The organism is Pediococcus parvulus, assembly GCF_007990205.1.
Taxonomy (GTDB): domain Bacteria; phylum Bacillota; class Bacilli; order Lactobacillales; family Lactobacillaceae; genus Pediococcus; species Pediococcus parvulus.
The window spans coordinates 1-56540 of the sequence record NZ_BJWE01000005.1 but is presented as its reverse complement, the minus strand read 5'-3'; the positions used below and the strand labels follow the sequence as shown (position 1 = coordinate 56540).

The window sequence follows — 56540 nt, the reverse complement described above, 5'->3', positions numbered from 1 at the left end:
TTTACAGGAAATGGTTGTACCATTTCACAAGCATCAGCAAGCATGATGACAGATGCGCTTGCCGGGTTAACTAAAACTGAGGCAGTTGCAGGTTGTGAAGCTTTTTTTCAGTTGGTTATGGGCAAGCAAATTTCAACAAAAGCGAAAGCATGGCTTGGCGATGCAGAAATTTTAGGCAGTGTGGCGGAGTTCCCCGCGCGAATCAAATGTGCCACTTTAGCTTGGCATGCAGCTCAAGAAGCTTTGGAAGGAGGTAATTAACAATGGCAACAGAAGATTACGAATATGGATTTCATGATGATGTGAAGCCTGTTTTTTCAACTGGTAAAGGCTTAAATGAAAAAATTATTCGGCAAATTTCGGCCGAAAAGCATGAACCAAAATGGATGTTAGACTATCGATTGGCGGCTTATAAAGTTTATCAGAAGATGCCCATTCCAAAGTTTGGTCCCAAACTGGATGATCTGGACTTGAAAAATATGTTGTACTACCAAAAGGCAACGGATAAGAAGTTTCGAAACTGGGATGATGTGCCAGCAACCATCAAAAAGACATTTGATCGGTTAGGCGTTCCGCAAGCGGAAAGACAATATTTAGCCGGCTCTTCCGCGCAATATGAGTCCGAAGCGGTTTATCATAATATGCGCGAATCTTTTGCGAAGAAAGGGATTATTTTTACAGATACGGACACCGCTTTACAAAAATATCCGCAACTATTCAAAAAATGGTTTGGCAAACTTGTACCACCCACGAATAATAAGTTTGCTGCATTGAATGCGGCTGTTTGGTCCGGTGGCACATTTCTTTACGTTCCTAAAGGTGTCCAAACACAAATTCCCGTTCAGGCTTATTTTCGGATTAACGCCGCTAATTCTGGTCAGTTTGAGCGGACACTTATTATTGTGGACGAGGGGGGTCGAATCGACTATGTGGAAGGTTGCACAGCCCCTAAATATGATACAGATAGTTTACATGCCGCGGTCGTTGAAGTGAATGTGTTGAAAGACGCTTATTGCCGATATACCACCATTCAAAACTGGTCAAACAATGTGTATAGTTTGGAAACTAAACGAGCGCAGGCACTTGAAAATGCCACGATGGAATGGGTAGATGGTAATCTCGGTTCCAAAACAACCATGAAATATCCTTCTGTTTATTTAAACGGAAGAGGCGCACGGGGAACCATGTTGTCGATTGCAGTTGCCGGTCATAATGTGGATCAAGATACGGGTGCCCAAATGATTCACAACGCGCCTGAGACGTCATCTTCCATCGTGTCAAAATCAATTGCTAAAGACGGCGGAATTGTTGATTATCGCGGAAATGTTAAGTTTGCGCGTCAGTCGGCCGGCTCGTTTGCTCATGTAGAGTGTGACACCATTATTATGGATGATGATTCTTCTAGTGATACGATTCCATACAATGAAATTTTGAATAGTAATGTTTCAATGGAGCACGAAGCGAAGGTATCAAAAATTTCGGAAGAGCAACTCTATTATTTGATGAGTCGGGGAATTTCCGAACGAAAAGCTACTGAAATGATTGTCATGGGATTTGTGGAACCTTTCACGAAAAAATTGCCAATGGAGTATGCGGTGGAATTAAACCGGTTGATTAGTTTTGAAATGGAAGGTGCAATTGGTTAGGGGGTACCTTGAATGACCTTAGAAAAAGAAAATTTTAAAGATCAAGGTTTTCGAATTTTATCAACTGTTATTGATCCAGAGCTTGGTGTTGATCTGGTAGGTTTGGGATTAATTTATGACGTTGAAGTTGATGAAACGGGCTTATGCACAGTGACAATGACACTGACCACGATGGGATGTCCGCTGACCGATCTGTTAAATAATGCCATTTCTGATGCACTGATGGCGGCCGATGAAGTTAAGCAGGTAAAAATCAATTTGGTCTGGGAACCCGTTTGGACGATTGACAAAATGAGTCGTGAAGCGCGAGTTAAATTGGGTGTGTTTTACTGAGTATCTAGACTTTTTTGGAATGTAATGAAACGTTAATATTAAGCTTCTAAAAGACTGTTCAAAACATGCAAGTTAAGTAGTATTCTTGAAAGAGAGTATCAAAGAGGCACAACTTTGTTATTGGGGAAAAAAAATTGGGTTGTCGTCACTGAAGGATTGAAATTAATGAATCGAAATAATAAACCTAGTATTAATAGAATTATTTTCAAAGCTTTCCCATGGGTAATGGGAGTACTCTTGATTATATTAATTTACATCAAAATAAACTCAGGTAGTGCACAATCAAATTCCAACGCGGCTAGCAGTGCTTCGCAGGCGGATAACGCTTCGCGAAGTTCACAAGTGGTAAAACAACGCCAAAAAATTAAGTCTCAGCTGCAAACTTATCTGAATAAAGTGACAAAAGACGGAACCACAAGCGTTAGTTTTTATAATCTGGGGGCTTCTAAAAAGGCTACTAAGAAGATAAAGAACGCGGCGGTTTACGAAAAAGGTAGCTTAACAACCCAATCATCCAATGCACATACACCGGAAGTCGCGGCCAGCACGTTTAAATTATTCATCAGTGCTTTTTTGATGAATCAAAAGCAAAAAGGGCAGTTTAGCTGGACAGCCACCAATACTAATGGTTTTTATCAAATGATCGTGAATAGTGACAACACTTACGCGGATAATGAATTACAAAGTTATGGCATGGCAACGGTCAATAGTTTTGTTAAGAAACAGGGCTGGTACAATCCCGTTTTTCAAGAAACAAAAGTTGCGACAACGACCAGCCACAGCCTAATGCTCTTATTGGAAAAGCTGAGCCAAGCGAAAGGCCCATTTAAGAATAGTAGTGATCAGAAGAAAATTTTGGCTTTAATGCGTAAACAAATTTATCGAACTGGAATTCCAGCTGGCGCTAAAGCTGCAGAAAGTGGGACGAAGGTGGCCGATAAAGTGGGCTTCTTGAATGACACGAATAATGATGCTGGAATTGTGACTTTGCCAAATGGCGAACGCTACATTTTAGTTGTCATGACACATGGTCATGGCCAAAGCGGGTTTAGTGGATTCCCTAAGATAGCCAAAATAACGAAGAAGGTCCAAACCATTGTGTATGGATCTGACACGAAATAAAACAATAGACCTCAGGTTGTAAAAAACTTGAGGTCTATTGTTTTGGATTTTTTAGAAAACAGTATGCACTGTTTGATTGAAAAAATTTTGTAGCACTAAAAATTAGAAGTTTGCTAATTCATAAATTGCTAGTATAATGAAGTTGCAAATAAAACGCTTACATTTTAATTTGAAGTTATGAGATCACAAGCGGGGATGGAGGCTTACTATGATAAAGTTCAGATACAAACTTAGTGCATTTATGTTAGTGAATATTTTTGTTGAGGTTTTGACAGTTGTCTATTTTGGAAAGTATATTCTGGCGCAAATTCCGACACTGATTAATTTCTGGGGTCACCCAGTATATGCCATTACAGTAGCTACTGGAGATCAAGTTAATTCTTTGGTTGCCATTTTAGTTGTTTTCTTTCTAGCACAGGTTTTACTTGGCTTAGTGAGCTACCATCTGTGTAGAAAAGTAGTTAGTGATTTTGAATTTCGGTTGCCAGCGTTTTTGGATATTTTAAATATCAAATTATTTAAACTCTCTTTAGTAGATGGTGTAGTCATTTGGCTAGCAATTCAATCTTGGCTTTTTGTCTTGATTGCCTTTGGATTTTTGAATGCAGCCACTGTGTTTGCAGTGATTTCTAACGTTGCCGTGATTCTGTTTCTCGCTGGGTCATTGGCAGTGAATGTAGGAATGCATCGGAAATTTAGCTAATCTTTGAAATGAGGTTGGGTTAATGTAGGGTTCGATTATTTTTGTGGTTCTTTTAGCATTTTGCGCCGTAATGCTAGCCATAATTGTTGGTTTGCTAGTTCAATTTTTAAAAAGGTATTAATATTACAATAGGTTTTCAACTTATACCCAGGCCGCTGTATGTGGCTGGGTATTTTTTTGCAAAAACTAGTTCAATGTTCTACCCCAATGTGGAAGCGTACTTTGCGAGGTGGATTTGTGAAAAACTAGTATTCAAATTTTTAACTGATCTCGATAAATCTTTTTATCTAATAGTAACTTGCAAATTTGCTTAAATTACTATTGTCAATAAGCAGTAAATACTGTAATATCATATTAATAATTGAAGTATTAGGAGGAATTAATATGCTTGTGTGGCGAGGAAAATGGCTTTTAGTACTAGTTTCTGGAATGCTCGGCGGCTTAGGTGTTGGTCTAATTTCAGGTGCATTAGAAAGCACGAATATGGCAACTTTATTACAGACGGGGATTACACTGATTGTGTTTGGACTGGTATCAGCAGGAATTAACTATTTATTCTGCAAGTATTTTATTTCTAAAGAAAAAAGAGTCTTTGTTGATGAGCAAACTTTGCAACAAGTTGAAGTTAAAGACCGATCAGCACTGTCCTTTATTCCAAACCGAATTTGGACCTATATCTACGGAATCTTTTTTGTGGGATTAGGATTGTTTCAATTGATTGATTATTTTATTTAAACTAAGTAGTTTTGAGATGACGTTTTGCGAAGCTTCATAACAACAAGACGTCATTTGTTTTGTTTAAATAAGCTAGCCGAAGGGTCAAATTTACGACCTAATATAAAAAATTGAAAATAGAGGATGAGAAGATGAAAAAAGCCCGTCTATATTTTATCTTGGCGATGGTGAGCTTGATTGTGACCATTTATCTTGTTGGTATGCGTCTGATGCTCGTTTTTGGCGTGGCGTCGAGCGGACTTTCTGCTTTACTGCTAACCAGCTTTATGAGTTTGGATTTGGTAGGTGCACTGCTTCTTGGACTTGTATTTGGTTGGCTGGCTTATCATTATAAACCGGAAAATTATCAATTAGATAGCCGTTGGTTCACCAGAAACTACCGATTGTGGATCAATTGCATTTTGCCATATGCCTTACTAATTGTTGGCGAGACAGTCTGGTTTGTTGAAGATGAGCTGCAGACAAAAGGTGAAATGATTGGGACTTCAACAACGATGCTTCAGTGGCCTTATAATGCTGGGTTGATCGCATTGTTTCTACAATTGATCGGTGCGATGGTGGTATTTGCATTGCCGTTGTTTACTAAGAATGCACCTAAACGAACCAGATTTAAAATTTGGCTTGGCGAAATTGGTTATTTATTTCTCCTTGTTATTCTTTATGGTGTTTATAACAGTTTCTTCTTTATTGTGATGTACTTATCAATTTCGGCGATGGTTGGCGTGGCAATAGTGCTTCCTTTCGTAGTTGTTCCGATCGTGTCGATTATTAAATTGACCAGGTCACGTAAGTTGGCGGAAAAGTAATACTAAGATTAGAACGTTTGACCATAATTTATGACTTAAAAACGAATTTGAAAGACGATAGGGGAAAAGATGAAAAGAAAGACGCTTGTGATTTCAGTTGCGGTCGTAGTTTGTGCGTTGATAGTTGGATTTCTTGCTATTGATTTCAGCGGGTCAACTGATGGCGCTAAGAAATTTCTTAATAAGTATCCGATTGCAACAGTAGCGAAGGATCAAGGAACCGATGACCAATACGATATCACGTTTAAAAAACCAATTAAGGTGCCAAAGACGAAAAATAGGTCGGCAATGATATTTAATTTGACATATATTGAAGATGATAAGGGGTCGAGGGTTCCTAGATTTTATGAGTCAGGATAGTGATGACCTCTTTGTGGTGCGATTCGGCGGTGATTTTAGTAAACATAAAATTAGGTTGAGTTACTCAAATAACGATGATGATTTTAGTAAACAACCTCGTGCTGAATTCTCTAGCACTTATTTGATTAATGCCGGAACAAATTCTTTGGGTGCTGCTCATACTAGTTATGAGGTAGGGAGTAAGCCCTTGGAATCCAAGGCATCACTCAAACGCGAACAACAGCAGTATGATTCAGCGGTTCATTGGATTTTCAAACATGTTTTGAGCGTTAAAGATGCCAAGCAATTACAGGTTTATCTTAAAAAGCATGCAAAGAGTCTTTACCAAAAACAGGAAAAGGCCGACAAAGCTCGATCTCATAGTCAAAGGATTTCAAACCGAACGTTCAAAAAGCGGTTTTTAAAAGCAACTTACAAACCTAAGTATACTGATAACCAGTGGCGTGCGTTTATTAAACAGCGGGCTGAATTTCTGAATTTATCAGTTGCTAAAATTACCAAATCCACTTTAAGTGATGATGAATCACTTGAATACGATTATGATTACACATCAACGATTTCAGTCGGTTATTATCAAGGGGCAATTCCCAATTCTGAGGGATATCAAAGTGATCAGTATTATTTCATGACAACTCAGGATGGACAAAAGTACCTGATTTTATTGCCATTACGGTTGTACAATCAAAAAGATCTAAAAAAATGGCACTATTACAAAAAAATGCCAACTTTCTATTATCTACCTGCCCCCGTTTCGTATCCAAAATTGTCCAGTATGGTGTTAGCGAATGAAACGCCAAGCTCATTTGTAGTCAGTAATAATATAAATGTGGTGGCAAAGGAAAAAGAATAGGATCCCTAAACTTTAGGAGGCTATGGCTGTTTTATAGGGGTGGGGACGCTCGTTACAAATACTTTTTATACTAACCAAATCATTTTTAAGTTAAAAGCTTACAGAGACGTATTATGGCAATGTGCTTTTCAAATTATACTCAGACTGCTACTTGCGTTCTGGGTATTTTTGTTTGACCATTAGTGGATGTGCGTAAAGTAATCCGGAATTTCAGAGTCTTCTATAAAGCATTGAAGAACGTATCGCCATGGTAACGGATTGGTTTCGGTGTAATTTGATGATTTTTGACAGATTGGTTTCCAGCGTGGGTTCTTTTTTACCCGTTTTAGGCTTTTTTTAAATTGTTTGGTAGGAGTTAAAGTGAATTTTTGCATTTACTTAAATAATTCCCTTTCCAAAGAGTCTATATCTGAATACGATTTGATTTCTTTTGAGTTGTCAGTATCTTTTTACAACTTCAGCAAGGCTTGCGTTTACTTGATTGTTTGCAGTTTCAATTCTCACGGTCAGTTTGTTATTGGCAACATCTGCCAGGATCATCCTTGTGAATTCAGAAATTGTAAAGCCCTTTTCTCTTAGTTTTTCTTCGGCACGTTTCTTTATAGCAGCGTCAATACGTACTTGTATACGATCAGTAGCGGGCATTTGTATCACTTCCTTTTGTACTCCAAATGTAGCACATCGTTATTTGAATTAAAAAAATTTGATTACTAATTTAAATTAATGAAGATTGCCTCTGTAATTAAAATACCCCTTAACTTAGAAAAGTTACGAAATTCTATTAACTTTTAAATCTACCAGTCCTAACTTTGTACTTCGAATTCTCCAGAATAGTGTTGGCAGGTTATTTGTAGGATGTCACAATATAATTTTTTTGAAAGAGTTTGACAAAACCAAGCCTTTTTATTTGCTTAAGCAAATAAATTGGTCCATGATACCATCGAGAGGGTGGTCAAATGCTATCACAAAAACGACGCTGGTTGATATTATCGGTACTAGGATTATTCTTTTTCATGGTGATCGTAGATGGGAGCATTGTGGCTATCGCGATTCCTCAAATTGCACAGAGTTTAAATGCAGCAACTGGTACGACAACCTTAATTATTTCGGTCTATTTAATTACCATTTGTGCGACGTTATTATTATTTGGCCAATTTGGTGATCAATACGGACGAGTGCAAATTTTTGAAATTGGCACATTTATTTTCTTGGTCGGTTCATTTTTAGCCGGAGCTGGACACACAATCGAGTTTGTATTGGGAGGCCGTTTTGTTCAAGGAATTGGTGCCAGTATGACCATGGCTAATAGCTATGCAATTGTCACCGATACATTTCCAGCCAAACAGTTAGGACGTGCGTTTGGTGTTGAAAGTATTTTTATTTCTCTAGGTGCACTGGCAGGTCCCGGATTAGGTGGACTTATTTTAGGCAGTTTTCCGTGGAGCTACATTTTTTGGATTAACTTACCAATTGGAATAATTTGTCTGATTATAGAGGTTTTAGTTTTCCCGAAAAGTATACGCCATAAAGAAAAGGGGATTGACTGGTATGGTGCAATTCTCCTTGCTTTGGCTGCGACATGTTTATATTTGTTGACCACTCAGCTGAATACGCACATTGCCTATTTGGCGGGACTGCTCATCCTGTTAGGTGGTTTTTGTTGGTGTTTTGTCAAAACAGAACAAAAAGCATTGCGACCATTATTGAACTTCACAATTTTTCGCAATGAGATGTTTAGAAAGAGCATTATCGTCGTGTTTTTGAGTTTTATTGTCTCTTACTTTTTTACAATTTTAGCTCCGTTATATTTACAGCTTGTTTTAAACTATTCCACGCAATTCTCAGGGATTTTATTAATGGTTGCTCCCGTTGTGTCAGTGTTTGCATCCCCAATGGCCGGGTACATTTCAGATCATTATGACCAACATGTGGAAATGACTATTGGAATGAGCATTCTTATGATGACTCAAATTGGACTATTATTTTTAACTAGGAAATCCGAGCCGCTTTATTTTATTGGGCTTTCTGCTATCATGGCTGTCGGAACGGCCACATTTGGCACCCCCAACAGTGTGATTATCATGCAGTCGGTACCTGAAAAATTACGGGGAATGGCTGGTTCAACCAATTCATTAGTGCGCGAATTTGGTTTAGTTCTAGGCACAACATTGTCGACCATTATTTTTTATCGCGTGCTATCTATCATCAATCATCGCGAAATAGATACCGCAATTGGCGTGTCCAAAAGTTCATTTTTAGTTGCCCAACGTTGGACATATGCGGTCGGCTTATTGTTATTAGGCATGGCACTGCTTTATATAATTTACGCGATTCGAAAGGACTTCAAACATGGCAAAAAGAGAATTAGATAGTTACCTTAGGGCAATTAATACAGTTTCACATAAGGTGAGTCAGTATATGAATAAAGAGTTAAAGGATTTGGGTTTGACATCAAGTACCTACTTTTTTGTGCTAAAAGTGGGCGATATGGGCGAATTATCGCAAGAAGAGCTTTTTAAACAAATTTACCTCAATCCAAGTAATGTGACCCGGCGATTAAATCGGTTGATCAAATTAGGTTATATTTCAAAAGAAAAATCACCAGTAGATGGTCGTACGCGCATTATCAAGTTGACGCCACTTGGCACGCAAAAGTACGATCAATTAGTCCGTTGCCTCCCGACGATTAATCAAGCAGTCGTTGAAACGTTAGATCCCAAAGAAGCTGTGGTTTTGAAACAGTTAGTTGGGAAAATGGAAACTGGATTGGATGCGTTATTAGATTGAAAACTCAATAGTTTGCAGAGAAAATGGAGCGTGAGTGATATGACAGAGTATGTATTAGTTAAGAATCAAATCGATCGTGATCTAATAATTCCTGATGAATTTAAATTAGTTTCTTCGACACAACGACAGCGCAATCGTGAAAAAGTTCGCGTTGAACGTTATCAACAAGAAAAAGAGGTCGTTTCCAATAATGCCCATCTGACCTTAGTTTATGGTGAAGATGGTCGCTTGATTAGCTACAATAATTTTTTTGGAAACCCTAGTTTACCGCTTCCATCTGAAAACAATCTGGTGCAACTTGCCACCGATGTTTGGGAGAATTTGGACGCAGATTATGCCCGGGGGTTACAATTTATGAGAATTGACAGATTAAAACGATTTTATAAAACTAGCAAGGGAAAACGAATCGATTTTGACGTGCTGTGGATAAAATTTGCCCATAATAATGGTTCCTACAACTGGGTGACGATTGGGCCTGGTGGGCAGATTATGGAAGTTGAACGTGAATCGGAGTGGGACTATATGCGTTCGAGACGGGCAACTGAAGAATGGAACTATGATGATTGGGTGCTGGCACGTGAAGGGAAAGGTCCCCAATTGGATGCACCAGAAGCTTTAGCTTAGGAAAATAGTTGGTTAAAACGATGAATGTGAGGTAGGCTAAATGACCGATCGTGAATACGACCAAATGATTGAAGAATTGGGCAACTTGAGGGAACGTGTTCGCCAATTGGAAGAAAACGAATACGTGACTGCTACGTACAAAGGCTACAGCTCCGAGGGTCTGACTTTGTCGGAAGTGATTGAAGAGATCGAAACGACTAACCAGGCGATTGAAGTTTTAAAAGCCCGATTGGATGACGATACAGATGCGGATAACTAGTTTCTAATAAATAATAAATTACTGATAAAAAACAGGCTAAGCCAATTTTACGCAAAAATTTTGCATGAAATGGTTTAGGCTGTTTTTTTGAATTGTTTGGACAAACAAAACTTTTGCTAGTTTTAGTTACCAACAATAGGTATAGTATGTATATCTTATGAACGAGGTGAATCCCTTATGAAGAGAAATGCAATAATTTTGGATAGAAATCTTTCTATTGGTCAAGTTGGTAATGTGGCCGCGATATTAATGGGCCAAATTTCCAAATTAGACCCTGCCGTATTTTCAGAGCATCCAGTTATTGATCAAGACCAAGTACTTCATGCAGGTATTAAATACAGCACAGTGGTGTTGAAAGGTGGCAAAGGCCAAATTGCAAATCTCGCTAAAAGCTTGACTGCCAACGATCAGGTGGTGAGTGTTGTGTTCACAGCTACGGGTCAATCACTTAATAACCAATTTGAAGAATATGCAGCGAAAATTTCAAGTAGTAAACTAGAGGAAACCGATCCGGTTGGAATTGCAATCAGTGGAGAAGACACAGTGGTTCGAAACTTAACTAAGAAATTTAGTTTATTAAAGTAAGGTCAATGCTGATGCTATCGACGAGGGTGAATTGACCATTCTGATTATAGTTTCTTTTTTGAGCGTGAGTGGATTTAATCTTTTGTTTCATTGGAATTGGTTAGTTGGCAATAATTTAGTTATTTTTTTGATTAATTTCATGATTATATATGTCTGTATTTGGATCGCACTACGCACTTATTGGCGATTGACAGCACAGAGGATTAACGCACAGCTTAAATTTAGAAGAATGAATAAGAGTAAAGAAGAACCAAAATAGACATGGAGGCTGAAGTCTTATGAAATACAGTTATTGCCCGGTATGTGGCACAATATTAGTTGATAAGGCTGCTGGTGACGATGGGTTAACACCGTATTGTGAACATTGTGATCGTTACTGGTTTCCGACTTTTTCCGATTGCGTGATTGTGCTTGTAGCTAATGAATATAATGAAATTGTGTTGGCCAAAATGCCTTACTTATCGCACCGTTATGCATCGTTCATTTCTGGATACATGCAACCTGGCGAAAGTGCAGAGGCTGCTGCTAAACGTGAGGTGCAAGAAGAACTAGGTCTTAGTTTAAACAGGCTTGAATATTCGGGGACGTATTGGTTTGGAAAGAACAATGCTTTAATGCATGGTTTTATTGGTAAAACGGCGAAACAAAATTTGAAATTATCTGATGAATTGGCATCAGCAGAATGGATTGCTGCCGGTAAAGCGCCTCAATTTATGTTTCCAGATAGCCCAGGTAATGCGGCTTCAGCTGTTTATCGAAATTTCATACAAAAACTTAGTGCGTAAGATATGAATGCGGAGGAGTGTTTTGATGCAAAGTGGAGTGAATGTACCTTTAAATGCGCAAATAAAACTGCTGAATGACATATTGATGCGTGATCAAGAACTATATAACGTACTTCGGACAATTTCCAAGTTGAATTTACCAAATAGTTATGTGGGTGGCGGCAGTATCACCCAGTCAGTGTGGAACCAGATTTTCTCAAAAGACTTAGGATTTGGTATTAGTGACCTTGATATTGTTTATTTTGATACAGATTTAAGCGAAGCCAAAGAAAATGAAATTCGCAATCAGTTATTGTCCGAACTTCCTTTGAAGAAATATAATATAGATGTTAAAAATGAGGCTCGTGTGCACCTTTGGTATCAGCATAGATTCGGTCAAAAGATAAATCCTTACGTAAGCACTGAGGATGCAATTAGTACATGGCCAACTACCGCAAGTTCTTTGGGGGTATATCTTAATAAACAGCAAGATATAGAGGCTTTTGCACCTTATGGCTTGAATGATGTTTTTAGTGGAATTGTGCGTCCTAATAAAAAAATGATTACGGAATCAATCTATATGAATAAAGCGATTAAGTGGAAATCTAAATGGCCTGAACTCAAAGTAGTTGCATGGTAAGAATCTAAAATTTAATTTATAAAACCTGAAATCAACTTTCGTAGTTGATTTCTTTGGATGAAGAATTGTGACATTTGAAATCACTGCCAGATTTTGTGGTTCATATGGTGTTGTCAGACAGTAATTCACTAATAGGCCATAGACTGATCTAAATAATTATGATCAAATAGCGCTGTGTATTGCACTGGCGTTGGTGGGTGGCTGATCGTGATATGTTGCAACGAATCTTTCAAAACTTACTTGGTAATATTTTGGAGCATGGAACTGAGGCAGCAGAAATCACGCTTAATGGAGATGATCAGCAGTTATGCATTGCTTTTTCCAATAAGTTGGCGCAACCAATCAAAAATCCAGAACGGCTAACCAATCGTTTTTACACGGAGGATCTTGCCCGTAAATCTGAAAATGCCGGCTTAGGTTTATATATCACAAAAAAACTGACTACGTTGCTGAACGGGACGGTTACGATTGAGACCACGGCCACAAAATTTACAATTGAATTGCAGTTTACCAAGAATAACTTGTAAATGATTAGATATTAAAGAACTGTACTGGAGGGAAATAAGGTTGATAAGGAAAAAGAATCGAGCGAGTTTTTGTTGGTTACTGATTAGAAGCTTTGTCTGGACACCGCTAATCGTTGGGTCAGTGGGTGTCTTTGGCCTGGGTTGGTGGTGGGCTTTGATCCCAGCCCTGTTCCTTAACGGATTAAGTTGGCATCACTACAATAAAAAATATGAATTCAAAAATAAAATTAGACTTGAGGTAAGCACACTTTTGATTGCGTTACTCTACTATCTTGGTGTTTTTGTCGTAGTCATGTGGCTATTTGACTTCAATTACATAGAAATTCCGGAACTTTACCCCTTGTTGTTGGTGATGCCCTATAATTTGGCGAGTTTGTTTGCCAGTGGACTAGCTTTATACAACAACTTGGCTTGGTTTTTCATTGGGGCGTTTTGGTCTGCCATCCTGGGTGTGACTTGGGACAGTCTTTCGTTGAAGCATTTCTTTAAACTACCAAGAAGATACAGGGTTGGCTTCGTGGTCCTTTTGTTGGTTAGTCTAGCGCCTGTGTATCAGCATATAATTCGAAGCCAGCATTATGTGGATACGTACACCAGCAATTCCAGTGAGTTAAATTTGAACCAGTATCGACCTTTCAGAGATGATAAAAAATTGGCGCATTTGAATCAGCCAGCCAACTTGAAAATTGCTGATCATTATCCGCGATTAAACGGCGCAACTGCAGCTTATCCGATTTATTCGGCAGTTGCGCAAACCATCTATTCTGGTCTCAATGCCAAGCAGGCTGCCAAGATTATTCAAGTGGGAACGACTCCCAAGGCTTTTAATAGTTTGATTAATAAAAAAGCGGATGTCGTCTTTATGGCCGCACCTTCCAGCGAGCAAGTTAAGGCGGCCAAAAAGAAGCATATTCACCTTAACTTAACAAAACTTGGGAGCGAAGCGTTTGTTTTTCTTGTGAATAAGAAAAATCCAGTGAATAATCTCTCTGTAAAACAGGTGCAAGCCATTTATCAAAGAAAAACAATCAGCTGGCTGAGTGTTGGTGGCAAACCAACATTAATTCAGGCGTTTCAACGTTCCAAGAACTCTGGTAGCCAAACAGCGATGGAAGGTTTGGTCATGAAGGGTAAGAAAATGGCAACACCCATGCGCTATCAAGAAGAAGATGGCATGGGCGGTTTGATTGATGACGTTGCCGGTTACAATAATAATACGAATGCAATTGGCTACTCATTTAGATTCTATACAACGCAAATGAAACAAAATAAGAATGTTAAGTTGCTCAAAATAAATGGGTATGCGCCAACTACCAAAAATATTCGAAATGGGAAGTATCCATTTATCGCTAACGTTTACGCAATTAGTCGTCGTGATCAAACTGAAAATAGTAAGCGGTTGGTGCAGTGGCTAACAAGTAAAGAAGGCCAGAAACTGATCAATAAAACTGGATACGTGGGACTTAAATAAAGCAAAAAACCTGTAATCATCATCACAGGTTTTTTTGTTTGAATACATAAATTGATAGGAATCCGCAAATTAGAATGGTACCACTGGCCGCCAAAATATAATAAGTTAGTGTTTGTGCTGAAAGGTGTGTGAAGTAGGCATTATCGATTATGCTTTGAAAATCGAAATATTTAATCCAATTAACTTTATTAAAAATTGCGCTCATAATCTGAATGAGAAGCGGAAAAATGATAGTTGTGGTCACAGCCGTGATGGTTGAAAAGGTGACGAAAAGGACAAGGATTGATACTGAAAAAATGGCAATTATGAACAAGATCTGTAATAAAATAGTCTGTGAAATTTTAAGACCAAAGTTTGCCGTTAATGTACCGAAACCGTTTTTTAAGCCAGTTCCTAAAAAAGTAGTGCCATAAAACAGAATAAATTGAAGGCAAACAATCATGATAAAAACGGCATATTTTGAAAAAAAGTAATTTAACCTTGTCATGCCGCTACTTAATAAATTTTTATAAGACCGTCTAGAAAATTCAAAACCGGTTGTCATGATGAAGAGCGGTAAAATGAGATAAATTAAAAAGCTAGCCATTATAGTCATTAACTTCATCGCTTTGACGGCGTTCCAAACAGATGTCACATCTTGCATTTTGGCTAAAGATTCTGTTTGAACACCAACAGTTCCTAATGTACCGGTCAAAACAGAAGTTAGCACTAAAATGATAAGAAGAAATTCAGTGATATAAAATCCCTTTGAATGTAGCAAACGATAAGTATCACCGCGAATCATATTAAACATGTTGCTCATCTCCTGTTCCTTCAATTAGTTGCTTAAAGTACTGTTCCAAATTTAAGCCTTCTCGTGAAATGGTTATTACTTGAACATGATTATTAATTAATTCTTCGGTAATCTTTGCATTGGAAATATCGAGTTGATAAATGTTTATCAGGTGGTCATTGATGACCTTGAAATTTTGGCAACCCAGTTGACGTAAAACGTTTGTTGCCAAGTCAGGGTTGTCAACCTCAAGTTTGATAAATTCCCGGCTCTGTTGCTCAAATTCCCGTTTCGTGATTTCTTTGACAATTGTGCCATTATTTAAGATCCCAAAACGAGTGGCTAACTGATAAAGTTCCTCCAGAATGTGACTTGAAATGAGAATGGTCATTTGTTGAGTTTGATTCAGCTTTAAAAGTAGTTCTCTAAATTCAACAATTGCGATTGGGTCTAATCCATTAATTGGTTCATCCAAAATCAGAAAATCTGGTTTGTTCAAAAGTGCAATGGCTAATCCCATCTTCTGCTTCATACCTAACGAGAAGTTCTTGAATTTTTTCTTGCCAGTGGCGTTAAGGCCCACAAACTTAAGGGTTTCATCAACCGCGGAGGGATCGACTACGCCGTGAATTTTACTGTAATAAATTAGATTTTGACGAGCGGTTAATTGATCGACAGCGACGGGAGATTCAATAATACTCCCGGTTCGGCTAAGTTGGTGAATGTATGCGGAACCTTTTGAAACGCCAAAGAGTGTGATAGCCCCGTGTGTCGGCTGAATCAGCCTAATGATTGTTTTTAGAATAGTGGTTTTCCCTGCACCGTTTCGACCAATTAAACCGTAGATGTCGCCACGATGAATAGTTAAACTGACATCTTTTAAAACGGTTTGCCGGCCAAACTTCTTGGATACTTGGTCAAGTTTTAAAATGTCTTCCATGATTTTTCTTGCTTCCTCCTGATTTCTTATCTTTAGTATGTCGTGGAGTTCTTAACAAGAGGTTAATTGAATTCTTAATTGTTTATTAAATGGGTTTAAAGATAACAACTGATGTGGCAGATGAGTGCGGTAATGTGAGTTTTAAGCTGTAAGGATAGTGTTTGTTCAAACCTATTGTTTGATGCAGATAACAGCGTTATATTTACCTGTGGAGGCATGTGATGAAAAATAAAACGGCAACACGAGATAGACTAATTAATGCCGGGATCAGTTTGATAAAAGTAAATTCGGTGCAAAAATTAACATTACGGCAAATTGTCCATGAAGCTGGCGTAACGACAGGAGCTTTCTATAAAAGTTTTCCTAATCGGCAAGTCTATTTCAGGGAGCTAGCCAATAAGGTTTCTTCAGAGTGGGCAGCAATTATTGAACCAGAATTGGCCGGGATTCCATTGGCAACTGAACGCTTGTTATTTCTTGGAGACAACCTGATGAGAACGATTGTGGCACAGCCAAATTTAGCCCACTTTGTATTGGAAACGCCAGTTGTTTCTTTTTCCGATGATGAGTTAGCTAAATGGCCATTATTGAACTTAACCTTTCGTAACGTTAAAGCAGTTTTAGATGAACATTCACGCATTGATAAAAATTCCTTTTTTATTCAAATCTGGATATTTATCATAGGTTATGCTAATTTATTGCAAAGTAAAAGTATTTCATACGACCCTGAGTTGTTAAAAACAACACTGGAAAAGCTGTTGGAAGACTAATAATATTCGATACGGGTAAATCATAAAAATTCCGGAATTTTTAAACGAAGTTGAAAGTGATGAAAATATAAATCATAAATATTTTCACGATATCGGTATTGTGGTATATATGGATAAACACAAGGTTATTGAAGATTTTAGACAGTATTATCGTTACCAAATTAATCGCCGAAGAAGGTCGGATTATGAAGTTAATCAAATTAACACCTCAAGATGGTCAACCGTACTATCAACTGTTACAAAATATTGGTCGATTTGAAAATGGATTCGAAAACAAAGTTAAAGATTATGATTATGAACAGTATTTGCAGTGGCTAATTGAAGCTGACACACAAGCAGATCCTAGTTTTGGTGATGAAAAAATGGTGCCACAAGTGACTTACTGGATGTGGGACGGGCATCCAGTTGGGATCGGAAGAGTTCGCCTTCGTCTTAATGCCCAGTTACTTGAGTCTGGTGGTAATGTCGCCTATGCAATTGCCAAAAATGAGCGCAGAAAAGATTATGGAAATGCTTTGTTAGCTTTTCTTCTTCAAGAATGCGAGAAGTTACAAGTTTCGCCAGTTCAAGCTTCAGTTAATAAAGATAATGAAGCTTCTAACAAGGTTGTTGTCAAAAATGGTGGGTGTTTATTTAAACAGACAAACATTGAAAATATTTATCGATGGTAAACAAAAAAGGGTGTTGAGAATTTTGAATTTCTCAACACTCTTGTTTTATTTATAAATAATAACTGGTTCAGTAGTAGTGGTATTATCCCAAACAGACTTCATTTTGCTTGGTGGATTGTTTAAACACCCATGAGAATGATACGTGCTACGGTAAGTTGGGTTTCCATAAACTTTGGAAGGTTGCCATGAACTATCATGCATCCCGACGCCATCTTCAGTTAAAGGTTCCCAATAGCTAACCTTGCTGGCATAGGCCGAGCCATTATCGTTCTTACCAGTTAAGGTAGAAGGACTTTGTTTATAGAGAATGTGGAATAGGCCGGTCGGGGTCTTATTACTGCCACTCAAAGTTCCACTCATTACAGGGATATCTTCTTTTTGTTTGCCATTTACATAAATATATTCATGCAGGGTGGTCAAATTAATTTCAACGCGTGTTGAACCAATGGCACTACTTCGGTTATAACTGATATTTTGACCAGAATAGTTCTTCATATCAACCTTGGTGCCTGACTTGATGGTTGAACTAATGAATTTGTCAGCTAACATCTTCGCTTCTGATTTCACATTTAATGACCAGCCGTAATTTGAATCAGTCGTGTTATTTGTCATGATCGTTTTGCCACTGTTCAAAAGCTTAACACTGAAGGACTTTCCCTGAGTACTATCAGAGTTGTTGATCTTGGTCAGTTTCGCTTCCAAGGCCGTTAAATCTACAGTAGGTGTTTGACCAGGTTTCGTGTTTACAATATAGTCTGAGCCTTTTAACGTGTAGTCTTTACCACCCACGTGATAGACCAACGTTTTGGTTAAACTGTCCTTTAAATTTTGTTTGACCTTTTCGGCAGCCACAGTTTCAGCCTTGGTTGCTGTGGAGGAACTCGTTTTTAGTTTTATATCTTTTAATTGCTTAATTTGATTTTTATAGCTCGCTAATGCTTTGGTGACGTTAACTTGAGTACCCTTAGTAGCAGCCTGTGTCTTGATATTGCCGTCTTTCAAGTAATAATAGGTTGGATGAGCCGCAGTAGCCGTTTTGTTATAGGCGGTCAGGGCGTCTGAAACTTGTTTTTCCAAAGTATTGCTTCGGTAAGTAACAACCTCATCGGAACTTGTTAAATCAACAGTATTAGCCTTTTTGGCAAACAACCCGTGATGATTTTTGAGGGCTGTTTTTACTTGTGCTTTGGTGACATTTGCTAATGTCTGCTGTTTTCCGGTAACCAACAGTTTACCATTTAAATAAACCCGATTGGTTATAGTTGAGGAAAACGATGCCAACTTTTGGGTAGCTTGATTAGCGGTTAGTCCAGCAACAGATTTTCCATTAATTGTTGTTTTGGGGGCAAAATGAGTTTGACCATATTGCCAGGCAAACACTCCGCCACCAACGATTAAGATCCCCAAGCCGAGTAATACCCATCTTAACCAATTATTTTTAATCAATTTTTTTCCTCCTCATAATATGTAGCTAAGTTGTTAAAAAATCTGATCCCCATAACGTAAATTGAATCCTTTTTGAAGGAACTTGATTCACGATTCAGATAGTCACAATGCCTAAGTTATAGAAGGTTGGCTAAACGATGTCAATCGGAAATCCGCTAAATTAACAAATCTTTGTAATTTAACTGTAACAATCATACAATCTTTTCAGTTGAAAATACAACTATTTATTCTCGGTTTGCGAGTAAATAAACCGATTATCATAAATAGTTTATTTTTGCGTGCTAGTTGTTATGCTAGTAGCGATTTATTAAACCAACATTAAATAGTTTCCATGTGGACATGCTGTTTTGCAAACAACACTTTGAGAGTTATGAGATTTATATGATACAATAATCTTTGTGACTTTTTTATAGGTACATAATTAAATAATTTAATGAGGTGAACATTTTCATGAACAGTATTAATGCAGAAGATAAACCGGTCGATCAAAATGGTCGCCCGTATAATCGACTTTTATTAGTTTTTACCCTATTAATTGGGACTTTTAGTACATTTCTGACGTCCACCATGTTAACAACAGCTTTCCCGACTTTGATGAAGTCCTTTAATATCTCGGCAAACACTGTTCAATGGTTAACAACTGGATTTATGTTGATGATGGGAATTGTGATTCCCATCACTGGCTTTTTCTTACAACGTTTCAATTCGCGAAAGCTTTATTTATCTGCGATTGTTATTTTTTTCGTAGGAACTGTGGTTTGTTATTTTGCCCAAAATTTCTGGACTATTTTAGCCGGACGTTTGATTGAAGCGGCTGGTGTTGGTATCACATCCCCAGTTTATCAGACCATTATGACATCAATTTTTCCGCCAGCTAAACGTGGCGCAGCAATGGGAAGTGCCGGCATTGTTGTCGGATTGGCACCTGCCATTGGGCCGACATTTGCTGGATGGATTTTGATTCATTATTCGTGGCGAATGTTGTTCTTGTCCATCATGCCCATTTCTTTCATTGTATTGGTTGCGGGCTATTTTACTTTACGAAAAGTTTTGCCAACTAAAAAAGCACCTGTTGATTGGTCTTCAGTGCTTTTATCAATGATTGGTTTTGGTTCAATGTTATTTGCGTTTTCATCAGTTGGAACCTATTCTTGGACTAATCCAATTGTCTATGGAACCTTGATTGTCGGTGTTTTAGTAGTTGCTATTTTTATTTTACGGTCGCTTAAAATTAAAAATCCACTTTTACAGTTTAAAGTGTTTGAACATTCAGACTTTACCTTGTCTGCAATTTTGGTTTCTGTTTCCTTTATGTCCATGAATGGATTCACATTGGTTTTGCCCCTTTATCTCCAAACGGTGCGTGGTGAATCGCCGCTAGCGTCCGGTTTAACTCTGTTACCTGGGGCCATTGCCATGGGGGTTATGAACCCAATTACCGGTCGAATTTTTGACCGTTTGGGTGCAAGAAACATGTCAATTGCAGGGATGTTTCTGCTAGTTTTGACGACAGCTTCATTTATTCCAATTACCGCTCAAACACCAGTGTTTTATTTAACTTGTTTGTATGCAGTCCGAATGTTTGGAATTTCAATGGTTATGATGCCAGTTACGACAACTGGAATGAACGATTTACCACTAAATTTGATTGGTGATGGAACGGTCGTGAATAATACGGCCCGTCAGGTATTTGCTTCCATGGGAACAGCCATTTTAGTTTCCATCATGTCAAGTGTGACGTTATCTCACACCCCAGGCAGCGGCGTTTCACAAGCAACACCTATCTTATTTAAAAAACTTGCTTTAAATGCGAATGTTTTAGGATTCCGCTACGCATTTTTCATTGCCACAATGTTTGCGGTACTTGGTTTTCTATTAACGTTCTTCTTGAAAAAAGATGCACGAGGGGGATATTAACATGATAATTATTTTTTTGTTCGCTGGTGCAATCCTTTTTGCTTGTAGCATGATTTTTATGCACCGTGGTATTAATAAAATGATTTGGGTAACTTTGGGTCTTATTTTAAGTATTGGGAGTGTCGTGTTAATCGCGTTAAACTACAATATTTATTTAGGAATGAAAGAAGTTAATCAAACGCAAACTTATCCGTTGACCTCAAGTGTGAAGGGCAAACATGCCATCTTGTATCAACAAATTGGTACCAAGGATGAGCGAATTTATTATTACGCCACAAATCCATTGCAGCAAAAACTGGCTAAGACGGACCCTACAACCGGAACTACCAAAATTAAACGAAATTCTAAGTTGAATCAAGTCAAGATTACTCGTAAAACACGCGTTTATAAAAACGAGGAAATGCGCTTGTTATTTAGCAATGGCGTTCCCAATAAGCAGTTTGTCAGCCAAGACTATGAATTCCATTTAATGTATGGTTGGACGTTGGAGAAGGTTTCTCATCAAAAACAATAAAATAAAAAGTGGACAAAAGGCGTTAGATTCTGAAGATAGGCGGAAGAATCTGCTTTTTCCCACGTTTTAGAAATAATATTTGGGGAAATATAAATAGACCGGACAAAACATAGTTTTTGTCCGGCCTCTTTTTTTATGATTTAACGGAAATATTGTTGATTTTTGGCAATTGTGTCACAAATTTTTGATAACTTGTTTCTTCATCCGTTTTGTTGATTTGAACATCAGTTAATTTAGCGGCATGCAGGTCAGCTTCGGAAATCTCAAGGTGATGTGTGACCGTCGCATTTCCAATTAAATCAATATCATAGATGCCATTTCGTTTGTGGACGTTGGTTTTAACTAAGCCACCGAGATTATAAACGGTGATTTCTTGATCAAACTGACCTTCATCAGGATGGGTGAGGGCAAATGCCAAACTAGTAGCTGACATGCCGGTTCCACAAGCATTGGTGAAGCCAACTCCTCGTTCAAAAGTACGAACAAATAATTTATTTTGACCCAAAATTTCCGCAAAACTGACATTTACGCCGTCTGGAAAGTAAGGGTTGGGTTCGTTGAGACGTTTCCCTAAAGTCCCTAGGTCATCAGATGCTAATTCTTCAGCAGAGACAAAACTGATCAAATGAGGATTAGGCACTGCGAGTGCGGTAAATTTGAGTTCTGGTAGTAGTTCTGGCCATGGCTCGTCAACTAATTGCTGATGGTTTGCATTGTGAAACGGTAACTTTTCCGCATCAAATGAGACTGGTGAAATTTCAACACTAAATGCGGGCACGTTTGGCGCAAAATCCTTTGCTTTACTGACTTTTAAATCGGCGTTAAGCGTTTGAACTTTAAATTGGTCTACCTGAAATTTTTTACTTAAATAACGGGAAACGGTCCGTAACCCATTTCCACACATTGAGGCTTCACTGCCATCAGCGTTAATGACCCGCATCTGGGCCAAGGCCGTTTCGTGCGTGGGCTCGTCAATGACTAAAACGCCATCTGCTCCCTGTAAAAGTCCGGTTTGCGGATTTGTAATTTTTGTGGCGAAATTAATTAATTCTTGGTCAGTTAATTTAGTTTGTAGCTGAGTTTGATCGAGTAAAAAGAAGTGGTTTTCGGAACCATGAACTTTATCAATCTGCATGAGTAGTGCTCCTTTCGTGGGTGTCAGTTTGACATGTGAAAAACTGTTGATAGATTTGTTTGATGGCTTTTTTGGCGTCTGCTTGTTTGGTGCCTAACATAATTGAAATTCGTGAAGCACCCTGATTGATCATGTGAACACCAATGTTGTTTTCAGCGAGGGGACGGATGATATTTTCAATTGTCCCAACTTTTGACCGCATACCTTCACCAACCACCATGATAATCGCATAATCATCAATCCAATCAAGTTGATCTGGATGCAACGTATTTTTAATGTCATGACACATCTCATGAATAGTTTCGTTGTCTAACTGGTTTTTGTCAAAGATTATGGTTAAGTCATCAATTCCAGAAGGCATATGTTCATAAGAAACATCATATTTATATAAAATTTGAAGGAGTTTTAATGTAAAACCAACTTCTTTATTTAGCAGGTAACGGTGCAGATATAGAGCCGCAAATCGATCGGAACTTGCTACACCCGTGATGGTGCGGTGGGGCTCAAAACTATCTTCTGGAACGATTAAAGTTCCCGGTAATTCGGGATGATTAGTGTTTTTCACATTGATTGGGACCTGGCCTTCAATTGCCGGAATGATTGCCTCATCATGAAACACGGAAAAACCTGCATAAGAAAGTTCGCGCATTTCGCGGTAGGTCATTTTCTTAATGGCATGGGGATGATCTACAATCCGTGGATCGGCCGCGTAAATGGCATCAACGTCAGTGAAATTTTCGTATAAATCGGCTTTTAGTCCTCGGGAAACAATTGCGCCGGTGATATCGGAACCACCGCGGGAAAAGGTGGCAATCTGGCCATTCGGCGTAAACCCAAAGAAACCAGGAAAAATTAGTTTTTCTTCTGTAACCTTTAGATGCGCTAAATTTTCGTAAGTTTCTGGTAAAACAGAGGCGTCACTCGGATCGTCAGTTACGATAATTCCTGCCTCAAAAGGATCCACAAAGCGAGCAGGGATGTTCAGATGATTGAGCACGGCGGTTAACAACATGGCATTAAGACGTTCACCATGCGCTTTGAAGGCAGCCATCAAATACGTGTTGCTTGGATAATATTCAAGGGGTAGTGACCGAAGCTTTTTGATGATTTTGTCAATTGGTCTAGCTGGCAATCCAAAGAAATCACTAATCGCTTGGTAGCGTTGACTAATTTTATCCACAACCGTTTTTGGATCTTGATGATCAATTACCCTTTGAGCGTAGGTGATTAGGAGATCGGTGACCTTTGTATCTTCAGAAAATCGTTTCCCTGGTGCGGAAACAACGACAATCTGTCGTGCAGGATCAGCCTTAATGATGGAGATGACTTTTTGAAAATGGGCGCCGTCTGCTAATGAGCTACCGCCAAATTTAACAACCTTCATGAGTAAAAAATCCTTTCTAGTTTTCAAAAATTATATTTTATTAAAGTTTGATTAGTTATTGTGAATTTTAGCATTTTTTTGATGAATAGCAACTAAATTATTCTTTGAATTAATCAATTATAAGAAATACTTAGTAGTAAGTTTTTTATTTTTGATTTAAGAAAACAATGCGGCTGGCCGCAGTTCAAAACTACATGTGAAAGCAATGTTAGAACTAAACAAGCTCGATATTAGCAGCTCTAAATTAAATGGAGATAAAGTTGTTTTAACTGATACAAAAGAGCTACAGGGAATTTTATTGGAGTAAGGGGGTTGACTATCTGTGAGAAGTATTATAAACTTTTTAATAATTTAAGAGGTCGCAACCAACAAGAGTAATTAGTGGAATTTCTATCAAATTATGAAGCTAGTGAAAGGGGCGGTTGCCGAAGCGTCAAATCTGGATAGGGGTTTGGTGTGCTGGGACGTAGTTTAACAGACTGCGGACTGTCGCAGCAAAACATGTCGGCTGCGGGGCGCTATCGACAATTGATACAGAATAATAATGAACTCATTCTGGGATCTTTTTGTTTGCGCTAAACAAAAAGGTCTCTTTTTTGTTTAATAAAATAATTATAAAACTAGTGGGGTAAATAAATGGGTACTCAAGGGGAGCAACAAGTAAACGAAGCAGGACATTTAATGATTGATGGGGCTGATGCCGTAGAATTGGCGCATACTTATGGGACGCCGCTAATTGCCTATGATGTCTCAGCAATCCGCCAACAAATTCGGCGGTTTAAAAAGGTGTTTGAGCGTAATCAAGTCGATTACGCCGTGAGTTATGCCAGCAAAGCATTTGCCACAGTTGGGATGTTTCAACTTGTCAATCAAGAGGACGCGCACATTGATGTGGTATCAGGTGGCGAGTTATATACGGCCATCAAAGCTGGCTTTCCAATGGAAAAAGTTAGTTTTCACGGCAATAACAAATCACGCGCAGAATTGGAAATGGCCGTGGATCATCATATCGGGGTTGTGATTTTAGATAATTTTCACGAAATTGAGTTACTAAGCGAAATCTTGAAAGAAAAACAACAGACAATTAAAGTCATGTTACGTTTAACGCCCGGTGTTTCAGCGCATACCCATAAGTATGACCAAACTGGTCAAGAGGATAGCAAATTCGGCTTTGATATTCAATCTGGGCAAGCGCAAAAAGCGTTGCAGCAGGTGTTAGCAAATTCACAACTAGAGATGCTTGGTATTCATGCTCACATTGGTTCACAAATCTTTGAGGTTAATGGGTTTGTCATGGCAGCCCAAAAATTAGTTGATTTGGCTGCTGACTGGCAAAAGAAGTTTAACTTTGAAACCCGAGTCTTAAATATTGGTGGGGGCTTTGGGATTCAGTACACCAAAGAAGATGATCCGCTGGCACCCGAAGAATTTGTTGACGCAATTGTGAAGGCCGTCCAAAAGCAGGTCACGTTACGTCAGCTAAAAATGCCGGCCATTTGGATTGAACCGGGCCGTTCCATTGCAGGCCCCGCGGGATATAGCTTATATACAATTGGCTCAAGAAAAGAAGTACCTGGCATTCGCCCATATGTGACGGTGGATGGCGGGATGGGCGATAACATTCGACCGGCGCTTTATGAGGCCAAATATGAAGCCGTTTTAGCTAATCAGGCAACGGCTAAACCAGATGAAACGGTTAGAATTGCAGGTAAATATTGTGAATCAGGCGATATTTTGATTCAAAAACAAGCCTTACCTAAATCGCAGCCTGGTGATGTTTTGGTAATTCCAGCTACTGGTGCTTACGGGTATTCAATGGCGTCAAATTATAATCGAAATCCGCGGCCAGCGGTGGTGTTTGTCGAAAAAGGTAAAGCACAAGTCATTGTTAAACGAGAAAGTTATGAAGATTTGGTCAAACTGGATTGCAGTTTTGTTTAGTTGCTGAATGCCATATAATATAGAAGAATCGAGAATTTTTAAAGTTCAAATAACCATTGAGCCTTATGATAACCTGACAACGAAAAATAAAAAAGTTTATATAAAGGAAGGATTTTATCCATGGCACAGTTAGATGCACGTGAAATCATTGATTTTATCAGTAACGCCAAGAAAAAAACACCCGTAAAGGTCACTCTAAAAGGTGATTTGACTAAACTTGATGTTCCAAAAGGCGTCCGAGCGTTTGTAGAAACCAAAACCGGAACCGTTTTTGGCGATTGGGCAGATGTTAAACCATTTCTTGAGAACAACAAAGCAGTTATTGAAGATTATGAAGTTGAAAATGATGGACGTAATTCAGCGGTCCCATTGTTGGACACTAAGAACATCAATGCGCGCATCGAACCCGGGGCAATTATCCGGGATCAAGTTGTGATCGGTGACAATGCCGTCATTATGATGGGAGCATTGATCAACATTGGCGCTGAGGTTGGTGAAGACACCATGATTGATATGGGAGTTGTCATGGGCGGTCGTGCGATTGTCGGAAAACATGCTCATATTGGTGCCGGAACTGTTTTAGCTGGCGTGGTTGAGCCGGCGTCTGCCCAACCCGTGCGCATTGATGATAATGTCATGATTGGGGCAAATTCCGTTGTTTTGGAAGGTGTTCACGTTGGAGAAGGGGCAGTTGTGGCTGCTGGTGCGGTTGTGACGCATGATGTTGCCCCATACACGATGGTGGCTGGTGTGCCTGCCCGCAAAATGAAAGATATTGATGACCAAACTCGGTCAAAGACAGAACTCGAGGACACTTTAAGAAAGCTGTAAAGTTATGAACAAACAAGCAATGTTAACAGAGCCTCAATTAATCAAAATTTATCAAAGCTTGCATCAGATTCCAGAACTTGCGATGCAAGAAACGGAAACCCATGCTTTCATTAAAAGAACGGTGCTTCAGTTCGACCAAACTAATTTGGAAATTCAAACTCCGCCAGAAATGCCGACCGCGTTACTCGTGTTAGTTCACGGGAGTGCATCTGAACGGACAATTGGCTATCGAACAGATATTGATGGACTACCAGTTGCAGAACAAACTGGATTGCCATTTGCTTCTAAACATCCCAATGTGATGCACGCCTGTGGCCATGATATTCATATGAGTGTTGCACTTGGCTTACTCGACTATTTTGCAGCTAACCAGCCGAAAGATAACTTGTTGTTTTTCTTCCAACCGGCTGAGGAAAGCTTGAACGGTGGCAAAACTGCTTATGAAAAGCAGATTTTCACTGGTAAATGGTGTCCAGATGAGTTTTACGGATTGCATGACAATCCTGATTTACCCACTGGTGCGATTGGTTGTCGGATGGGGACTTTGTTTGCCGGAACCACTGAAGTTGACGTGGATTTCTATGGGAAGGGTGGTCATGCGGCTTTTCCACAGGATGCAAATGATATGGTGGTGGCTGCGAGCCAGTTTATTAATCAAGTGCAGACCATTATTTCCCGCAGTGTGGATCCAATTGAAGGCGGCGTCATTACTTTTGGTAAATTTGATGCTGGTAGCATTCGCAATGTGATCGCGGGTCATGCCCGTTTGGAAGGCACGATTCGTGGGTTAACACAAAAGATGATTGAACATATTGATCAGCGAATTCAAGAGGTTGCGGATGGCATTGCGCAAAGTTATCAGGCCAAAGTAGTGGTGAAGCTTAATCAGGGCGGCTATTGGCCAGTTGAAAACAACCCGAAACTTACTCGAAACTTTATTACCTATATGAAACAAACAGAAGATGTGCAATTTGTTGAAACGAAACCCGCAATGACAGGTGAAGATTTTGGTTATTTGCTCGCTAAATTTCCAGGAACCATGTTTTGGCTAGGAGTTGACGATGATTCTCAACTTCATTCAGCCACATTAAAGCCTAATCCAAAAGCAATTGAGATTGGCATTCAGGCTATTAAAGGATTTCTATTAAATCGAATGCAAACAAAAGAAAATTAGGAAAGAAGGATACGGATGTTTAAAGATGCAGATATTTTAACCGCAATTGTGACGCCATTTGACGACCAAAACCACATTGATTTTGACGCCCTTGAAACGTTGACCAATCACCTATTAGAAACTGGTAGTCATGGCTTTATCATTGGCGGAACGACGGGGGAAACGCCCAATTTAACGCACGATGAAAAAATTGAATTATATACGAAATTTGGCAAAATTGTGAATGGCAGGGTGCCTGTTATTGCCGGAACTGGAAGCAACAATACTTTACAAACTACTGAATTGACTAAAGAAGTTGGTCAAATTGAAGGGATTGATATGGCACTTGTTGTGGTTCCTTATTACAACAAACCAAATCAACGCGGCATGATTGCGCATTTTACAACGGTGGCGGATGCTTCGCCGATTCCAGTGGCCATTTATAATATTCCTGGTCGAACAGGTGTCACGATGGCAAACGAAACGGTCGTTAAACTTGCCCAACATCCTAATATTCAAGCTGTTAAACAGTGTACTTCATTGGAAGATCTGGAGTTTTTAGTGGAACATACGCCAGATGATTTCATGGTTTATACCGGTGAAGATGCCCAAGCCTTACCTGGAATTGCGATTGGTGCTAAAGGGGTTGTTTCTGTGGCAGCCCACGTTTATGGCCAAGATATGCGCCAAATGTTAGATGCTTTTTATGCAGGTAACACTGCGTTAGCTGGCAAGTTACAACGAAGATTAACACCAAAAATGCAGGCGTTGTTCTTGTATCCTTCACCATCCCCTGTAAAAGCTGTCTTAACCGCACAAGGTTATCAGGTCGGCGGATGTCGTTTACCAATTTTGCCTTTGAACAAAGCGGAACGGGCTACGTTAGCAAAAGCTTTGGATTTGAATGAGGATGCATTAGAAAACAAGGGTAGTTTGGCCGAGTTAGGAGTTAATCATGATTAAAATAATTGTAGCGGGTTTTCGTGGATCAATGGGGCAAAAAACACTCAACCTTATCAAAAAAACTGAGGATTTTAAATTGGTTGGGGCATTCAGTCCTGACGCAACGGATATAAATTCTGCAAGTTATGGATTAGATGAGGATGTCCAGATTTTCAATAATTTAACGACCAAACCTGTCGAAGCAGATGTGTGGATTGATTTCAGTACGCCTGCTGGGGTGTTTGATAATGCTAAATTTGCATTGAAAAACCATATCAGACCAGTGATTGGGACTAGTGGTTTGACGGATCAGCAGGTTGCTGATTTAAAAGCCTATGCTAAAGAACAAGGTACAGCCGGTTTGATCGTTCCTAACTTTGGAATTTCAGCAGTTTTGTTGATGAAATTCGCTAAAGAAGCGGCAACTTACTTCCCAGATGTTGAAATTATTGAAATGCATCACGAAGATAAGTTGGATGCACCTTCTGGAACAGCTTTAAGCACTGCTAAACAAATTAGTGAGGTTCGCGAGGCCAATGATGCCCCAGAATTTAAAGAGACGTTAGAGGGTGCACGAGGCGCTAATTATAAAGGGATCCGAATTCATTCAGTTCGGTTGCCAGGCTATGTGGCTCATGAACAAGTTTTGTTTGGTGGCGAAGGCGAAGCGCTAACAATTCGTCAAGATTCGTTTAATCGTGATTCCTTTATGAAAGGTGTGGCCATTGCAGTTCATAAAGTTGGTTCATTAAAGGAACTAACGGTTGGTCTAGAAAATGTTTTATCGTAAAAATTAAGGAGTGGTTATATGCCAAAGTTAAGTGCAGCACTACAAGGAACAGTCAATCAAAAACTAAACTCAATTGGACCCTCAGGAATTCGGGCGTTTGATCAAAAGATTACAGGCACGCCGGGATTGGTTAAATTAACGCTAGGGGAACCTGGATTCAACACCCCTGAACATGTTAAAGAAGCTGGGATTCGCAGTATTCGTGAAAATGATTCTCACTATTCAGCACAAAAAGGAACCCCCGCATTGCGCAACGCCATTAGTGGCTTTTTGAAAAAGCGGCATGGATTAGACTACGATCCCAAAACAGAAATTGTGGCAACAATTGGCGCCACAGAAGCGTTAGCGGCTAGTTTATCAGCCATGTTAAACCCTGGTGATAAAGTAATTATCCCTACCCCTGCTTTTGCTTTATATGTGCCTTTGGTCGTCATTTCTGGTGGAATTCCAGTGGAAGTTGATACATCACAAGATAACTTTGTGTTGACTGCTAAAAAGTTAACAGAAACTCTAGACCGCGAGGGGGATGCCGTTAAAGCCTTAATTTTGACTTATCCGAATAACCCAACTGGTGTGGAATATTCCGAAAAAGAATTACAGGATCTCGCTGACGTGATTGCGAACCGGCCGATGTTTGTCATTGCAGATGAAATTTATAGTGAACTTACATATGGTGTGACGCATCATTCAATCGCTTCAATGATTCCAGAACAAACTATTTTGATTAATGGGTTATCAAAGTCGCATGCGATGACTGGCTATCGAGTTGGTTATATTGCCGCACCGGCAGACTTTATAAAAAATGCAGCTAAAATGCATGCCTTTTTGGTCACCGCACCGTCTAATCCAGCACAAGCTGCAGCTGCCGAGGCATTGGCAAACGGGCTAGATGATCCTAAAGAAATGTGTGTCCAGTATAAAAAGAGTCGGGATTATGTCATTGGTTGTTTAGACAAATTGGGATTTGAAACGGTTCCTCCTAAAGGGGCGTTTTACATTTTCGCGAAAATTCCAGAAAGATATACACAAAACTCGGTAGATTTTGCTACCGACCTTGCCCTGAAAGGTAAGGTTGGTGTCATTCCAGGGAGTGCGTTTGGACCTGGTGGTGAAGGTTATATTCGAATTTCTTATGCGGCAAGTGTCGAAGATTTACATGCCGCAATGACTAATATGGCTGCTTTTGTGAATGCAGACGCAACTATTGCATAATTGACAAAAAAGCGAATGAGAAGGTTAAGTTGATGAGAGAATACAATGTAGCAATTTTGGGGGCAACTGGTGCCGTGGGAACACGTCTAATTCAGCAGTTAGAGCAATCTACCATTCCGGTTAAGTCAGTGAAATTTTTGGCTTCATCGCGGTCGGCTGGCAAAGAGTTGGCATTTAAAGGTGAACCGGTAGTTGTTGAAGAGGCCACACCAGATTCATTTGAAGGTGTTGATTTAGTTTTAGCATCTGCTGGAGGTGCGGTTTCAAAGCGGCTTTTGCCAGAAGCTGTAAAACGTGGTGCAGTCTGCGTAGACAATACAAGTGCTTTTCGAATGGATCCGGAGGTACCATTGGTGGTACCTGAGGTTAATGAAGATGCATTGGAACGGCATCATGGAATTATTGCGAATCCAAATTGTTCAACGATTCAGATGGTGGTGGCGTTGGAACCAATTCGGAAGGCATTTGGTTTAAAACAGGTGATTGTGTCAACGTATCAGGCGGCATCGGGTGCTGGTCAGCAGGCTTGGAATGAAATGAACGAGCAGGCGCAACAGCATTTAAATGGCGAAAAAATGACGAGTACGATTTATCCTGTGAAGGGTGAAGAGAAGCATTATCCATTGGCGTTTAATTTGTTGCCACAGATTGATGTGTTTGAAGATGGTGGCTATACGCATGAAGAGTGGAAGATGATCCATGAAACCAAGAAGATTATGTTGGATGATATGGATGCGAAGGATATCAAGGTTACGGCAACGTGTGTGCGGGTACCGGTGGGTATTGGACATGGCGAGACGGTGTACTTTGAGGTGAAGGATGAGAAGAATGCGAGTCGGGAGAAGATTCAGCGGTTGTTGGCGAAGGCGCCTGGGGTAGTGTTGCAGGATGATCCAGACAAGCAGTTGTATCCACAGCCAATTTATGCGGAAGGAAAGCGCGATACATTTGTAGGAAGGGTGCGAGCGGATGAGGAGAATCCAGGCAATTACCATATGTGGGTAGTGTCGGATAATCTTTTGAAGGGAGCAGCGTGGAATACGGTGCAAATTGCGGAGAAGTTGGTGGAAAAAAGATTAGTGGGCGAGACAAGTCGCTAGTAAGTAAAATATAAGGAGGACGTATGCGGGATCGTAATCCCGCGGGAGTCCTTCTTATATTTTACTTACTGACTTGTCGAGCCGTCCTAGAGCTCAGCGGAAAAAATCAGTACAAAAGACGTATGCGGGATCGCAATCCCGCGGGAGTCATGCTTATCTTGTCTTTCTTGTTTTGTCGAGCCGTCCTAGAGCTCACCGAAATCCTAACTTAAGTACAAACGTGAATCAGTAAAGAAAAAATGCTTGGCTCAAACTACTTGTAGTTAGGTTAGTCCAAGCATTTTTTAGTTAGTTTGCACCAATTTGTTTCCGTGCTTTCCGAAAGTTAACAATCTGTAGCACTAACATGACCAATTCTAGGCCAATCAGGACAAGAAAATCATTTTGACTTCCGCGGGCGGTTGCACTTACCGTGGAGAGGCCGTGAGCGTTTATTTCACTAATAGAAATGAACGCCGCCATCAATGAGGCACCGATAGATCCAGAATACTGCTGAATGGCATTAAATGCGGCATTGCCGTCTCCCTTTAGTTTGCCAGGCAGCTGTTTCATGCCATCGGTCAAAAGATTACTGAAGGTTAACGAAAACCCGCCACTGAATAACGCGTAAAAAATGGTCATTAGTGGAATTGATAAAATAGACTGAAAACTAAAGAACAGGATTCCAGAAATCAAAGTGGCACTAATCCCAGTGATGATTGGAAGAGCGGCGCCACGTTTGTCCAAAACAACTCCGCCAAAAGGCATCAGAAACAGCCGTAACAAGCTACCGGGTAAGAGCAGGAGACCGGCCAATAAGGAGTTGACACCGAGAACTAATTGGCCGTAGTTGGGTAGCAAAAAGCTCATCCCAATATTGATCAATTGACAAAGCGCATAGGCAACAAAACTTAAAACAAAACGATGGTATTTAAAAATAGTAATATTAATCAATGGAAATGCAAAATGCCGGGCGTGCCAAACATATAAACCACCGGCAACGAGGCCTAAGAGTAACAAAATTCAAAAGTTCAAACTACCCCAGCCGTGAACAGCAGCCTCATTGAAGGCAAGAGAGATAAGGATAAAAACCCCAGCCAACCAGACAAAACCCATTAGATCTAAGCGTGGTTTTTCCACAGGGCGCGTTTGTTCAATGTTTAATAACCCAAGCACACTCGCAATTAGGGCAATTGGCAGGACAATCCAGAAAATGGCGCGCCAACCTAAACTATAAAGAATAATGCCACCGTACGTTGGACCCACGGAAGCCATGGATACAATAATGGCGCCAATGGCCATATAACGGCCGAGTTTTTGAAGGGGAATATCATGATTGATAATGCCAAACAAAAGAGGGGTCGTCATCCCGGTTGCGACACCACTAATTAATCGGCCAATCAGTAAGACTGGAAAGTTAGTGGCACTGACACAGAGAAATAAGCCAATAAAGAAAAGGATCACTGCCCAAGCAAAGATTTGCTTGAGTTTAAACCGTTTATGCATATAAGAAGATAAGGTCATCACAAGGGATGCTACCAGTAAATACCCAGAAGTGATCCACTGAACGGCCGAAATTGAGACCCCGAAAACGTGCATCAGCGTGGGGAAAGTGACGTTCATGGCCGTTTCTAATAAAATGCCACAAAAAGACATTACACCGGTTCCGATAATTGCTAGAATTGTCTTCTTAGAAACTTTGTTGTTTGGAATAAATTGATCTGTTTGCATTGTTTTACCTCTAAATTCTTTCTTAATTTATCATATCATGAAACGTTAAATCTAATTTTAGACACAAAAAGGCAAGTCGATTCGGTTCGACTTGCCTTAAACTTTATTTTACGATTTGATTTTTTTGAATCTTGAAATTCCAAGCCTGAATGCCTAACATGGCAACGGCCATAAAAATCAGCAAAATGAAATCATGGGAACTTCCACGAGCAATGGCCTGTTTAGTGGAAATTCCAGTTGCATTCATTTGACTAATGGCGATTAAAGTGGCCATCAATGAAGTCCCAATTGAGCCGGAATATTGTTGAATAGCATTAAATGCAGCATTACCGTCATCTTTTAAATGCATTGGCAATTGTTTCATCCCGTTTGCCAGTGTATTACTGTACGTGAGTGAAAACCCAACGCTAAAGAATACGTAGAAAAATGTCATCAAGGGAATTGTTAAAAATGACATGAAGGATAAAAATAAAATGGCTGAGATTAAGATGCAACCAATTCCAGTTAGGATTGGCAAGGACGGACCTTTGCGGTCTAGCAAGTTACCGCCCCATGGCATAATAAAAATCCGTAATACACTTCCTGGTAAAAGTAAAAACCCTGCTAATAAGGCGTTTGTGCCTAAAACTAATTGACCAAAGTTTGGTAGTAGGAAACTCATTCCAAGGTTAATTAACTGACACAGCGCATAGGCTAAAAAGCTGAACACAAAAGGTTGGTATGTAAAAATTTTAACATTGATTAACGGTGATTTGGTATGGGTGGCGTGCCAAGCATACAAGCCAACAGCTAACAGGCCAATAACCAACATTAACCAAAAACCAGTGCTTGCCCAACCATGAGTAGAAGCCTCGTTGAAAGCTAAGGCAATTAAGACAAAAGCAGCAGCAATCCAGGTAAATCCCAAAATATCAAGCTTAGGTCGTTGGGTATCACGATGCTGTTCAATGTTTAGGATCCCAATTACAGCAGCAATTAATGAAACGGGAAGGACAATCCAAAAGATTAATCGCCAACCAAAGTAGTAAGATACGAGACCGCCATACGTTGGGCCAATTGTTGGCGCCATTGAAATGATGATCGCGCCAATTGCTGTGTAGCTTCCCAGTTTTTGAATGGGAATTTCGTGATTGATAATACTAAACATGAGAGGCGTGGTGAGGCCGGTTGCGATCCCACCAATTAATCGTCCGGTTAAAAGAACTGGAAAACTGGTGGCAAATACACAAAGGAGCAAGCCTAAAATAAACAGAATTACGGAAACGGTATAAATGTTTCTCAGTTTGAATCGTTTGTGAATATAAGAAGCCAGGGCCATGACAAGGGCAGCAATTAGGAGATATCCAGAAGTAATCCACTGAATGCTGGAGACTGATACCCCTAATTGTTTCATTAGAGTGGGGAAGGTGACATTCATTGAGGTCTCGAGTAGGACGCCACAAAATGACATCATTCCAGTTCCAACAATTGATAAAATAATTTTTTTTGAGACTTGTTCGTCTTGAGTAAAACGGTTGTTTTCCATGCTAGTTCGCCTTTCGTTTTTTGACCATGTTTACTATCTTACCACGATACAAAACGATAGGAACAAAAAAGTTAGATTAAGCTTCCTTATTTGTTAAGGTGAGCGCTGCAGTTACTAATTTAGAAAACAGTCGCGCAAGAATGGTTAACGTAATTGCCACACCGGTAAAAATAATACCTATCAACAAAATTCCAGGAGCATCCGTGTGATCCGCCACGACGTACAAGGCGGGCAGGTCCAGAATGGCAACAACAGAGATACCCACAAAAAGATGACTAATTTGAGCCAACCTTGTTGACGTTAAACTACTGTAGAATTGATTTTTATCAATGGCAAGTAAGAGATGAAAACAAAGGTAGCTCGTGATCAAAAGAAAAATTCCTGCTGCAAAAACGCCAACGGCAAGATTATAAAAGACGTAGGCATAATGATTATTGAAATCAAAACCCACTATGGTAAAGCCATAAGTACCGAAGCCCCAGCCAGCAATAATTGCGAGGGTAACTAAGAATAAAATTATTTTTAAAAGCAAACTTTCTTTTTTCATAATGGTCATCTCCAAAATAAGGTTTTAATACTAAGGTTTAATGTAACGAAAACCTTGATCTTGTAACGTCACAAGATCAATCACACCGGCAGGAACCACTTTAACGGTCTTGGGCAATTGCTCAGCTGAAATGTGGTGACTAGCCATGGCGTTTTGACAAGCATGGAATTCGACGGTTCCTTGATGGGTGCTAATGAATACTTGAACATCATTTGCCAAATACTCAGTGATTGCAGATCCGTTAACGACAACCACGATGGAAATAGTCAGTTGCTTTTGTTTAGCATAGCTCAGGGCATTTACCACGTTTGACAAGGCAGTTTGCCACTTTGAGTTTTCGTCAATATGAAAGACAATTTTCATTTCTCAAACCTCATTTCTTAACACTGGTACCAGTTTGATAATTGATGGTATAACCAGATTCAATGTTAAAAATATAAACATTAAAGTGGACGGCGTTACTGCCAATTGATTGGCCCTCCATGTGAATACCACGGGCGACGAGTTCTTTTCCACGAAAAACGGGCGTCACACGATAGCGCACGTAATGATTTTTGTTGGCTTTTACATAGTCTGCCACTTCATTTTCATAAGTTGTCATTTCAGGATCGTTGAGGGAACGTGTGCCAGTCATTAAGTTCTTGGCATTGTTGTTTTGCCCTGTTAATTGATAACCAATTAAGTGACAGCGATTGTACAGCCAACCGTTGCTAGTCTTTTTGTTATGCCAGCCAGTGGGGTCTACATCCAAAGACTCGCGTTCCGTTTTAGGCATTAAACTTTTGTTTAGAAGTGCATTTGCTGCTGAAACCCGATTATAGCGATCTAGATTACCATAAGTTTGCCAAGCACCTTTACTGGTGGAAAGATCGGCAGTCGAAAAGTTGGGGTTGTTTTGGTTAATGGTGATGGTTTGTTGACCAGCGTATGATTTGTTGGCTAATTCGGTATCATCGGAAGTCTGGCTACTCGTCTTGTCTGCATTTGATTGTGTTTTGGCAAAATTAATATGCAAACTGCTGGCCCTTTTTTTGATCGAGGCAGACTGGGAGGATAGGGCACGATTTAGTTTGCTATTTTTAGATTCCAAAGAGTTGGCCAAAACTTTAGCACTGGAATTTGCCTTAGTGATGACTTTTGTGGACATCACACTATTCACACTAAAGTATTTTCGACGCGCGTAAGAACCCGCTTGATTCCAACTTAACAGTAAAGTGATTACGGCTAATAAAACGAACCAAAGGCGATCTTTTCGTTGGCGGAAAGCAACGACGATAGCAAAGAGACCAATAATTAAAAAGATAATTCCAATAAACATCATTAATTTCTCCCCTTACTACCTTTTTGCCTTACGATAGCCAGCAGATTGAGCCTGGGCTTCCGTTTGAAAGTGGACAGCATTTTGAGAATTCATATGGTAGCCTGCCTGACCAGGAACGTGGTAGATTCGTGAATTTTTATTACCAATAATTCTTTTCTTGGTGGTTGTGTCTAGATCTCCCTGTTTAGAAGTCTTGTCGGCGCTGGTTGAATTTGAAACTTGTGTTGAACTTTGTGAGGCAACACTTGATTGTTGAACTTCTTTTTTGGCCTGTTTGCTTTCCGATTCTTGTCTTGAATTTACTGACTGTGAAGATGCTTTTTTAGCCGATTCAACCTTATCTGACAAATCCTCAACTGAATTTGATTGAGAAGTGATCTTGGATGATATTTTTGCGAGCGCATAGGCCCGTAGTTTAGCAGACTCCAGTTCTTTTTTGCCAACCGTTTTTGTTTTGTAAATTCTTTTGACAGATGGGGCTGACGTTACGGGTTGTGGATTAGTGAATTGAAAACCAAAAATGGCGACGCAAAATAACAGTACGGTACCTAAAATATAACTTTTATATTTAGTAGTTGGTACATGAAAAAGCATTTGATGCGTAACTTTATTGTAGAGGGTTATAGCTTCCAACACTATAAAACCCAGAATGCTTAATGCGATTAAGACAGCAAAAAAACTATTCATGATAAAAATCACTTCCCTAAGTTAATAATACCTGGGTTTTAAATGCAAAACAATAGAGAGTGATCGACTTATAAGAGTTTTTAGAAGTCGTTTCATTTGTATTCATACTTAGTTCCTGTTAAGATTATGTTAATGTGTTTTATCAGTTTGGTTATTAAGGGTTCGAAGTTCTAAGAGCGTGACTCCTTTCGTAATTGGCTCGTGGGATACAAAATTAAAAAAGCGCACTGCGCTAGGAGGATTCATTCACATGGAAAAAGGCAAAGTTAAATGGTTTAACCCTGATAAGGGATTTGGTTTTATCAACCGCGAAAATGGTGACGATGTATTCGTTCATTTTTCAGCAATTCAAGGCGACGGTTTTAAGACATTGGAAGAAAACCAAGAAGTTACTTTTGATGTAGAAGACAGCGACCGTGGACCACAAGCTGTTAATGTTCAAAAACAGTAAACATTCTCGCATAGTTGTGATTGCTTAGGCAAAACATAAAGCGAGGTTTTATTTATTAAGTATTCTGAAAAAGAATGTAAGTCCGACAAACATACACTGTTAGAAGATTTAGAAGCTGAATTCGGCGCTAATGTCGATGTTTATTAAATCGCAGTGTTAAAAAAAGGTCGATTGTAATTGCAAAAATTACGATCGATCTTTTTTTGATTTAAATTTGATTAGCGCGGATTAAAGAATCAACGGTGTTTAAAATCGTTTCTTGGTTACTACCGATTGGTTGCCAACCTAATAGTGTTTTTGCGCGCTGATTGCTAACGTTGTGGTTCACTTCTAGGAATAAACGGCCTTCTTTTGCCTGTTGATTAAAATGAGAACCAATACGAATTATCCAGTTTGGTAAGGTTCTTGTGGGAATTTTAGCAACTAATTTTGGTCGGTGAGTTTTGATGAGCGCCGCAATTTCTGGCATTGAAATCGGTTTGTCGCCAACAGCTAAGAAACGTTTTCCTGCTGCAGCAGATGTTTGCATGGCACGAATATGAATATCAGCCACATCGCGAACATCGACAATATTCATTTTGATGTTAGGGATGCGTTTCACAGTGCCATTAATTAAATTACGGACAATCCCAAAACTGCCTGAAACATGATCATCTAAGGCGCCGCCAAGCATAGCACCCGCATTCACAGTTACAAATTCGAGAGTACTGTTCGTTTTTTTAAGATAATTCCAGGCGCTCTTCTCGGCAATGAGTTTAGATTTTTCATAGAGCGATAGACCGGACTCGTTTGGATCAGTCCAGTCGGCTTCGGTTGTGGTATGTTGCTGATTTTTATTGCTGAAACCCACAGCTCCCAAATTGGCAGTCATGATAACCCGTTTTACGTTGCTAGTAACTGCCGCTTTTAGAATCCGTAACGTGCCATCAGTCGCGGCACGGGCGACATCTTTGGTGGCAGTTTCACCATTTACAAAAACTGGAGCAGCCACGCTCATGACGTAAGTAATGCCGGCCATGGCTGTCGACCAGTTATCATCTCGGGTTAGATCAGCTTGGACAAAACTTAAACGGTCAAGATTTGGAACCTCATGAAATTTAAGCGTTTGAAGGACCTCTTCTTTTTTATTGAGTGAACGCAGAGTTGCCCTAACGGAGTAGTTTTCCTCGAGTAACTGCTTGATGATATGCAGTGCTAAAAAGCCGTTTCCACCTGTAACTAATACTTTTTCTGTCATTTTTTGACTCTCCTCTAATTGATTGTGATTTTTATTGTTTTACGTTATGATAGCCATGTTAAACCCTAGACATTACTCTAGGGCAAGGAAAAAGTGGAGCTTATTTTATGACATACACAATAAAAGAGGTTGCTGCCAAAGTTAATCTGTCGATTTACACGTTACGTTTTTATGATAAACAAGGGTTGCTACCGTTCGTGGCACGTAATGCGGCTGGTTATCGTGAATTTACAGTTGGGGATTTGAATCTCCTTAAAACCATCTGTTGTTTGAAAAATACTGGCATGAAAATTAAAGATATTCGCAAATACATTGATTATGTAATGGCGGGACCAGCTTCAGTGAAGCAACGGCGTGAATTATTGCTTAAACATCGCCAGGAAGTTGTGGCTCAACAGAAAAAGATTGAACAAAATTTAGCGGAAGTTGATTATAAAATTAATATGTATACGGCGCCAGATGCCGAAAAGTCAGTTTCTAACGAAATTGCCCTAGCGATAGCCGATAAGGTGGCCAATCATTTACCGAATCCTTATGAAATGCTTCAAAAATAGAGAAGTACAGTTTCAAGTGACACTGATAATAAAAGGTTGAAACTACAAAAACTTATCTTGTTGCTTGATACGAAAACGTTCATGGCAATAAAATCAGATTAAAATGCCGTCTTCCAGTAAATTTGGGCTGGAACGTGGGGGGCACGACTTGTGGCCACAAGCCACGTCTCCAAGCTTGGCCTTTATCTAAGCGAAACCCGCTAAGATAAAGACACTATTGAGCCCATTTGCTTCCAGACTAAGTCTAATCTTTGCAAGCAACGCACTGATATAATAATTTTGATACTTTCAACCTGTAGGCCGATAATAAAAAATCTGTGATCACCAGTAGTTTTTCAACTACCCTGATCACAGATTTTATTTTTTCTTAAAATCTTTATCAAATCGTGTCAGCCAGCGAGAAGGACTCACCGATTGACTAGTTGTCTCATTTAAGATAAGTTCATCCATACTAATTTCATAGATTGAATGCAACTGACGCAAGATAGTTAGACTTGGCTCAGATTCGCCACTTTCCCACTTGGCAACCTGATTAAGACTAACACCCAGTTCTTTGGCTAAGGCACTTCTCGTGTAACCAGCCCGTTTTCGTTGACTGGTCAGTTGGTCTGCAAAAGTCATAACGAGTCCTCCTTCTGGCACAGAGTATGGTAGTAACTTTTATAAGTGTTTAGAGATGTTATATTTGGTTCCGTGTTTATCTTTATTATTCGCAGGATCAACCGCATCTTTGGCGTAAAAAATCAGATACTCTTCATCGTTTTTAGGATCCGTTGCGATCACTAATTCATGAGGCGTTTCATTCTTATGCCGGTATAGTTGACCACTACGGACTGCTTCGTTGTAATCATGAAAATTTCCTAAAGAATCACCAGGATTAAAAAATACAATTTCACTTGCCATAACTAACAGCTCCTTTGGACAATCAAAAATATTGGAAAACACAAGCAAACTTTAGAAATCAGTTTATTTGAATAAACTTGTCTGTGCTTTAACTAGAATATAAACTAAAACATTATAGAAAGCAAAAGATTTGGTTAATTTACTGCTGACTTTTTAACCCACTTTATAATAAGTTTAGAATTTGGCGTTTGTAGTCGAGAAACGACGTGCTCAACTCGAAATCGGGTTGTTTTTTTAGTTCAGAATCAATTATGATTTCCTTTGTAATTGATGCGGGTGTGCCACTTAAAATGTAAATTCGGTCAGATAAGAGGATCGCTTCTTCAACGTCGTGTGTAATGAGTAAAGTTGATAAATTAATTTTACTCATTAAGTTGAGATACCAAGCGTGTACCTGATGTTTTGTGATTTCATCTAGAGCACTGAAAGGTTCATCCAATAAAGCGACTTCTTTATTGAACATGTAAGTTCGCAATAGGGCAGCTCGTTGGCGCATCCCGCCAGATAAAGCCTGAGGGTACCGTTTTTCGGTATGTTGCAATCCAAAGAGTTTAAACAACGGAGCGGCCTTCGCTTCGGCTACTTTTTTTGAGGTGCCCCGCATCAAAGCCGGTAGAATAACGTTGCCCATAATTGTTCGGTAGGGTAGCAGAAGGTCTTTTTGCAGCATGTAACTGAGTTGACCCGTTTTATTTGTAATGGGTTGATTTTTAAGCAGAACCTCACCATTTTCTGGGGAAAGCAGACCAGCAATAATGTTGAAAAGAGTGGTTTTCCCGATACCGCTGACACCAAGAATACTAACTAATTCACCTTGATTTAGCTGAATATTAATATCGGCAAGTATCTGGTGATCCGAATATGTTTTAGAAATATGATGCGTTTGTAATAACGCCATAGTTAAGACCTCATTTAGAAAGATATTGATTTGTGAATCCCTGATTTTTCTTGAGTTTGACGGAAACAAGTTTATGTTGATTTAGCCACTGATAGAATCGATTCCAGCGAGTTGATGAAATTTTTCCCCATTGCTTTGAACCTAAGGTGTACTGTTTGGAAAGGTAGGTTTGACTCGCATAAATTAACTTTTGGTTGCTTTTAAGCTCAGGCACCTGATCCATTAAAATGGTGGCCGATTGATGGGGATGGTTAGCCGCATAGGTATATCCCTTAGCAGTTGCTTTCATGAAATCTTTAGCCAGTTTAGGATGGGCCTTTAAAAATTGGTTGTTGCCAATGAGGGTCGGCGTGTAATAATCAAAAACCTTGTTCAAAGAACGAAATGAAAAATAATTGATGGGAAGGTTTTTAATTTTAGCATTTTCGCCAGCCCAACCGTAAAACACCCAGATCGAGTCAGCTTGTTTTGTCTTTAAGGCCGCCACCTCATCGGTAATGTTATTAGGAATTTTTTTAATTTTGCTATATTGGCCGCCATCATCTTCGACTACTTGTTTGATAGTTGCTTGCTCAATTGGCAAGTCCCAAGTTGCATAACGTTTACCCATCATTTTTTTCGGTGAAGTAATCCCATCTGCTTTGCGCGACATGATCCCCGAAGTGTTGTGCTGAATAATGGCCCCGATTGTGGTGATAGGCAATGGGTCACGACGGGCAATCGCCCCAGCAAACGTATCTTGTGCAGAAATACCAATTTGAGCTTTGCCACTCGCAACAAGCTGTTCGGCGCCATCTTTGGGTGGTTGTACAAACTTCACATTGAGATGATATTTTTTGTAGTAGCCTTTTTGTTTGGCAACATACATTCCGGTATGATTGGTGTTCGGTGTCCAATCCAAAACCATGGTAATCGTCTTCATTTGCGACTTATTAGAACTAGTTTTGCAGCCACCTAAAACCAACATCAATAAAAAACTCAAGCTTAAGTAGAGCCAAAAATGTTTGGAATGTTTCATTTTTTTACTGCCTCCCAGGGCATGACTTTATGTTGAATCAGAGTGACCAACCAAATTAAAAGCAAACTTAAAGCCGAAATTAAAAAGATGACGGCAAACATTTTGTCGTAGGCATAGGCCTTCATGACCCGCGTCATATAGACACCCAAGCCACTAAAACCACCAACCCATTCAGAAATTACGGCACTCACAATTGCATAAGATACAGAGATTTTTAAACTCGAGAAGAAATGATTCAACGAATTTGGAAACTTAACATAGTAATATAATTTCCATTTGCTTGCACCCATCGTTTTCATTAAATGAATTAAATCAGGATCGGTAGCGCGAAAGCCGGTCAGCATTTCCACGGCCACCGGGAAAAATGTCGTGATTGTGATTAAAACAATTTTTGGCAGCATGCCATAGCCAAACCATAAAATCAAAAGGGGCGCGATAGCCACCGCCGGAACAGTTTGACTGAGGACGAGCAGGGGATAAACAGCTTTATAGAGTGGATTAAACAAGTCCATAATTATGGCGATAAGCACACCACCAATGACGCCAATTAATAGTCCCCAGAACGTTTCCAAGAGGGTAACGCCGGCATTTTTCATAAGCAACGGAAAATCGGTGATAAAGGCTTTGACGACATTAACCGGTGAGGGCAGCATGAAAGTCGGGACAATTTGAAAATAACTAATTAATTGCCAGATAAGTAAAAGTGCCAGAATGACCAAAATTGGTAGAAAATTAATGTTGATATTTGTCTGTTTTTTCATGGATTCCTAAGACCTTGCCCTCGGATTTATAATCAATTTTTACATAAGTCATGACTTGAGGGGCACCAGCCTCAGCTGCAATTTTGGTAATGTTTTTAACAATTTCCATGAGTTGGTCGTAGTCGCCTTCGAGTGTGGTTTCAAACGCACCGACTTCATATGAAACGCCTGTGGATTGAATGTACTCAATTGCTTTGTCCACAACAGCCACAACTTTTTTGTCGTCCTCTAACATTGGTAAAACTTGAATTGCAACACTTGTATTCATAAGATAGTTTCCTTTCTTGAAACAAAATAAAAAAGCCAACGACAACGCGCCAGCTTTTGATTGCATGTTTAAAATTGGTCATCAAATGACGGAATGTGAGCTGTCACTTGATCATCAAAACGATTAAACTTCCTGCGCTGGCATTATCCATATCAGGTTCGAGGGTCAAAAACCACTAGTTTTTATCTCAGCCGGATTGGATCCAGCACCCCTGTATTTGTTACGAATTCAGTATATCGATAAATATAAAATTCGGCAACTAATTTAATTCTCAGGGTGGTGTCTAATTTCAGTAGGGAATATTTCTAGATATCGTGATTTATAGAAATAATTTTTGATTTTTTGGTCTATACCCTTGCAATTTATAGAGGGAGAATATATAATTGGGCTATACCAATGTGAATGGGATTTTTATTCTTATAGATCTCATCGGAGTCGAAAAAGAAAATAAAAAGGAGCTTGATTATGCAAATTATTATTGTTAAAGATGAAGTTGAAGGCGGACAAGAAGGCTACAAGATTTTTGCTGATGCTAAGAAAAATGGTGCTCATACTTTTGGTTTAGCTACCGGAAGTACACCAATTACAACTTACAATGACATTATCGCTAGTGATCTTGATTTCAGCGATTCCATTTCTATCAATTTGGATGAATACATCGGGTTAGCTGCTGACAATGACCAAAGTTACAACTACTTTATGCATGAACATTTATTCAACAAAAAGCCATTTAAGAAATCTTACCTACCAAATGGTTTGGCTAAAGATATCGATGCTGAAGCAAAACGTTATGATAAAGTAATTGAGGACAACCCAATTGATTTACAAATCTTGGGTCTTGGCCGCAATGGTCATATTGGTTTCAACGAACCAGGAACTTCACCTGAAATTGGCACTCATCGTGTCTCATTAACTCAATCAACGATCGATGCCAATGCCCGTTTCTTCGCACATGAAGAAGACGTGCCTAAGGAAGCCTTATCAATGGGATTAGCTTCAATTATGAAATCAAAACATATCTTGTTGGAAGCTTACGGTGAAGAAAAGGCTGATGCTGTTAAGGGAATGATCGAAGGCCCTAACACTTCAGACTTACCTGCAAGTGTGCTTCAAGACCATGACAACGTGACTGTTATTCTTGATGAAGCAGCTGCAAGCAAATTAACAAACAAATAAACTACCAAATTAATTGGCACAAAGAGATTTATCCTATACAAGTTAACGCTATATAGAATAAATCTCTTTTTTTAAATATTTAGTTTCTAATAACAAATAGGCATATGGTTTTCATGTTAAAAACAATAAGGTATAATTTATGTAAATGAGCGTTGAGAATTTAGGGCAAACGCGGTAGAGTGAAAGTATTAAAAAAAGATCGAATCGGATTCATAGAAAAGTGAGTGGGGGTTAACTTTGGAAAAAACAATTGCAATTAATGCAGGAAGTTCATCACTTAAGTTCAAACTGTTTGAGATGCCAAGCGAGAAAGTTCTCGCAAGTGGCAAGGTGGATCGAATTGGTATTGATGGCTCCACATTTACAATGATTTATGGCGATCAGGAAAACACGCGGTTTGAAGAGCCAGTTAAAGATCATGAAGTTGCGATCCATATGGTTCTAAAGGCTTTGATTGATCTGAAAATTATTCGAAGTTTTGATGAAATTACAGGCGTTGGTCATCGCGTTGTAGCGGGTGGCGAAATTTTCAATGGCTCCGTCGAGATTACGGAAAAAGTAATTAAGCAAATTGAGAGTTTATCAGAGTATGCCCCATTGCACAATCCGGCCAATGTGATTGGAATTCGGGCAGTGCAAAAGGTCCTGCCAAACGTCACAAGTGTTGCGGTGTTTGACACTTCTTTTCATGAAACATTACCCGCAAAAAATTATTTGTACAGTATTCCTTATGAATATTATGAAAAATATGGCGCGCGTAAGTATGGTGCCCATGGTACGAGCCATCAATTAGTTGCTTTGGATGCGGCCAAACTACTTGGCAAACCATTAAGTTCTTTGAAGATGATCACCCTTCATTTAGGGGCCGGTTCCTCAATTGACGCTATTTTGAATGGCCAGTCATATGATACATCAATGGGCTTTACCCCGGTTTCTGGGATTACAATGGCAACCCGTTCAGGAGACATCGATGTTTCTTTAGTCAATTATTTGATGGAAAAACTAAAGATTACTGACTTTTCTGAAATGATTGAAATATTAAACACCAAGTCTGGATTGTTAGGTATTTCTGGAATCTCTTCTGACATGCGCGACGTTTTGGAGGCTAGACATAAGAGTCGTCGGGCTGAGTTGGCCGTTGAAATTTTTGTGAATAACATTGTGAAGTATATTGGGGCTTACATTGCTGAAATGCACGGAATTGATGTTTTAGTTTTCACAGCAGGCATTGGTGAGAATGGGATGTTAGTCCGAAAAATGATTGTTGATGAGTTGGATTATTTTGGACTTAAAATTGATAACGAAAAAAACCAGGTTCAAGGTGAGTTGCGAGATATTAGTGCTTCGGATTCTAAGGCAAAGGTGTTAGTTGTGCCTACGAACGAAGAATTGGCGATCGCCCGTGAAGTTGAACGATTTAAAAAAGAAACTAAGGCATAACCTATAATTAAATATAAAATTCTGTCTTTTATGGAAGGAGTTTCAAACATGGATTTATTTGACGGTTTAAAGGCAAAGATTAAGGGTCAAAATAGAACGGTTGTATTTCCAGAGGGGGACGATGTCAGAATTTACTCTGCGGCTGCGCGGTTGGCACAAGATGGGTTGGTCAAACCAATTCTGTTGGGCGATGCAAAGAAAATTGTAGAAAAGGCTTCAAAAGATGATGTTGATTTAAAAAATGTTGAAATTATTAATCCGGACAATTATTCGGAAGAAGAAAAGCAAGAAATGGTGGATGCTTTAGTAAAGCGGCGTAAGGGAAAGAACACTATTGAAGAAGTGCTGAAGATGTTAACTGATGTGAATTATTTTGGCACAATGTTGGTGTATCTGCACAAAGCAGATGCAATGGTTTCTGGAGCTGTGCACCCAACGGGAGATACAGTTCGTCCGGCGTTACAAATTATTAAAACAAAACCTGGTGTAAAACGAATTAGTGGTGCGTTTGTGATGCAGCGCAATAATGAACGTTATATTTTTGCGGATACGGCGATTAATATTGATCCAGATGCGGCAACACTGGCAGAAATTGCGGTGGAAAGTGCGCATACGGCTGAAATTTTTGATATTGAGCCTAAGGTAGCTATGTTGAGTTTTTCAACGAAGGGTTCGGCAAAGGGCGATATGGTCACAAAGGTGCAGGAAGCAACTAAATTGGCACAAGAGAAGGAACCGGAGATGGAGATTGATGGTGAGCTGCAGTTTGATGCGGCGTTTGTGCCGGATGTGGGTGCAAGTAAGGCACCAGATTCAAAGGTAGCGGGGCATGCAACGGTGTTTGTGTTCCCAGAATTGCAATCAGGAAATATTGGGTATAAGATTGCGCAGAGATTGGGACATTTTGAGGCAATAGGGCCAATTTTGCAGGGATTGAATGCGCCGGTGTCGGATTTGTCACGAGGAGCAAGTGAAGAAGACGTGTATAAAGTGGCGATAATGACGGCGGCACAGGTAAGGTAAGAGTAAAAGTGCGCGAGGCAAAATGGTAAAAGGCAAATCCTAAGTGCGACATATGCGGGATCGCAATCCCGCGGGAGTCGTACTTAGGATTTGCCTTTTATTTTGCCGAGCGGTCCTAGAGCTCAGCGGAAAAAAGCTATCCAAACAATAAACCATCCAAACTTAGTAGAGTGAGTTTGGATGGTTATTTGAATTCTTATTTTTTAATTTAGCTTGGCATTCAGGACACAATCCATAAATTTCGAAGCGATTACCCGAAATTTGATAGCCTGTTTGTTGAGTCGCTTGTTTTTCCATCTTTCTCGCATCTTTTTGAAAGTCAGGATAAAAAACATCAGTGATTTTACCACAGTTTGTGCAAATTACGTGGTAATGCGGCTTATTGAAATAGTCGTAATGCACGCCATCTTCGCCGTTTGCCAGTTCAATGACAATTCCTAAGTCGACAAATAATTTTAATGTGTTGTAGATCGTTGCCAAACTCATATTTGGCGTGGTTTGTGCCAAGGCCTCGTGAATGGTTTCAACAGTTGGATGATTATGATGGGTGACTAAATAAGCCAAAATCGTGCGTCGCTGAGGGGTAATTCGAATGCGTTTACTTTGTAAATCTGTAATAGCTTCATCCACTTCTGCGTTTGCCATACCTAAACCTTCTTCCATTTCGTTAGTCACAATTAATAAGTAAAATCAATTTAATCACTTTTTTAAGATGACTTCAACTCTATGCAGGCAATAAAATCGTTTAGAATTTTCGAATTCAGTTTACACCAGTCTAAATATGAAATACAATTAAATCGATTTAAAATGATTCTAACTTAGGCATAAGTTAGTGAGGAGTGAGTTTGATGGAAGAACGGCTTGGAATTTTTAAAGGGGATAAAAAACTTCGCAGTTGGTTTGTGGGGATCTTATTGGCGGGCACTTTTACAATGTCGATCAGTCAATCTTCATTATCAACGGCTTACCCAACTTTAATGCGCTATTTTGGTGTTACCGCGCCAACCATCCAGTGGCTGACGACAGGCTTCATGTTGGTTATGTGTATCATGATGCCTATCAGTCCCTGGCTATTAAGTAATGTACCGTTTAAACGGCTATTTCAAGCCGTGTTAGTGTTGTTTGACGTTGGAACGATTGTTATTTTATTTGCACCTAATTTTCCGATCATGATGTTTGGACGAGTCCTAGAAGCGATTGGCGTTGGGATCTTATTTCCGGCTTACCAGAGTGTCATGTTGACAATTACACCAGAAGAATCTCGAGGGGTCACAATGGGCATTGTGGGGCTGGTGATGGGATCGGCATTAGCTGTAGGACCAATCATTTCTGGAATTGTTTTGAAATTTACGACCTGGCAAGGACTTTTTGTGATTTTTGCCATTATTATTACGCTAGTTTTTCTCTTGTCATTTAAATTCATTGCAAATGTCATGTCACTGAAACTAGATCGGTTAGATTTTATCTCGGTTTTTAGTTCGTTAGGGTTGATCGGACTGCTTTTTGTTATCAATCAACTAGGTAAAACTGGTGTTAACTGGACGAACCAGTTTGGTTTACTTGCCGTTAGTTTAGTGATGTTAGCCTATTTTGTGTTTCGTCAATTTCACATCAAAACGCCAATGCTCGAATTGCGTGTACTTAAAACGTTTAATTATGATTTAGCCGTGTTACTGACGGGCTTTTCTTACATTGCCTTAATTGTGACGACAATTATTTTTCCGCTTTATTATCAAGAGGTGCTTAAGTTATCGCCTTTTGCATCCGGAATGTCGCTTGTACCAGGGGCCGTATTTTTAAGTTTACTAAATCCTGTTACTGGCAAGTTGGCTGATCGATTCGGGTTCAAACGCGTGCTGTTAATAGGAATGAGCATGATTACAATAGGTTGGGGAATTTTGTTTGTATTCTCTAGTGAGCTAAATTTGATTGGCATGGTGATTTTGGCAATGTTGATCGAAGGCGGCAATGCGTTTGTCATGATGCCCGCGATGACACTGGGGGCAAACTCTTTGCCAGACAGTCTCATTGCTCATGGAACGGCCGTTATTACAACTGTTCGTCAAATACTTGGTTCGTTGGGAGTAGCGGTTGCCACCATTATATTAACGGCGATTACGCAAAGTGAGTTGACCAAAGGCAGTCACGTGGAAGTTGCTACTCAAATGGGATATCGGGCAGTGTTCTTTACTTTCTTTCTTGTAGAGGTTGTGGGATTATTGCTTTCAATTTTGATTAAAAATTCAGAAAAAAAGGGTTAACTTAGTAAATTGTTGTATACTATTAAAGTTAAATAAAAACGGGGTATATAACATGACTTGGAAGAGGTTTGGGCATAAATGTAAAACATATTGGCAAGGCTTTATGATGCGATTTAATCGTGCAGATGCCGCAAATAATGCAATTGTCCTTGCCTTCTATACGTTGCTTGCTATGTTTCCGGCAATTATCTTTGTAGGAAACTTGTTGCCACTGTTTCATATTGACGTGACAACAGTGCTGGAATACATTGAAACGGTTGTCCCAAGTACGATTTATCAGATTAGTCAGCCCATTGTCAAAGACTTTTTGGAAAAAGGAAACGGCGAGTTGATGTCCTTTGGTGCCATTTTGATGTTGTGGTCTGCTAGTCAGGCGGTTGCCGCGTTTCAAAGGTCGATTAATCGAGCGTATGGAGTGGCAAAATTTCAAAATCCGATTATAAATCGCGTCGTTTCATTCTTGTTTACTATTTTCTTTGCGGTTTTAATTAGTTTGATGATGTTTTTCTTTAGTTTTGGACAAACAATTGTTGCGTATTTGACGCCTATTCTGAAGTTACCGCATAGCCTTTTTCATATTGTGGGTAACGTAAAACTGCCATCAGCTTTGATCGTTATTTTTTTAAGTTTGATGATTTTGTATTATGTTGTTCCAAACGCCCGCATTAAGTTTAGATATGTGATCTGGGGAGCCGCAGCGGCAACCATTGGATTGATGGGTGTTTCTCAATTTTTTACTGCCTATTTGCGTTATTTTGTTCATTCTGTAAACAGTTATAAGACTTTAGGAACGTTTATTGCGTTGATGTTTTGGCTAGATTTTTCCGGCTTAGTGATTATGATTGGCGGCGTTATTAACGCGACAAGCCAAGAATTGCGCTTTGGAAATATGGAAGATACGACCAAGAATTGGAGTAAACGTTTTAAAAAATATTGGAAATAAGAAAAAAGTTATGGATTAGTGAAAGATCGCTAAATCCATAACCTTTTGAAGTTTTGTTTGCTATACTTAAACAGTTAACAATTTTGGAGGAGGTTGGGGAACTGTGTCAGCAAAAGAGAATGAAGCTTTATTTGAAGGTTCAATTGAAATTTACATGACTACATTGAAATTTTTAGAGTATGTCCTTTCGGAACCGACAAAGGAATATGAGATCTCGTTTGAACAATTTTTGGTTTTACGGGATATTCGCTACCAGGAAAATGTGACGCAGATGGGAATTGCGACCGAACGAAATGTTACTCGGAGCGCAGTTTCTAGACAAATTAAATCTTTATTGAAATTAAACTATATTTCTCAAACACCGGACCCAAAGGATCAAAGAAGGTTGTATCTTCACCTGACCCAGCGTGGTGCAGAAGTGGAAAAACTGATTGATCAAAAAGTGCATTTAGTTTTTGAGGGCTGGATCATTAAGTTTGGCCAAAAAAAGGTTGATATGCTACTCAAGCTACTAAAAGAGTTTGGCAACGAAGTGATTAATTTAAAATAGTGATAGAAAAGGGCAATTTCACTGATAGTACTCGGTGAAATTGCCCTTTTAATTTGAAATATGGGTTGCAAACTATTGTTTTTTATCCCCATTTTTTTAGTTAAAATCATTTACTCCGTGTAAAATGACATAATCTACTTTGCGGATGGCATCCAATGAGCGGCCACCAGCGTAAGAAATTGAGGACTGTAAATCTTGATGAATTTCTTCAAGGGTATCTTTAATGTGACCCCGATAAGGAACCAACATTTGACGACCTTCAACGTTTTTGTGTTGGCCTTTTTGCGTTTCAGAAGCTGAACCATAATACTGTTTATAGTTTTTGCCATCGATGGTAATCATGTTGCCAGGAGATTCTTGGTGGCCTGCCATCAAAGAGCCAATCATGACCATGGTAGCGCCAAATCGAATCGACTTGGCAATGTCACCATTTGTCCGAATGCCACCATCAGCAATGATGGGCTTGCTGGCAGCTTTGGCACACCAACGAATTGCAGCCAATTGCCAACCACCAGTTCCGAAACCGGTTTTGAGCTTAGTAATACAAGCTTTTCCAGGACCAATTCCAACTTTGGTTGCATCGGCACCAGCGTTTTCAAGTTCACGGACGGCTTCTGGCGTTCCGACATTTCCCGCAATTACGAACGCCTCAGGAAGCAGGTGCTTAATATGTTGAATCATGCGAATCACACTATTGGCATGCCCGTGGGCAATATCAATTGTAATAAATTCTGGTGTGATATTTTGATCAGCCAGTTGAGAAATGAAATCAAATTCCTCTTGTTTCACACCCACACTAATAGACGCGATTAATTTTTGCTCATGCATTTTATTGATAAAAGCCAACCGTGTTTCCGGTTCGAAACGGTGCATGACATAAAAGTAGCCATTTTTTGCCAGCCAAACGGATAACTCTTCGTTGATGACCGTGGCCATATTTGCGGGAACCACTGGAATTTTAAAGGAGTATTTTCCTAGTTTTACAGTGGTTCCCGCTTCAGAACGGCTTTCAATAATACATTTGTTAGGGATAAGTTGAACGTCTTCATAATCAAAAACTCTCATGGTTATCGCTCCTATTCAAAGTTAAAATTCTAAACGTTATTTTGCATTCCAAATATCAGTCAAAACGTTGGTTTGTTCGCGATCGGGTCCTACTGAAAATGTAGAAAGGGGAATACCAACTAATTCTGAAACGCGGTTCAGGTAATTACGCGCATTTTCAGGTAGTTCAGCCAGTGTTTTACAGTTAGTAATATCTTCTGTCCAGCCAGGAAGTTCTTCGTAAACTGGTTCACATTTTTCGATTTGCTTTTCAGAAGCGGGATAGTGATAAATTGTTTGACCATCCAACTGATAGGCTGTACAAATTTTAATCGTTTTTAAGTTAGTTAAAACATCCAAGCAGTTTAAGCATAAACTGGTTAGGCCACTTACTCGCGTTGCGTGGCGTAAAACGACAGTGTCTAACCAGCCAATGCGCCGGGGACGACCAGTAACTGTGCCGTATTCATGACCGGCTTCGCGAATGAAATCACCGGTTTCGTTTAATTGTTCAGTTGGGAAAGGACCATCACCCACGCGGGATGTGTAGGCCTTACATGCCCCGACAACTTGGTTAATGCGCCATGGACCAACACCGGCCCCCACAGCAGCACCACCGGCAGTGGGATTTGAGGAGGTGACATAAGGATAAGTCCCGTGATCGTAATCCAACATAACTCCCTGAGAGCCTTCGAATAGCACATGTTCGTTCTTATCAAGGGCCTCATTAATTAAAACCGAAGTATCGGTGACACGATCTTTGATTTCTTGACCGTATTGGTAGAAAGATTCAAAAATATCTTCAAATTTTAAAGGTTCTGTTTCATATAATCTGGTAAATAATAAGTTTTTATTTTTAAGGTTAGTTCTGAGTTTTTCTTCAAAAGTATCGCGTTCCAGCAAGTCACAAATTCGGATTCCGATTCGTTCCGCTTTATCCATATATGCTGGACCGATTCCCTTGTGGGTAGTACCGATTTTGCCAGCTGCTTTAGACTGTTCTTGTAATTCATCTAAACGAATGTGGTAAGGCAAAATAACTTGAGCACGATCTGAAATCCGTAAATTATCAGTTGTGATACCGTTACTTTCTAAATAATGCAATTCGTTGTGTAAAGATTCAGGATTAACAACGACGCCATTGCCAATCACACTCAAACCATTACGGTTGAAGATTCCGGATGGAATAAGTTGTAATGCGAATTTTTTGCCTTTAAAGACGATGGAATGTCCGGCATTATCACCACCAGAGAAACGAACGGTTAAAGCCGCGTCACTCCCTAAGAAATCTGTTATTTTACCTTTTCCTTCATCGCCCCATTGGCTACCTACAACTACGATTGATGACATTTAATGACCCCCGAATAATATAATTTAAACAACCAAATAAGTGTAACAAGGTTTTTGACGAAAAGCAAGAAAAACACGAATTATATGTATGATGTATATTTTAAAGTACGGTTTATCACTGATAAATAGCAGGTGAGAAACCTCAATCAGTTTAATGTATGTGGAATATCCGATATATGTATGCTATAGTATTACACGGATATTTAAAGCACTTATTTTAAACTCGAAAATGTGAGGGATACGAATGTTAGAGAGATATACACGTGAAGAAATGGGTAATGTATGGAGTTTACACAACCAATATGCATCTTGGTTGAAAGTTGAAATTGCGGCCGTCAAAGCCTGGGGAAAATTAGGGAAGATCTCGGCGACCGATGTTGAAAAAATAACAAAGAATGCCCAATTTAGTGAAGAACGAATTGCCGAAATTGAAACTGTGACCCATCATGATGTAATTGCCTTTACCCGCGATGTTTCGGAATCTTTAGGTGAAGAGAAAAAGTGGGTACATTATGGTTTAACGAGTACCGATGTGGTGGATACCGCTCAGGGATATCGTTTAAAAGAAGCCAATGTGATTATTCGTAAAGACCTTGAAACTTTTAAAGATACTTTGGCATCACAAGCCAAAAAATACAAATATACCGTTATGATGGGAAGAACCCATGGCGTGCATGCAGAACCCATGACCTTTGGATTAAAATTGGCGCGCTGGTATTCAGAAATCAAACGAGATATTGAACGATTTGAGCATGCTGCAAAAGGGGTTGAAGCAGGTAAAATTAGTGGTGCTGTGGGGACTTTTGCTAATGTGCCACCGGAAGTTGAAGGATTTGTTTGTGAGGAGTTAGGTTTGAATGCACAAGAAATTTCGACTCAAATTTTACCCCGTGATTTACATGCCGAATATATTGCGACACTTGCGTTAATTGCCACAAGTGTAGAAGAGTTTGCCACTGAAATTCGCGGGTTACAAAAATCAGAAGTCCGTGAAGTGGAAGAACATTTTGCGCCAGGACAGAAAGGGTCTTCTGCAATGCCTCACAAACGTAATCCAATCGGTTCTGAGAACGTTTCCGGCTTGGCTCGGGTAATTAGAGGTCACGTTCAAACTGCGTACGAAGACGTCAATTTATGGCATGAACGCGACATTTCGCATTCTTCTGCAGAACGAATTATTTTGCCTGATACAACCATCTTGGTTGATTACATTTTACATCGGATGAACAGCATTATTGGTAACCTCACTGTATTTCCAGAACATATGAAAGCCAACATGCATCGGAGTTTTGGATTAATTTATAGTCAACGGGTGCTGTTAAAGTTAATTGATGCTGGGTTATCACGAGAGGCTGCTTATGATCGCATTCAACCATTAACTGCTAAAGCATGGGACGAAGAAATTCAGTTTAAGCCGTTGGTTGAATCTGATCCGGTGATTAAGAGTCATCTTTCGCCAAAAGAAATAGATGATGCCTTTGATTACAGGTATCATCTAAAAAATGTAGATTATATTTTTAATCGTGTTGGGCTAGATTAATGCAAATCTTTGAGCTTGTCAGTTAATTGAGGGAGCCGTTTATAAAAGAGTCCCGCAACCAAAATTAATAAAATTCCGGTGACAATCAAAATGTAACGGATCGCCACCACATCGGCTAAAGGCCCATAAAACAGCATGGCAATTGGGTAGACTCCGGTTGACACAATTTGGAGAATTGAGAAAACCCGTCCCATTTTGGTGGGCGAAACATTTTCTTGAATCAAAATGTTGGAAGTTGCCTGAATAACTGGCATGCAGATTCCTGAGAAAAACATGAAAAGTAGGTAGGTCCAAAATGGTTCAGGCAGTCCCATAACAGCAAAACTAATGCCAGATCCTGCAAAACCAATCGCAATCAACCGAATTTTATGGGGTAAATGTTTGTGAATGGTGATGTAAAAGCTACCAAGCAAGGCCCCCATGGTCCATAGCAGCTCATTTAACGTCAATCGCCAAACTGCAGAGCCAAAAGTTCGTTTCACATAAAGTGTCGATAGCTGGGATGATGGCGAGACCAGTACGAACGCGATCAAGGTAAACACCATAAAATTTCGTAAGTATTGATGAGAGAACGTGTATTTTAACCCTTCCCAGATACCTGGTAACCCAGCAACTTGATTTTGCTTTTCTTGTTTAAGCTGCTTCACATGAATGCATAACAATAAGGCGATTCCAGTAGTGGCGGTCACAAGGTCCACCACGAAAACAAAAATAATTCCGAGTTTTCCTAGGATAACACCGCTTAGAATTGGAGAGATTAGCAATAACACCGAGCTAACAAACTGATTCAAGCCGTTAATCCGTGAAAGCTCTTTTTTTGGTGTGATTTCTGGTAGAAGGGCATTTCCCGCTGGTGTTTGAATCCCGGATCCCAGCGAACGAATGGCGGCAATTAGTAACAACAACCATAAATTTCGAAAAACAAAAAAGTAAATTAACGCCGTAATAATAGTTAAGAATGTGACTAGTCCGCTAGATGCCACAATCAATTTTTTACGACTATATTGATCTGACCAGATGCCTGCCCACAGTGAAATTAGAATTTGTGGTAGCGTAGTGGCCATGGTGGCAAGCATGATCCAAGTTCCGGATGAAGTTTGGAGGGCAATGTACCAAAGAATGGCAAAGTAAACTGCTGATGAACCAAACAGAAAAAAATTTTGTGCCGCTAGAAAATAACCGACGTTTAATTTCCAGTGTCTTGAGTCTGTAGTTGTCATGAAAAACGTCCCCTTTGGAAATTAGTTTACCACGACCATCCCCAAAATTATTCAAAAAAGAAGTGAAAACTGTCATCAGTTTCAGTTGAAGCGGGTTTCTAACTAGTGGAAACTCAATATTTTTTTGATTGTCGTTCTGATGTTATCAAAGCGGACGACTAGTTGCGAGTGTATTGAAACATTGTATCCATTTCTCAAGAGGATGAGTTGCAACTATCTTTTGGAGCCGTTGCAGTTGTTGTTTGAAAACTCGTTACAATTTTATTTTTTGCTACTACACTTAATTAGAAAATTAATGGACACAAAGAATCCAAGAACTTCTTTTGCAAGAAATTCTTGGATTGAGGTATTTATTCGGTTGTTTTAAATTTTTTGTCCAAAGC

General features: G+C 39.5%; 63 protein-coding genes and 2 riboswitches (1 of these 65 running past the window's edge). Of the genes, 39 read left to right on the top strand and 24 right to left on the bottom strand.

What is annotated here, in order from left to right:
• From sufU to PPA04_RS02360, 9 genes are all read left to right on the top strand, one after another.
• Positions 1-261: the 3' portion of a Fe-S cluster assembly sulfur transfer protein SufU gene (gene sufU / locus PPA04_RS02400; RefSeq protein WP_057782781.1), read on the top strand. It extends 180 nt beyond the left edge of the window; 261 of the gene's 441 nt are visible here — the last part of the coding sequence; the start codon falls outside the window, past its left edge; it ends in the stop codon at positions 259-261.
• A gap of 2 nt (positions 262-263) precedes the next feature.
• Positions 264-1646, top strand: a complete 1383-nt coding sequence (gene sufB, locus PPA04_RS02395) for a Fe-S cluster assembly protein SufB (RefSeq protein ID WP_057782783.1) — start codon at positions 264-266, stop codon at positions 1644-1646.
• Positions 1647-1658: 12 nt separating this feature from the next.
• The gene (locus PPA04_RS02390) at positions 1659-1979 is read left to right on the top strand and encodes a metal-sulfur cluster assembly factor (RefSeq protein ID WP_057782785.1); all 321 of its coding nucleotides are present in this window, start codon (positions 1659-1661) and stop codon (positions 1977-1979) included.
• A 114-nt stretch (positions 1980-2093) separates the two neighbouring features.
• Positions 2094-3101: a serine hydrolase gene (locus PPA04_RS02385; protein WP_229923050.1), complete on the top strand. Its 1008-nt coding sequence runs from the start codon at positions 2094-2096 to the stop codon at positions 3099-3101.
• Positions 3102-3309: 208 nt separating this feature from the next.
• Positions 3310-3804, top strand: coding sequence for a hypothetical protein (locus tag PPA04_RS02380; RefSeq protein WP_057782787.1), 495 nt, complete (start codon positions 3310-3312; stop codon positions 3802-3804).
• 384 nt (positions 3805-4188) lie between these two features.
• Positions 4189-4539: a hypothetical protein gene (locus PPA04_RS02375; protein WP_057782789.1), complete on the top strand. Its 351-nt coding sequence runs from the start codon at positions 4189-4191 to the stop codon at positions 4537-4539.
• 131 nt (positions 4540-4670) lie between these two features.
• Positions 4671-5345: a hypothetical protein gene (locus PPA04_RS02370; RefSeq protein ID WP_057782791.1), complete on the top strand. Its 675-nt coding sequence runs from the start codon at positions 4671-4673 to the stop codon at positions 5343-5345.
• A gap of 69 nt (positions 5346-5414) precedes the next feature.
• Positions 5415-5705: a hypothetical protein gene (locus PPA04_RS02365; RefSeq protein ID WP_057782793.1), complete on the top strand. Its 291-nt coding sequence runs from the start codon at positions 5415-5417 to the stop codon at positions 5703-5705.
• A complete protein-coding gene (locus tag PPA04_RS02360; RefSeq protein WP_057782795.1) occupies positions 5692-6555 on the top strand; it encodes a hypothetical protein in 864 nt (287 codons plus the stop codon). Before PPA04_RS02365 ends, PPA04_RS02360 begins: the two co-directional genes overlap by 14 nt.
• Positions 6556-6993: 438 nt before the next feature.
• Here PPA04_RS02360 and PPA04_RS02355 read toward each other — a convergent pair whose 3' ends face one another.
• Positions 6994-7200, bottom strand: a complete 207-nt coding sequence (locus PPA04_RS02355; protein WP_057782796.1) for a type II toxin-antitoxin system RelB/DinJ family antitoxin — start codon at positions 7198-7200, stop codon at positions 6994-6996.
• A 311-nt stretch (positions 7201-7511) separates the two neighbouring features.
• On the opposite strand from PPA04_RS02355, the gene PPA04_RS02350 reads away from it, so the two are divergent.
• From PPA04_RS02350 to PPA04_RS02305, 10 genes are all read left to right on the top strand, one after another.
• On the top strand, positions 7512-8927 hold the full coding sequence (locus PPA04_RS02350) for an MFS transporter (protein WP_057782798.1): 1416 nt from the start codon (positions 7512-7514) through the stop codon (positions 8925-8927).
• On the top strand, positions 8905-9342 hold the full coding sequence (locus PPA04_RS02345) for a MarR family winged helix-turn-helix transcriptional regulator (RefSeq protein WP_057782904.1): 438 nt from the start codon (positions 8905-8907) through the stop codon (positions 9340-9342). The genes PPA04_RS02350 and PPA04_RS02345 overlap by 23 nt, the downstream gene beginning before the upstream one ends.
• 39 nt (positions 9343-9381) lie before the next feature.
• Entirely contained in the window at positions 9382-9966 is a 585-nt protein-coding gene (locus tag PPA04_RS02340) for a hypothetical protein (RefSeq protein WP_057782800.1), read from the top strand.
• A 40-nt stretch (positions 9967-10006) separates the two neighbouring features.
• The gene (locus PPA04_RS02335; RefSeq protein ID WP_057782802.1) at positions 10007-10225 is read left to right on the top strand and encodes a hypothetical protein; all 219 of its coding nucleotides are present in this window, start codon (positions 10007-10009) and stop codon (positions 10223-10225) included.
• Positions 10226-10402: 177 nt separating this feature from the next.
• Positions 10403-10810, top strand: coding sequence for a DUF2000 domain-containing protein (locus tag PPA04_RS02330; RefSeq protein WP_057782804.1), 408 nt, complete (start codon positions 10403-10405; stop codon positions 10808-10810).
• 31 nt (positions 10811-10841) lie between these two features.
• On the top strand, positions 10842-11069 hold the full coding sequence (locus PPA04_RS09870) for a DUF3021 family protein (RefSeq protein WP_057782806.1): 228 nt from the start codon (positions 10842-10844) through the stop codon (positions 11067-11069).
• Positions 11070-11088: 19 nt separating this feature from the next.
• Positions 11089-11595 (top strand): NAD(+) diphosphatase, encoded by a 507-nt coding sequence (locus PPA04_RS02320; protein WP_057782808.1) that lies wholly within the window; start codon positions 11089-11091, stop codon positions 11593-11595.
• Between the two features lie 25 nt (positions 11596-11620).
• Entirely contained in the window at positions 11621-12214 is a 594-nt protein-coding gene (locus PPA04_RS02315) for a nucleotidyltransferase family protein (protein ID WP_057782810.1), read from the top strand.
• Positions 12215-12411: 197 nt separating this feature from the next.
• On the top strand, positions 12412-12741 hold the full coding sequence (locus PPA04_RS02310; protein WP_147206692.1) for an ATP-binding protein: 330 nt from the start codon (positions 12412-12414) through the stop codon (positions 12739-12741).
• 40 nt (positions 12742-12781) lie between these two features.
• Positions 12782-14212, top strand: a complete 1431-nt coding sequence (locus tag PPA04_RS02305) for a PstS family phosphate ABC transporter substrate-binding protein (RefSeq protein ID WP_229923051.1) — start codon at positions 12782-12784, stop codon at positions 14210-14212.
• A gap of 22 nt (positions 14213-14234) precedes the next feature.
• Here PPA04_RS02305 and PPA04_RS02300 read toward each other — a convergent pair whose 3' ends face one another.
• Positions 14235-15005, bottom strand: a complete 771-nt coding sequence (locus tag PPA04_RS02300) for an ABC-2 family transporter permease (protein ID WP_057782815.1) — start codon at positions 15003-15005, stop codon at positions 14235-14237.
• Positions 14998-15924, bottom strand: coding sequence for an ABC transporter ATP-binding protein (locus PPA04_RS02295; RefSeq protein ID WP_057782817.1), 927 nt, complete (start codon positions 15922-15924; stop codon positions 14998-15000). Before PPA04_RS02295 ends, PPA04_RS02300 begins: the two co-directional genes overlap by 8 nt.
• A gap of 221 nt (positions 15925-16145) precedes the next feature.
• Between PPA04_RS02295 and PPA04_RS02290 the strand changes: the two genes are divergently transcribed.
• Together PPA04_RS02290 and PPA04_RS02285 are read left to right on the top strand one after the other, a co-directional pair.
• Positions 16146-16694: a TetR/AcrR family transcriptional regulator gene (locus PPA04_RS02290; protein WP_057782820.1), complete on the top strand. Its 549-nt coding sequence runs from the start codon at positions 16146-16148 to the stop codon at positions 16692-16694.
• A 185-nt stretch (positions 16695-16879) separates the two neighbouring features.
• Positions 16880-17365, top strand: coding sequence for a GNAT family N-acetyltransferase (locus tag PPA04_RS02285; protein WP_057782822.1), 486 nt, complete (start codon positions 16880-16882; stop codon positions 17363-17365).
• A gap of 45 nt (positions 17366-17410) precedes the next feature.
• Here PPA04_RS02285 and PPA04_RS02280 read toward each other — a convergent pair whose 3' ends face one another.
• On the bottom strand, positions 17411-18811 hold the full coding sequence (locus PPA04_RS02280) for a L,D-transpeptidase (protein WP_057782824.1): 1401 nt from the start codon (positions 18809-18811) through the stop codon (positions 17411-17413).
• A 450-nt stretch (positions 18812-19261) separates the two neighbouring features.
• Here PPA04_RS02280 and PPA04_RS02275 point away from each other — a divergent pair, with 450 nt between their 5' ends.
• The gene (locus tag PPA04_RS02275) at positions 19262-20728 is read left to right on the top strand and encodes an MDR family MFS transporter (RefSeq protein ID WP_057782826.1); all 1467 of its coding nucleotides are present in this window, start codon (positions 19262-19264) and stop codon (positions 20726-20728) included.
• A gap of 1 nt (position 20729) precedes the next feature.
• Positions 20730-21242, top strand: a complete 513-nt coding sequence (locus PPA04_RS02270) for a DUF4811 domain-containing protein (protein ID WP_057782828.1) — start codon at positions 20730-20732, stop codon at positions 21240-21242.
• Between the two features lie 133 nt (positions 21243-21375).
• On the opposite strand, the gene dapF is transcribed toward PPA04_RS02270, so the two are convergent.
• On the bottom strand, positions 21376-22377 hold the full coding sequence (gene dapF / locus PPA04_RS02265) for a diaminopimelate epimerase (protein ID WP_057782830.1): 1002 nt from the start codon (positions 22375-22377) through the stop codon (positions 21376-21378).
• Positions 22367-23761 (bottom strand): aspartate kinase, encoded by a 1395-nt coding sequence (locus tag PPA04_RS02260; RefSeq protein ID WP_057782832.1) that lies wholly within the window; start codon positions 23759-23761, stop codon positions 22367-22369. Before PPA04_RS02260 ends, dapF begins: the two co-directional genes overlap by 11 nt.
• A gap of 345 nt (positions 23762-24106) precedes the next feature.
• Positions 24107-24290: riboswitch (Lysine riboswitch) on the top strand.
• 107 nt (positions 24291-24397) lie between these two features.
• On the opposite strand from PPA04_RS02260, the gene lysA reads away from it, so the two are divergent.
• The 7 genes from lysA to PPA04_RS02225 all read left to right on the top strand — a co-directional run bounded on the left by lysA (position 24398) and on the right by PPA04_RS02225 (position 31730).
• Positions 24398-25702 carry a diaminopimelate decarboxylase gene (lysA, locus tag PPA04_RS02255; RefSeq protein ID WP_057782834.1) on the top strand — a complete coding sequence of 435 codons (1305 nt, stop codon included), beginning with the start codon at positions 24398-24400 and terminating at the stop codon, positions 25700-25702.
• A 120-nt stretch (positions 25703-25822) separates the two neighbouring features.
• Positions 25823-26533 (top strand): 2,3,4,5-tetrahydropyridine-2,6-dicarboxylate N-acetyltransferase, encoded by a 711-nt coding sequence (dapD, locus tag PPA04_RS02250; protein WP_057782836.1) that lies wholly within the window; start codon positions 25823-25825, stop codon positions 26531-26533.
• 19 nt (positions 26534-26552) lie between these two features.
• Positions 26553-27707, top strand: coding sequence for an N-acetyldiaminopimelate deacetylase (locus PPA04_RS02245; protein WP_057782906.1), 1155 nt, complete (start codon positions 26553-26555; stop codon positions 27705-27707).
• Between the two features lie 15 nt (positions 27708-27722).
• The gene (gene dapA / locus PPA04_RS02240; RefSeq protein ID WP_057782838.1) at positions 27723-28649 is read left to right on the top strand and encodes a 4-hydroxy-tetrahydrodipicolinate synthase; all 927 of its coding nucleotides are present in this window, start codon (positions 27723-27725) and stop codon (positions 28647-28649) included.
• On the top strand, positions 28642-29418 hold the full coding sequence (dapB, locus tag PPA04_RS02235; RefSeq protein ID WP_057782840.1) for a 4-hydroxy-tetrahydrodipicolinate reductase: 777 nt from the start codon (positions 28642-28644) through the stop codon (positions 29416-29418). The genes dapA and dapB overlap by 8 nt, the downstream gene beginning before the upstream one ends.
• An 18-nt stretch (positions 29419-29436) precedes the next feature.
• Positions 29437-30630 carry an aminotransferase class I/II-fold pyridoxal phosphate-dependent enzyme gene (locus tag PPA04_RS02230; protein WP_057782842.1) on the top strand — a complete coding sequence of 398 codons (1194 nt, stop codon included), beginning with the start codon at positions 29437-29439 and terminating at the stop codon, positions 30628-30630.
• A 29-nt stretch (positions 30631-30659) separates the two neighbouring features.
• Positions 30660-31730 carry an aspartate-semialdehyde dehydrogenase gene (locus PPA04_RS02225; protein ID WP_229923052.1) on the top strand — a complete coding sequence of 357 codons (1071 nt, stop codon included), beginning with the start codon at positions 30660-30662 and terminating at the stop codon, positions 31728-31730.
• Between the two features lie 288 nt (positions 31731-32018).
• Here the strand turns inward: PPA04_RS02225 and PPA04_RS02220 are convergent, their stop codons facing one another.
• From PPA04_RS02220 to PPA04_RS02190, 7 genes are all read right to left on the bottom strand, one after another.
• Positions 32019-32729, bottom strand: coding sequence for an MFS transporter (locus tag PPA04_RS02220; protein WP_057782849.1), 711 nt, complete (start codon positions 32727-32729; stop codon positions 32019-32021).
• 3 nt (positions 32730-32732) lie between these two features.
• Positions 32733-33440: an MFS transporter gene (locus tag PPA04_RS02215; protein ID WP_057782851.1), complete on the bottom strand. Its 708-nt coding sequence runs from the start codon at positions 33438-33440 to the stop codon at positions 32733-32735.
• Between the two features lie 103 nt (positions 33441-33543).
• Positions 33544-34965 (bottom strand): MFS transporter, encoded by a 1422-nt coding sequence (locus PPA04_RS02210; protein WP_057782853.1) that lies wholly within the window; start codon positions 34963-34965, stop codon positions 33544-33546.
• Positions 34966-35041: 76 nt separating this feature from the next.
• The gene (locus PPA04_RS02205; protein ID WP_057782856.1) at positions 35042-35512 is read right to left on the bottom strand and encodes a DUF2975 domain-containing protein; all 471 of its coding nucleotides are present in this window, start codon (positions 35510-35512) and stop codon (positions 35042-35044) included.
• Positions 35513-35542: 30 nt separating this feature from the next.
• Entirely contained in the window at positions 35543-35875 is a 333-nt protein-coding gene (locus PPA04_RS02200) for a DsrE family protein (protein ID WP_057782858.1), read from the bottom strand.
• Between the two features lie 10 nt (positions 35876-35885).
• Entirely contained in the window at positions 35886-36830 is a 945-nt protein-coding gene (locus tag PPA04_RS02195; protein ID WP_395387306.1) for a DNA/RNA non-specific endonuclease, read from the bottom strand.
• Between the two features lie 18 nt (positions 36831-36848).
• Positions 36849-37520, bottom strand: a complete 672-nt coding sequence (locus PPA04_RS02190) for a sunset domain-containing protein (RefSeq protein ID WP_057782861.1) — start codon at positions 37518-37520, stop codon at positions 36849-36851.
• A gap of 250 nt (positions 37521-37770) precedes the next feature.
• Here PPA04_RS02190 and PPA04_RS02185 point away from each other — a divergent pair, with 250 nt between their 5' ends.
• Positions 37771-37971 (top strand): cold-shock protein, encoded by a 201-nt coding sequence (locus PPA04_RS02185; protein WP_057749326.1) that lies wholly within the window; start codon positions 37771-37773, stop codon positions 37969-37971.
• 208 nt (positions 37972-38179) lie between these two features.
• On the opposite strand, the gene PPA04_RS02180 is transcribed toward PPA04_RS02185, so the two are convergent.
• The gene (locus PPA04_RS02180) at positions 38180-39208 is read right to left on the bottom strand and encodes an NAD-dependent epimerase/dehydratase family protein (RefSeq protein ID WP_057782864.1); all 1029 of its coding nucleotides are present in this window, start codon (positions 39206-39208) and stop codon (positions 38180-38182) included.
• A 107-nt stretch (positions 39209-39315) separates the two neighbouring features.
• Here PPA04_RS02180 and PPA04_RS02175 point away from each other — a divergent pair, with 107 nt between their 5' ends.
• Entirely contained in the window at positions 39316-39762 is a 447-nt protein-coding gene (locus PPA04_RS02175; protein WP_057782866.1) for a MerR family transcriptional regulator, read from the top strand.
• Positions 39763-40119: 357 nt separating this feature from the next.
• Here PPA04_RS02175 and PPA04_RS02170 read toward each other — a convergent pair whose 3' ends face one another.
• The 6 genes from PPA04_RS02170 to PPA04_RS02145 form a co-directional block, all read right to left on the bottom strand.
• Entirely contained in the window at positions 40120-40383 is a 264-nt protein-coding gene (locus tag PPA04_RS02170) for a helix-turn-helix domain-containing protein (RefSeq protein WP_057782868.1), read from the bottom strand.
• Positions 40384-40422: 39 nt separating this feature from the next.
• Positions 40423-40665, bottom strand: a complete 243-nt coding sequence (locus PPA04_RS02165) for a hypothetical protein (protein ID WP_057782870.1) — start codon at positions 40663-40665, stop codon at positions 40423-40425.
• Positions 40666-40828: 163 nt separating this feature from the next.
• Complete coding sequence (locus PPA04_RS02160) at positions 40829-41563, bottom strand: ABC transporter ATP-binding protein (RefSeq protein WP_057782872.1); 735 nt, start codon at positions 41561-41563, stop codon at positions 40829-40831.
• Positions 41564-41573: 10 nt separating this feature from the next.
• Positions 41574-42581: an ABC transporter substrate-binding protein gene (locus PPA04_RS02155; RefSeq protein ID WP_057782874.1), complete on the bottom strand. Its 1008-nt coding sequence runs from the start codon at positions 42579-42581 to the stop codon at positions 41574-41576.
• Positions 42578-43342, bottom strand: a complete 765-nt coding sequence (locus PPA04_RS02150; protein WP_057782876.1) for an ABC transporter permease — start codon at positions 43340-43342, stop codon at positions 42578-42580. The genes PPA04_RS02155 and PPA04_RS02150 overlap by 4 nt, the downstream gene beginning before the upstream one ends.
• Positions 43314-43610 (bottom strand): thiamine-binding protein, encoded by a 297-nt coding sequence (locus PPA04_RS02145; protein ID WP_057782878.1) that lies wholly within the window; start codon positions 43608-43610, stop codon positions 43314-43316. The genes PPA04_RS02150 and PPA04_RS02145 overlap by 29 nt, the downstream gene beginning before the upstream one ends.
• A 112-nt stretch (positions 43611-43722) precedes the next feature.
• Positions 43723-43833, bottom strand: a riboswitch (TPP riboswitch).
• 242 nt (positions 43834-44075) lie between these two features.
• Between PPA04_RS02145 and PPA04_RS02140 the strand changes: the two genes are divergently transcribed.
• The 3 genes from PPA04_RS02140 (at position 44076) to pta (ending at position 47249) form a co-directional block, all read left to right on the top strand.
• Positions 44076-44786, top strand: a complete 711-nt coding sequence (locus PPA04_RS02140; protein ID WP_057782880.1) for a glucosamine-6-phosphate deaminase — start codon at positions 44076-44078, stop codon at positions 44784-44786.
• Positions 44787-45023: 237 nt separating this feature from the next.
• On the top strand, positions 45024-46226 hold the full coding sequence (locus PPA04_RS02135; RefSeq protein ID WP_057782882.1) for an acetate/propionate family kinase: 1203 nt from the start codon (positions 45024-45026) through the stop codon (positions 46224-46226).
• A 48-nt stretch (positions 46227-46274) separates the two neighbouring features.
• Positions 46275-47249 carry a phosphate acetyltransferase gene (pta, locus tag PPA04_RS02130; RefSeq protein WP_057782884.1) on the top strand — a complete coding sequence of 325 codons (975 nt, stop codon included), beginning with the start codon at positions 46275-46277 and terminating at the stop codon, positions 47247-47249.
• Between the two features lie 162 nt (positions 47250-47411).
• On the opposite strand, the gene PPA04_RS02125 is transcribed toward pta, so the two are convergent.
• Positions 47412-47894, bottom strand: a complete 483-nt coding sequence (locus PPA04_RS02125) for a Fur family transcriptional regulator (RefSeq protein ID WP_057782886.1) — start codon at positions 47892-47894, stop codon at positions 47412-47414.
• Positions 47895-48097: 203 nt separating this feature from the next.
• Here PPA04_RS02125 and PPA04_RS02120 point away from each other — a divergent pair, with 203 nt between their 5' ends.
• The 3 genes from PPA04_RS02120 (at position 48098) to PPA04_RS02110 (ending at position 51003) form a co-directional block, all read left to right on the top strand.
• A complete protein-coding gene (locus PPA04_RS02120) occupies positions 48098-49510 on the top strand; it encodes an MFS transporter (RefSeq protein ID WP_057782889.1) in 1413 nt (470 codons plus the stop codon).
• Between the two features lie 52 nt (positions 49511-49562).
• Entirely contained in the window at positions 49563-50453 is an 891-nt protein-coding gene (locus tag PPA04_RS02115) for a YihY/virulence factor BrkB family protein (protein WP_057782890.1), read from the top strand.
• A gap of 103 nt (positions 50454-50556) precedes the next feature.
• Positions 50557-51003, top strand: coding sequence for a MarR family transcriptional regulator (locus tag PPA04_RS02110; protein WP_084254273.1), 447 nt, complete (start codon positions 50557-50559; stop codon positions 51001-51003).
• A 96-nt stretch (positions 51004-51099) separates the two neighbouring features.
• On the opposite strand, the gene PPA04_RS02105 is transcribed toward PPA04_RS02110, so the two are convergent.
• Together PPA04_RS02105 and PPA04_RS02100 are read right to left on the bottom strand one after the other, a co-directional pair.
• Positions 51100-52068 (bottom strand): GMP reductase, encoded by a 969-nt coding sequence (locus PPA04_RS02105; RefSeq protein WP_057782892.1) that lies wholly within the window; start codon positions 52066-52068, stop codon positions 51100-51102.
• A gap of 36 nt (positions 52069-52104) precedes the next feature.
• Positions 52105-53397 carry an adenylosuccinate synthase gene (locus PPA04_RS02100; protein WP_057782895.1) on the bottom strand — a complete coding sequence of 431 codons (1293 nt, stop codon included), beginning with the start codon at positions 53395-53397 and terminating at the stop codon, positions 52105-52107.
• Positions 53398-53641: 244 nt separating this feature from the next.
• Here PPA04_RS02100 and purB point away from each other — a divergent pair, with 244 nt between their 5' ends.
• Positions 53642-54937 carry an adenylosuccinate lyase gene (gene purB / locus PPA04_RS02095; RefSeq protein ID WP_057782897.1) on the top strand — a complete coding sequence of 432 codons (1296 nt, stop codon included), beginning with the start codon at positions 53642-53644 and terminating at the stop codon, positions 54935-54937.
• Here purB and PPA04_RS02090 read toward each other — a convergent pair.
• Positions 54934-56157 carry an MFS transporter gene (locus PPA04_RS02090; RefSeq protein WP_057782899.1) on the bottom strand — a complete coding sequence of 408 codons (1224 nt, stop codon included), beginning with the start codon at positions 56155-56157 and terminating at the stop codon, positions 54934-54936. The two genes, purB and PPA04_RS02090, sit on opposite strands and share 4 nt — an antisense overlap.
• Positions 56158-56540 lie beyond the last annotated feature (383 nt).

Bases quoted from the DNA above. Each gene is read 5' to 3' on its own strand.
- sufB (WP_057782783.1), top strand. From the start codon at position 264: ATGGCAACAGAAGATTACGAATATGGATTTCATGATGATGTGAAGCCT.
- PPA04_RS02390 (WP_057782785.1), top strand. From the start codon at position 1,659: ATGACCTTAGAAAAAGAAAATTTTAAAGATCAAGGTTTTCGAATTTTA.
- PPA04_RS02380 (WP_057782787.1), top strand. From the start codon at position 3,310: ATGATAAAGTTCAGATACAAACTTAGTGCATTTATGTTAGTGAATATT.
- PPA04_RS02375 (WP_057782789.1), top strand. From the start codon at position 4,189: ATGCTTGTGTGGCGAGGAAAATGGCTTTTAGTACTAGTTTCTGGAATG.
- PPA04_RS02370 (WP_057782791.1), top strand. From the start codon at position 4,671: ATGAAAAAAGCCCGTCTATATTTTATCTTGGCGATGGTGAGCTTGATT.
- PPA04_RS02365 (WP_057782793.1), top strand. From the start codon at position 5,415: ATGAAAAGAAAGACGCTTGTGATTTCAGTTGCGGTCGTAGTTTGTGCG.
- PPA04_RS02360 (WP_057782795.1), top strand. From the start codon at position 5,692: ATGAGTCAGGATAGTGATGACCTCTTTGTGGTGCGATTCGGCGGTGAT.
- PPA04_RS02355 (WP_057782796.1), bottom strand. From the start codon at position 7,200: ATGCCCGCTACTGATCGTATACAAGTACGTATTGACGCTGCTATAAAG.
- PPA04_RS02350 (WP_057782798.1), top strand. From the start codon at position 7,512: ATGCTATCACAAAAACGACGCTGGTTGATATTATCGGTACTAGGATTA.
- PPA04_RS02345 (WP_057782904.1), top strand. From the start codon at position 8,905: ATGGCAAAAAGAGAATTAGATAGTTACCTTAGGGCAATTAATACAGTT.
- PPA04_RS02340 (WP_057782800.1), top strand. From the start codon at position 9,382: ATGACAGAGTATGTATTAGTTAAGAATCAAATCGATCGTGATCTAATA.
- PPA04_RS02335 (WP_057782802.1), top strand. From the start codon at position 10,007: ATGACCGATCGTGAATACGACCAAATGATTGAAGAATTGGGCAACTTG.
- PPA04_RS02330 (WP_057782804.1), top strand. From the start codon at position 10,403: ATGAAGAGAAATGCAATAATTTTGGATAGAAATCTTTCTATTGGTCAA.
- PPA04_RS02320 (WP_057782808.1), top strand. From the start codon at position 11,089: ATGAAATACAGTTATTGCCCGGTATGTGGCACAATATTAGTTGATAAG.
- PPA04_RS02315 (WP_057782810.1), top strand. From the start codon at position 11,621: ATGCAAAGTGGAGTGAATGTACCTTTAAATGCGCAAATAAAACTGCTG.
- PPA04_RS02300 (WP_057782815.1), bottom strand. From the start codon at position 15,005: ATGTTTAATATGATTCGCGGTGATACTTATCGTTTGCTACATTCAAAG.
- PPA04_RS02295 (WP_057782817.1), bottom strand. From the start codon at position 15,924: ATGGAAGACATTTTAAAACTTGACCAAGTATCCAAGAAGTTTGGCCGG.
- PPA04_RS02290 (WP_057782820.1), top strand. From the start codon at position 16,146: ATGAAAAATAAAACGGCAACACGAGATAGACTAATTAATGCCGGGATC.
- PPA04_RS02285 (WP_057782822.1), top strand. From the start codon at position 16,880: ATGAAGTTAATCAAATTAACACCTCAAGATGGTCAACCGTACTATCAA.
- PPA04_RS02275 (WP_057782826.1), top strand. From the start codon at position 19,262: ATGAACAGTATTAATGCAGAAGATAAACCGGTCGATCAAAATGGTCGC.
- PPA04_RS02270 (WP_057782828.1), top strand. From the start codon at position 20,730: ATGATAATTATTTTTTTGTTCGCTGGTGCAATCCTTTTTGCTTGTAGC.
- dapF (WP_057782830.1), bottom strand. From the start codon at position 22,377: ATGCAGATTGATAAAGTTCATGGTTCCGAAAACCACTTCTTTTTACTC.
- PPA04_RS02260 (WP_057782832.1), bottom strand. From the start codon at position 23,761: ATGAAGGTTGTTAAATTTGGCGGTAGCTCATTAGCAGACGGCGCCCAT.
- lysA (WP_057782834.1), top strand. From the start codon at position 24,398: ATGGGTACTCAAGGGGAGCAACAAGTAAACGAAGCAGGACATTTAATG.
- dapD (WP_057782836.1), top strand. From the start codon at position 25,823: ATGGCACAGTTAGATGCACGTGAAATCATTGATTTTATCAGTAACGCC.
- PPA04_RS02245 (WP_057782906.1), top strand. From the start codon at position 26,553: ATGTTAACAGAGCCTCAATTAATCAAAATTTATCAAAGCTTGCATCAG.
- dapA (WP_057782838.1), top strand. From the start codon at position 27,723: ATGTTTAAAGATGCAGATATTTTAACCGCAATTGTGACGCCATTTGAC.
- dapB (WP_057782840.1), top strand. From the start codon at position 28,642: ATGATTAAAATAATTGTAGCGGGTTTTCGTGGATCAATGGGGCAAAAA.
- PPA04_RS02230 (WP_057782842.1), top strand. From the start codon at position 29,437: ATGCCAAAGTTAAGTGCAGCACTACAAGGAACAGTCAATCAAAAACTA.
- PPA04_RS02215 (WP_057782851.1), bottom strand. From the start codon at position 33,440: ATGCAAACAGATCAATTTATTCCAAACAACAAAGTTTCTAAGAAGACA.
- PPA04_RS02210 (WP_057782853.1), bottom strand. From the start codon at position 34,965: ATGGAAAACAACCGTTTTACTCAAGACGAACAAGTCTCAAAAAAAATT.
- PPA04_RS02205 (WP_057782856.1), bottom strand. From the start codon at position 35,512: ATGAAAAAAGAAAGTTTGCTTTTAAAAATAATTTTATTCTTAGTTACC.
- PPA04_RS02200 (WP_057782858.1), bottom strand. From the start codon at position 35,875: ATGAAAATTGTCTTTCATATTGACGAAAACTCAAAGTGGCAAACTGCC.
- PPA04_RS02195 (WP_395387306.1), bottom strand. From the start codon at position 36,830: ATGTTTATTGGAATTATCTTTTTAATTATTGGTCTCTTTGCTATCGTC.
- PPA04_RS02190 (WP_057782861.1), bottom strand. From the start codon at position 37,520: ATGAATAGTTTTTTTGCTGTCTTAATCGCATTAAGCATTCTGGGTTTT.
- PPA04_RS02185 (WP_057749326.1), top strand. From the start codon at position 37,771: ATGGAAAAAGGCAAAGTTAAATGGTTTAACCCTGATAAGGGATTTGGT.
- PPA04_RS02180 (WP_057782864.1), bottom strand. From the start codon at position 39,208: ATGACAGAAAAAGTATTAGTTACAGGTGGAAACGGCTTTTTAGCACTG.
- PPA04_RS02175 (WP_057782866.1), top strand. From the start codon at position 39,316: ATGACATACACAATAAAAGAGGTTGCTGCCAAAGTTAATCTGTCGATT.
- PPA04_RS02170 (WP_057782868.1), bottom strand. From the start codon at position 40,383: ATGACTTTTGCAGACCAACTGACCAGTCAACGAAAACGGGCTGGTTAC.
- PPA04_RS02165 (WP_057782870.1), bottom strand. From the start codon at position 40,665: ATGGCAAGTGAAATTGTATTTTTTAATCCTGGTGATTCTTTAGGAAAT.
- PPA04_RS02160 (WP_057782872.1), bottom strand. From the start codon at position 41,563: ATGGCGTTATTACAAACGCATCATATTTCTAAAACATATTCGGATCAC.
- PPA04_RS02155 (WP_057782874.1), bottom strand. From the start codon at position 42,581: ATGAAACATTCCAAACATTTTTGGCTCTACTTAAGCTTGAGTTTTTTA.
- PPA04_RS02150 (WP_057782876.1), bottom strand. From the start codon at position 43,342: ATGAAAAAACAGACAAATATCAACATTAATTTTCTACCAATTTTGGTC.
- PPA04_RS02145 (WP_057782878.1), bottom strand. From the start codon at position 43,610: ATGAATACAAGTGTTGCAATTCAAGTTTTACCAATGTTAGAGGACGAC.
- PPA04_RS02140 (WP_057782880.1), top strand. From the start codon at position 44,076: ATGCAAATTATTATTGTTAAAGATGAAGTTGAAGGCGGACAAGAAGGC.
- pta (WP_057782884.1), top strand. From the start codon at position 46,275: ATGGATTTATTTGACGGTTTAAAGGCAAAGATTAAGGGTCAAAATAGA.
- PPA04_RS02125 (WP_057782886.1), bottom strand. From the start codon at position 47,894: ATGGCAAACGCAGAAGTGGATGAAGCTATTACAGATTTACAAAGTAAA.
- PPA04_RS02120 (WP_057782889.1), top strand. From the start codon at position 48,098: ATGGAAGAACGGCTTGGAATTTTTAAAGGGGATAAAAAACTTCGCAGT.
- PPA04_RS02115 (WP_057782890.1), top strand. From the start codon at position 49,563: ATGACTTGGAAGAGGTTTGGGCATAAATGTAAAACATATTGGCAAGGC.
- PPA04_RS02105 (WP_057782892.1), bottom strand. From the start codon at position 52,068: ATGAGAGTTTTTGATTATGAAGACGTTCAACTTATCCCTAACAAATGT.
- PPA04_RS02100 (WP_057782895.1), bottom strand. From the start codon at position 53,397: ATGTCATCAATCGTAGTTGTAGGTAGCCAATGGGGCGATGAAGGAAAA.
- purB (WP_057782897.1), top strand. From the start codon at position 53,642: ATGTTAGAGAGATATACACGTGAAGAAATGGGTAATGTATGGAGTTTA.
- PPA04_RS02090 (WP_057782899.1), bottom strand. From the start codon at position 56,157: ATGACAACTACAGACTCAAGACACTGGAAATTAAACGTCGGTTATTTT.